Source organism: Nocardioides sp., assembly GCF_044226765.1.
In the GTDB taxonomy this organism is placed as follows: domain Bacteria; phylum Actinomycetota; class Actinomycetes; order Propionibacteriales; family Nocardioidaceae; genus Nocardioides.
Map to the genome: position 1 here is coordinate 1 of NZ_JBGAGJ010000011.1, position 56289 is coordinate 56289.

Annotated in this window: 52 protein-coding genes and 1 other RNA gene (1 of these 53 only partly in view); 34 read left to right on the forward strand and 19 right to left on the reverse strand. The window is 70.3% G+C overall.

Features of this window, described 5'->3' with window-relative positions; all coding sequences use genetic code 11:
- Positions 1 to 372: hypothetical protein (locus tag ACILRH_RS18800; RefSeq protein ID WP_395695594.1), on the reverse strand; the 372-nt coding region annotated here is incomplete at its 3' end.
- Positions 338 to 1435 carry a ComEC/Rec2 family competence protein gene (locus ACILRH_RS18805; RefSeq protein ID WP_395695595.1) on the reverse strand — a complete coding sequence of 366 codons (1098 nt, stop codon included), beginning with the start codon at positions 1433 to 1435 and terminating at the stop codon, positions 338 to 340. The genes ACILRH_RS18805 and ACILRH_RS18800, both read right to left, overlap by 35 nt.
- A gap of 25 nt (positions 1436 to 1460) precedes the next feature.
- Between ACILRH_RS18805 and ACILRH_RS18810 the strand changes: the two genes are divergently transcribed.
- The 4 genes from ACILRH_RS18810 (at position 1461) to ACILRH_RS18825 (ending at position 5683) form a co-directional block, all read left to right on the forward strand.
- Complete coding sequence (locus ACILRH_RS18810) at positions 1461 to 1916, forward strand: type II secretion system F family protein (protein WP_395695596.1); 456 nt, start codon at positions 1461 to 1463, stop codon at positions 1914 to 1916.
- Entirely contained in the window at positions 1913 to 2800 is an 888-nt protein-coding gene (locus tag ACILRH_RS18815) for a type II secretion system F family protein (RefSeq protein ID WP_395695597.1), read from the forward strand. Before ACILRH_RS18810 ends, ACILRH_RS18815 begins: the two co-directional genes overlap by 4 nt.
- The gene (locus ACILRH_RS18820) at positions 2797 to 4284 is read left to right on the forward strand and encodes a recombinase family protein (protein WP_395695598.1); all 1488 of its coding nucleotides are present in this window, start codon (positions 2797 to 2799) and stop codon (positions 4282 to 4284) included. The genes ACILRH_RS18815 and ACILRH_RS18820 overlap by 4 nt, the downstream gene beginning before the upstream one ends.
- A gap of 1042 nt (positions 4285 to 5326) precedes the next feature.
- Positions 5327 to 5683: a hypothetical protein gene (locus ACILRH_RS18825; protein ID WP_395695599.1), complete on the forward strand. Its 357-nt coding sequence runs from the start codon at positions 5327 to 5329 to the stop codon at positions 5681 to 5683.
- Positions 5684 to 5803: 120 nt separating this feature from the next.
- Here the strand turns inward: ACILRH_RS18825 and ACILRH_RS18830 are convergent, their stop codons facing one another.
- Positions 5804 to 6118, reverse strand: a complete 315-nt coding sequence (locus ACILRH_RS18830; RefSeq protein WP_395695600.1) for a hypothetical protein — start codon at positions 6116 to 6118, stop codon at positions 5804 to 5806.
- Between the two features lie 978 nt (positions 6119 to 7096).
- On the opposite strand from ACILRH_RS18830, the gene ACILRH_RS18835 reads away from it, so the two are divergent.
- A complete protein-coding gene (locus tag ACILRH_RS18835; RefSeq protein ID WP_395695601.1) occupies positions 7097 to 7528 on the forward strand; it encodes a hypothetical protein in 432 nt (143 codons plus the stop codon).
- A gap of 321 nt (positions 7529 to 7849) precedes the next feature.
- Positions 7850 to 8521 (forward strand): recombinase family protein, encoded by a 672-nt coding sequence (locus tag ACILRH_RS18840; protein ID WP_395695602.1) that lies wholly within the window; start codon positions 7850 to 7852, stop codon positions 8519 to 8521.
- A gap of 146 nt (positions 8522 to 8667) precedes the next feature.
- Here ACILRH_RS18840 and ACILRH_RS18845 read toward each other — a convergent pair whose 3' ends face one another.
- Together ACILRH_RS18845 and ACILRH_RS18850 are read right to left on the reverse strand one after the other, a co-directional pair.
- On the reverse strand, positions 8668 to 8868 hold the full coding sequence (locus tag ACILRH_RS18845; RefSeq protein WP_395695603.1) for a hypothetical protein: 201 nt from the start codon (positions 8866 to 8868) through the stop codon (positions 8668 to 8670).
- 29 nt (positions 8869 to 8897) lie between these two features.
- Positions 8898 to 10532, reverse strand: coding sequence for a DNA methyltransferase (locus tag ACILRH_RS18850; RefSeq protein ID WP_395695604.1), 1635 nt, complete (start codon positions 10530 to 10532; stop codon positions 8898 to 8900).
- A 94-nt stretch (positions 10533 to 10626) separates the two neighbouring features.
- On the opposite strand from ACILRH_RS18850, the gene ACILRH_RS18855 reads away from it, so the two are divergent.
- Positions 10627 to 10998, forward strand: coding sequence for a histone-like nucleoid-structuring protein Lsr2 (locus ACILRH_RS18855; protein ID WP_395695605.1), 372 nt, complete (start codon positions 10627 to 10629; stop codon positions 10996 to 10998).
- 95 nt (positions 10999 to 11093) lie between these two features.
- Here ACILRH_RS18855 and ACILRH_RS18860 read toward each other — a convergent pair whose 3' ends face one another.
- Positions 11094 to 11219 (reverse strand): hypothetical protein, encoded by a 126-nt coding sequence (locus tag ACILRH_RS18860; RefSeq protein ID WP_395695606.1) that lies wholly within the window; start codon positions 11217 to 11219, stop codon positions 11094 to 11096.
- Between the two features lie 203 nt (positions 11220 to 11422).
- Here ACILRH_RS18860 and ACILRH_RS18865 point away from each other — a divergent pair, with 203 nt between their 5' ends.
- Genes ACILRH_RS18865 through ACILRH_RS18880 form a run of 4 tightly spaced genes read left to right on the forward strand, consistent with a single transcriptional unit; the run spans position 11423 to position 12894 of the window.
- Positions 11423 to 11617, forward strand: coding sequence for a hypothetical protein (locus ACILRH_RS18865; protein ID WP_395695607.1), 195 nt, complete (start codon positions 11423 to 11425; stop codon positions 11615 to 11617).
- 5 nt (positions 11618 to 11622) lie between these two features.
- Positions 11623 to 12009 (forward strand): TadE/TadG family type IV pilus assembly protein, encoded by a 387-nt coding sequence (locus tag ACILRH_RS18870; protein WP_395695608.1) that lies wholly within the window; start codon positions 11623 to 11625, stop codon positions 12007 to 12009.
- Entirely contained in the window at positions 12006 to 12458 is a 453-nt protein-coding gene (locus ACILRH_RS18875; protein WP_395695609.1) for a hypothetical protein, read from the forward strand. The genes ACILRH_RS18870 and ACILRH_RS18875 overlap by 4 nt, the downstream gene beginning before the upstream one ends.
- Entirely contained in the window at positions 12448 to 12894 is a 447-nt protein-coding gene (locus tag ACILRH_RS18880; protein ID WP_395695610.1) for a pilus assembly protein TadG-related protein, read from the forward strand. Before ACILRH_RS18875 ends, ACILRH_RS18880 begins: the two co-directional genes overlap by 11 nt.
- A gap of 108 nt (positions 12895 to 13002) precedes the next feature.
- On the opposite strand, the gene ACILRH_RS18885 is transcribed toward ACILRH_RS18880, so the two are convergent.
- From ACILRH_RS18885 to ACILRH_RS18895, 3 genes are all read right to left on the reverse strand, one after another.
- Positions 13003 to 16668 carry a hypothetical protein gene (locus tag ACILRH_RS18885; RefSeq protein ID WP_395695611.1) on the reverse strand — a complete coding sequence of 1222 codons (3666 nt, stop codon included), beginning with the start codon at positions 16666 to 16668 and terminating at the stop codon, positions 13003 to 13005.
- Entirely contained in the window at positions 16665 to 20183 is a 3519-nt protein-coding gene (locus tag ACILRH_RS18890; RefSeq protein ID WP_395695612.1) for a hypothetical protein, read from the reverse strand. Before ACILRH_RS18890 ends, ACILRH_RS18885 begins: the two co-directional genes overlap by 4 nt.
- 231 nt (positions 20184 to 20414) lie before the next feature.
- Entirely contained in the window at positions 20415 to 22613 is a 2199-nt protein-coding gene (locus ACILRH_RS18895; RefSeq protein WP_395695613.1) for a hypothetical protein, read from the reverse strand.
- Positions 22614 to 22698: 85 nt separating this feature from the next.
- Here ACILRH_RS18895 and ACILRH_RS18900 point away from each other — a divergent pair, with 85 nt between their 5' ends.
- Entirely contained in the window at positions 22699 to 23151 is a 453-nt protein-coding gene (locus tag ACILRH_RS18900; RefSeq protein WP_395695614.1) for a CAP domain-containing protein, read from the forward strand.
- A 50-nt stretch (positions 23152 to 23201) separates the two neighbouring features.
- Here the strand turns inward: ACILRH_RS18900 and ACILRH_RS18905 are convergent, their stop codons facing one another.
- Positions 23202 to 23375: a hypothetical protein gene (locus ACILRH_RS18905; RefSeq protein WP_395695615.1), complete on the reverse strand. Its 174-nt coding sequence runs from the start codon at positions 23373 to 23375 to the stop codon at positions 23202 to 23204.
- Between the two features lie 95 nt (positions 23376 to 23470).
- On the opposite strand from ACILRH_RS18905, the gene ACILRH_RS18910 reads away from it, so the two are divergent.
- From ACILRH_RS18910 to ACILRH_RS18925, 4 genes are all read left to right on the forward strand, one after another.
- Entirely contained in the window at positions 23471 to 25432 is a 1962-nt protein-coding gene (locus ACILRH_RS18910; protein WP_395695616.1) for a PAS domain S-box protein, read from the forward strand.
- 9 nt (positions 25433 to 25441) lie between these two features.
- Complete coding sequence (locus tag ACILRH_RS18915) at positions 25442 to 26197, forward strand: response regulator (protein ID WP_395695617.1); 756 nt, start codon at positions 25442 to 25444, stop codon at positions 26195 to 26197.
- 47 nt (positions 26198 to 26244) lie between these two features.
- Positions 26245 to 27363: a peptide chain release factor 2 gene (prfB, locus tag ACILRH_RS18920; RefSeq protein WP_395695618.1), complete on the forward strand. Its 1119-nt coding sequence runs from the start codon at positions 26245 to 26247 to the stop codon at positions 27361 to 27363.
- 85 nt (positions 27364 to 27448) lie between these two features.
- Complete coding sequence (locus tag ACILRH_RS18925; protein ID WP_395695619.1) at positions 27449 to 28429, forward strand: oxygenase MpaB family protein; 981 nt, start codon at positions 27449 to 27451, stop codon at positions 28427 to 28429.
- Positions 28430 to 28505: 76 nt separating this feature from the next.
- Here the strand turns inward: ACILRH_RS18925 and ACILRH_RS18930 are convergent, their stop codons facing one another.
- A complete protein-coding gene (locus tag ACILRH_RS18930) occupies positions 28506 to 29123 on the reverse strand; it encodes a hypothetical protein (RefSeq protein WP_395695620.1) in 618 nt (205 codons plus the stop codon).
- Between the two features lie 34 nt (positions 29124 to 29157).
- Between ACILRH_RS18930 and ACILRH_RS18935 the strand changes: the two genes are divergently transcribed.
- The 6 genes from ACILRH_RS18935 to ACILRH_RS18960 all read left to right on the forward strand — a co-directional run bounded on the left by ACILRH_RS18935 (position 29158) and on the right by ACILRH_RS18960 (position 35567).
- Positions 29158 to 31035, forward strand: a complete 1878-nt coding sequence (locus tag ACILRH_RS18935) for an alpha-amylase family protein (RefSeq protein ID WP_395695621.1) — start codon at positions 29158 to 29160, stop codon at positions 31033 to 31035.
- Between the two features lie 46 nt (positions 31036 to 31081).
- Complete coding sequence (ftsE, locus tag ACILRH_RS18940; RefSeq protein WP_395695622.1) at positions 31082 to 31771, forward strand: cell division ATP-binding protein FtsE; 690 nt, start codon at positions 31082 to 31084, stop codon at positions 31769 to 31771.
- A gap of 44 nt (positions 31772 to 31815) precedes the next feature.
- Positions 31816 to 32727: a permease-like cell division protein FtsX gene (gene ftsX / locus ACILRH_RS18945; RefSeq protein WP_395695623.1), complete on the forward strand. Its 912-nt coding sequence runs from the start codon at positions 31816 to 31818 to the stop codon at positions 32725 to 32727.
- A 53-nt stretch (positions 32728 to 32780) separates the two neighbouring features.
- Complete coding sequence (locus tag ACILRH_RS18950) at positions 32781 to 34040, forward strand: peptidoglycan DD-metalloendopeptidase family protein (protein ID WP_395695624.1); 1260 nt, start codon at positions 32781 to 32783, stop codon at positions 34038 to 34040.
- Between the two features lie 149 nt (positions 34041 to 34189).
- Positions 34190 to 34669 (forward strand): SsrA-binding protein SmpB, encoded by a 480-nt coding sequence (gene smpB, locus ACILRH_RS18955; protein ID WP_395695625.1) that lies wholly within the window; start codon positions 34190 to 34192, stop codon positions 34667 to 34669.
- A complete protein-coding gene (locus tag ACILRH_RS18960; RefSeq protein WP_395695626.1) occupies positions 34662 to 35567 on the forward strand; it encodes an amidohydrolase family protein in 906 nt (301 codons plus the stop codon). The genes smpB and ACILRH_RS18960 overlap by 8 nt, the downstream gene beginning before the upstream one ends.
- Positions 35568 to 35578: 11 nt before the next feature.
- Here the strand turns inward: ACILRH_RS18960 and ACILRH_RS18965 are convergent, their stop codons facing one another.
- Complete coding sequence (locus ACILRH_RS18965) at positions 35579 to 36634, reverse strand: Calx-beta domain-containing protein (RefSeq protein WP_395695627.1); 1056 nt, start codon at positions 36632 to 36634, stop codon at positions 35579 to 35581.
- A gap of 206 nt (positions 36635 to 36840) precedes the next feature.
- On the opposite strand from ACILRH_RS18965, the gene ACILRH_RS18970 reads away from it, so the two are divergent.
- Together ACILRH_RS18970 and ACILRH_RS18975 are read left to right on the forward strand one after the other, a co-directional pair.
- Complete coding sequence (locus ACILRH_RS18970; protein ID WP_395695628.1) at positions 36841 to 37860, forward strand: hypothetical protein; 1020 nt, start codon at positions 36841 to 36843, stop codon at positions 37858 to 37860.
- A gap of 108 nt (positions 37861 to 37968) precedes the next feature.
- Positions 37969 to 38601 (forward strand): maleylpyruvate isomerase family mycothiol-dependent enzyme, encoded by a 633-nt coding sequence (locus ACILRH_RS18975; protein ID WP_395695629.1) that lies wholly within the window; start codon positions 37969 to 37971, stop codon positions 38599 to 38601.
- Positions 38602 to 38626: 25 nt separating this feature from the next.
- On the opposite strand, the gene ACILRH_RS18980 is transcribed toward ACILRH_RS18975, so the two are convergent.
- The gene (locus ACILRH_RS18980; protein ID WP_395695630.1) at positions 38627 to 39256 is read right to left on the reverse strand and encodes a hypothetical protein; all 630 of its coding nucleotides are present in this window, start codon (positions 39254 to 39256) and stop codon (positions 38627 to 38629) included.
- A gap of 117 nt (positions 39257 to 39373) precedes the next feature.
- Between ACILRH_RS18980 and ACILRH_RS18985 the strand changes: the two genes are divergently transcribed.
- On the forward strand, positions 39374 to 42253 hold the full coding sequence (locus ACILRH_RS18985; RefSeq protein WP_395695631.1) for an ATP-binding protein: 2880 nt from the start codon (positions 39374 to 39376) through the stop codon (positions 42251 to 42253).
- On the opposite strand, the gene ACILRH_RS18990 is transcribed toward ACILRH_RS18985, so the two are convergent.
- The gene (locus tag ACILRH_RS18990) at positions 42234 to 43310 is read right to left on the reverse strand and encodes a class I SAM-dependent methyltransferase (protein ID WP_395695632.1); all 1077 of its coding nucleotides are present in this window, start codon (positions 43308 to 43310) and stop codon (positions 42234 to 42236) included. The genes ACILRH_RS18985 and ACILRH_RS18990 overlap by 20 nt on opposite strands.
- Before the next feature lie 221 nt (positions 43311 to 43531).
- Here ACILRH_RS18990 and ACILRH_RS18995 point away from each other — a divergent pair, with 221 nt between their 5' ends.
- Genes ACILRH_RS18995 through ACILRH_RS19010 form a run of 4 tightly spaced genes read left to right on the forward strand, consistent with a single transcriptional unit; the run spans position 43532 to position 47154 of the window.
- Positions 43532 to 45070, forward strand: coding sequence for an MFS transporter (locus ACILRH_RS18995; protein WP_395695633.1), 1539 nt, complete (start codon positions 43532 to 43534; stop codon positions 45068 to 45070).
- Complete coding sequence (locus ACILRH_RS19000) at positions 45067 to 45624, forward strand: GNAT family N-acetyltransferase (RefSeq protein WP_395695634.1); 558 nt, start codon at positions 45067 to 45069, stop codon at positions 45622 to 45624. Before ACILRH_RS18995 ends, ACILRH_RS19000 begins: the two co-directional genes overlap by 4 nt.
- On the forward strand, positions 45621 to 46358 hold the full coding sequence (locus tag ACILRH_RS19005) for a PIG-L deacetylase family protein (protein WP_395695635.1): 738 nt from the start codon (positions 45621 to 45623) through the stop codon (positions 46356 to 46358). Before ACILRH_RS19000 ends, ACILRH_RS19005 begins: the two co-directional genes overlap by 4 nt.
- 22 nt (positions 46359 to 46380) lie before the next feature.
- Positions 46381 to 47154, forward strand: a complete 774-nt coding sequence (locus tag ACILRH_RS19010) for a class I SAM-dependent methyltransferase (RefSeq protein ID WP_395695636.1) — start codon at positions 46381 to 46383, stop codon at positions 47152 to 47154.
- Here ACILRH_RS19010 and ACILRH_RS19015 read toward each other — a convergent pair.
- Positions 47147 to 47302, reverse strand: coding sequence for a hypothetical protein (locus ACILRH_RS19015; protein WP_395695637.1), 156 nt, complete (start codon positions 47300 to 47302; stop codon positions 47147 to 47149). The two genes, ACILRH_RS19010 and ACILRH_RS19015, sit on opposite strands and share 8 nt — an antisense overlap.
- A 228-nt stretch (positions 47303 to 47530) precedes the next feature.
- Between ACILRH_RS19015 and ACILRH_RS19020 the strand changes: the two genes are divergently transcribed.
- Positions 47531 to 48832, forward strand: coding sequence for an MFS transporter (locus ACILRH_RS19020; protein WP_395695638.1), 1302 nt, complete (start codon positions 47531 to 47533; stop codon positions 48830 to 48832).
- Positions 48833 to 48847: 15 nt separating this feature from the next.
- On the opposite strand, the gene ACILRH_RS19025 is transcribed toward ACILRH_RS19020, so the two are convergent.
- Positions 48848 to 50104 (reverse strand): hypothetical protein, encoded by a 1257-nt coding sequence (locus ACILRH_RS19025; protein ID WP_395695639.1) that lies wholly within the window; start codon positions 50102 to 50104, stop codon positions 48848 to 48850.
- A 129-nt stretch (positions 50105 to 50233) separates the two neighbouring features.
- Here ACILRH_RS19025 and ssrA point away from each other — a divergent pair.
- Positions 50234 to 50603, forward strand: a transfer-messenger RNA (tmRNA) gene (gene ssrA / locus ACILRH_RS19030).
- Positions 50604 to 50902: 299 nt separating this feature from the next.
- Positions 50903 to 51544 carry a GntR family transcriptional regulator gene (locus ACILRH_RS19035; protein WP_395695640.1) on the forward strand — a complete coding sequence of 214 codons (642 nt, stop codon included), beginning with the start codon at positions 50903 to 50905 and terminating at the stop codon, positions 51542 to 51544.
- Between the two features lie 27 nt (positions 51545 to 51571).
- Here ACILRH_RS19035 and ACILRH_RS19040 read toward each other — a convergent pair whose 3' ends face one another.
- The 3 genes from ACILRH_RS19040 to ACILRH_RS19050 all read right to left on the reverse strand — a co-directional run bounded on the left by ACILRH_RS19040 (position 51572) and on the right by ACILRH_RS19050 (position 54483).
- Positions 51572 to 52201, reverse strand: coding sequence for a CPBP family intramembrane glutamic endopeptidase (locus tag ACILRH_RS19040; RefSeq protein ID WP_395695641.1), 630 nt, complete (start codon positions 52199 to 52201; stop codon positions 51572 to 51574).
- A gap of 445 nt (positions 52202 to 52646) precedes the next feature.
- On the reverse strand, positions 52647 to 53537 hold the full coding sequence (locus ACILRH_RS19045) for an HpcH/HpaI aldolase/citrate lyase family protein (RefSeq protein ID WP_395695642.1): 891 nt from the start codon (positions 53535 to 53537) through the stop codon (positions 52647 to 52649).
- Complete coding sequence (locus ACILRH_RS19050) at positions 53530 to 54483, reverse strand: MaoC family dehydratase N-terminal domain-containing protein (RefSeq protein ID WP_395695643.1); 954 nt, start codon at positions 54481 to 54483, stop codon at positions 53530 to 53532. Before ACILRH_RS19050 ends, ACILRH_RS19045 begins: the two co-directional genes overlap by 8 nt.
- Before the next feature lie 35 nt (positions 54484 to 54518).
- On the opposite strand from ACILRH_RS19050, the gene ACILRH_RS19055 reads away from it, so the two are divergent.
- Both ACILRH_RS19055 and ACILRH_RS19060 read left to right on the forward strand, forming a co-directional pair.
- A complete protein-coding gene (locus tag ACILRH_RS19055) occupies positions 54519 to 55553 on the forward strand; it encodes an alcohol dehydrogenase catalytic domain-containing protein (protein WP_395695644.1) in 1035 nt (344 codons plus the stop codon).
- 56 nt (positions 55554 to 55609) lie between these two features.
- Positions 55610 to 56289, forward strand: the 5' portion of a protein-coding gene (locus ACILRH_RS19060; RefSeq protein ID WP_395695645.1) for an acyl-CoA dehydrogenase family protein. 475 nt of this gene lie beyond the right edge of the window; the window shows 680 of its 1155 coding nt (coding positions 1-680); its start codon is at positions 55610 to 55612; its stop codon lies beyond the right edge, outside the window.

Below are 56289 nucleotides of genomic sequence, written 5' to 3' on the forward strand. Positions count from 1 at the left end.
CGCGATGCCATCTTCCAGCGCGGCACGGCTGGCTTCGATAGTTGCACCTGATGAGCGCCGAGATCGCTCGACCATTTGCGGCGTCCACGGAAAGCCGATACGCCGGATTTCCTTCTCCGTCAGTTCGCCATATTGCACACGACGCAGATATTCCTCATCGTGTGCTCGCAAAATTTCCTCATCAGTCGCGGCGTGCGGGATGATTAGGTTTTCCGCAGGCACGATCTGTGCTGCAAACACGCGCTCGCGCAGCAGTTGGTACTTGGACATCGGGAAACGATGACCCAACGGCAGCGGCAGCACGTACTGATCTGTGTAGAAGATTTTCAAAGTCGGCTCACTTGCTTGAATAAATCCACAGAGTCTTGCCATCGGTTACCATCTCGATGCTTCCCTGTCGATCCGTGCGGAATAGCGGCAAGTTCCTAAGCAGTGCTAAAACCGAGTCGTCGGGCGAAGCGGCGCGATCTCCAGCATCGGCTGCGATCACGGCAACTTGCGGCACAACCATCGCGGTAAAGGCTGCCAAACTTTTCCTTTCCGCGCCGTTAGAGGGAAGGAGCAGCACCGTCGAACCAAAATAGGACTCGGTGTGTAGCAACTGCTTGATCGCTTCTTCTGACATCTCCGACGTAATCAGAAATGAGGCATCGCCATACTTCAGACGCAGTAGCAATGTACTATCCTGCGGATTAGGAGATGCCACCACGATAGGCGGTGTTAATACCTCAATTGCCACGCCATCATCAGTAGTGAAGATCGAGCCATGTTCCAGCGCGATCCCTTCTTTCTGCTGGCGCTTGATCGCATCACTAACTGCTGGCTCGATCTGCCCATCAGCCTCCAGCGCGTTGAAGAAAACACTTCCTACTTCATAGCGATCTAGTAACGGCGGTATGGCAGCAATGGTGGCGCGCCGCATATCTGTAAGGATCAGTGCATCTAGATAATTCTTGAATGTCGGCAGATGATCGCCAAGTGCAGTTTGCAGGCGCGTGGGATTCTCGCCGCCATCGATCAAGATATGCGCACCGTTCGGCGTCTGGATCAAGACGGCAATGCCTTCGCCAACATCAAGGAAATTAACGTGCAGCTTACCATCGGGACGCGATAACACCACGATCCACAGTAGCGTGGCTACGCCTAGCCCCACGATCGTTAGCAGCGAGAAACTGAACGTACTGCGTAGAGTTTTCCACCACACCTGACGTTGCCCCGGCGGCATTGACGCCACATAAGGGATGCCCAGCGCGAAGGCATAGTAGCCCACTAGTATCGACGGACTCAGATTGAAGATCAAGGTGCCGGCAGTTGCTGCCGCGCTGCGGATCACACTTAGCATGTAGATGAGTGGCAGTTGCACCAGCCAAGCCACGATCTGACCAAGTGGCAGCCAGATCATGCCGAGAAACATCATCACAATACCGAGGATCATGATTGGCGCTTGCACAGCCCTCGGTGTGCGCGGGCCGGAGCCGCTGCGCGCGGCCTTCGACCAGTTCGCGCTCGACTACCAGGTGACCGGCCGGTTCGGGGAGTGCCTCGACCGGCTCAAGGAGCGACTGGCCGACCCGGTCGGCGACCGAGTGGTCGAGGGCCTGCGCATCGCTCGTGAGGTCGGCGGGGGCGAGCTGGGCCGGCTGCTGCGCAACCTGTCGTCGTACCTCCGTGACGATGCCCGGACCCGCTCCGAGCTCGAGGCCCGCCAGGCCTGGACCGTCAACGGTGCCCGCCTCGCGGTCGCCTCGCCCTGGCTGGTGCTGCTGTTCATGTCCTTCCAGTCCGAGGTGATCCACCGCTATGCCTCGCCCGCCGGCGTCGGTGTGCTGGCGTTCGGCGCGGTCGCGTGCGTCGTCGCCTACCGGCTGATGATGCGGATCGGACGGCTCCCGCTCGAACGACGGATCCTGTCGTGACGCCCGCTGTCTGGGGTGCGGTGCTCGGCGGCTCGCTGGCTGCCGGGCTGCTCCTCGTCGTCGCCCGGGTGCGGGTGCTGCGGCGACCCCAGCTCGCCGTGCGCGTGCTGCCGTACCTCCGCGACCTGCCGCACACCGGTGCGCTCCCACGGCCGGCCTCGTCCGGCGACGGGCTCGTCGCGGCGCTGCTGCAGCCGGCCGCCGACACCGTCGAGCGGGTGCTCGGCGGTGCGACCTCGGTCCGTCGTCGCCTCCAGCGCGCCGCCATCGACAAGACCGTCCACGAGTTCCGGATCGAGCAGGTGCTCTGGGGCGTGGTCGCGTTCGCGGTGGCCGCGGCGATCGGGGTGCTGCGGATGCTGACCGCGCCGGGGTCGGCCCTGACCTGGCTGCTGGTGTCGGCCATCGCGTTCGTCTCCGGCGTCCTGGCCCGCGACACCTGGCTCACCAGCCAGGTGCGCAGCCGCGAGCGGCGGATCCTCGCCGAGTTCCCCACGGTCGCCGAGCTGCTCGCGCTCGCCGTGGCCGCGGGTGAGGGCCCCGTCGCGGCGCTGGACCGCGTCGTACGACGCAGCGGCGGTGAGCTGTCCACCGACCTCGCCCGCGTGCTGGCCGACATCCGCACCGGCGAGCCCGTCGGTGCGGCGTTCGACGCGATGGCCGCCTCGACCGGGCTCCCGCTGGTGGCTCGGTTCGCCCAGGGCGTCGCCGTCGCCGTGGAGCGCGGCACCCCGCTGGCCGACGTCCTGCACGCGCAGGCCGCCGACGTCCGCGAGGCCGGTCGTCGCGAGCTCATCGAGACCGCGGCCCGCAAGGAGGTGTTCATGATGGTCCCGGTGGTGTTCCTCGTGCTGCCGGTGCGCATCAGTAACATTCACGTATGACTAAGCGCGCTGTGTTGTACGCACGCCTCAGCGTCACCACAGAAGACTCTGTGAGCATCGCACGCCAACTGGAGGCGGGGCGGGACTACTGCCGTGCCCAGGGCTGGCAGGTGGTGGCTGAGCACGTTGACGACGGCGTGAGTGCATCGGCCAACCGTCCCGAGGACCGGAATGGCTGGCAGGAGGTTCTAGCCCATCCAAGGGGCGCCTATGACGTGGTGCTGGTTTGGAAGGTTGACCGACTGGCCCGTCGGGCCCTCGACTTCCTGAATGCCGACGCCGCTCTACAGGAGCGCGGAGCAGCGGTCGCGGCAGTAGCCGACCCGGTGGACATGACGACCCCGCAAGGTCGGGGCTTCGCAACAATGCTGGCGGTCTTCGCGGAGATGGAGGCAGCGGCGATTAGCGCGCGGGTCGCCGGAGCAAGGCGGTACATCATCCAAGACGGGCGGGTAGCGGGTGGAGCCCCACCCTTCGGGTACATGCATGCTCGGAACCCCAACGGTAAGGGCAAGGTGCTTAGGAAGGACCCAGAGACCATTGGGTTCGTCATTGAGGCTGCTGCGCGAATCTTGCGGGGGGCTTCGGTGCGCAGCGTCTCGGACTATCTCGATGAAGTGGCGCCGAGACAAGGCAGGAAGAACAGTGCCGCGCACTGGACCATCACGGTCACCCGTCGCATGCTGACGAACCCCGTTCTGGCTGGCATGACTTTGAACAACCCTGGCAACAAGGGCAAGGTGCGCGGAAGCGAGGTTCTCCGTGGCAAAGACGGTATGCCTCTCATTCGAAAGGACTTGGCAATCCTGAGCGTCGAAGAACATCGGGACCTCAAGGACCGTCTAAGCAATGCCGAGCCCTATAAGGCGCGCTCCGAGTCATACCTGGCAGGTTTGGTGTGGTGCGGTCACTGCGACAAGAAGATGTATCGCAACGCCAAGAACATCAGTGGCAAACGGGTGCGGGTATTCCAATGTCAGGGCAAAGACGGGTGCGGTCAGCAGGTCACGAACTTGGAGGACATAGTGGAGGATAGGTTCCTAGAGGAATTTGGCAACCACCACTTCATTATTACTCGGGAGATTCCATCAGACTACGACCTCACCGAGATTAATACCCAGATTGCCGATACCGCCGCGCGCATGACAGCAGATGATGCCGACATGGAAGCCTTGATGGAAAGAATGGCTGCATTGAAGGAGACGAAGCGCCGAGCGCCAGAGGTCTCTTACAGTACTGAGGTTTCCCACGAGACGTCGGGTGAGCAATGGCGCAAGGACAGACGGACTGCCCTCCTGAACAGGTGTAGCGGCGTGCGACTGGTCAAAGGCAGGGTAGGCAGGAAGTTCGACCAATCCCGCCTGTCATTCATGGAGTTGACGCCGATGCTCGGTAAGCATGAAGTTGTTCGGGCCATGGGGATTCCATGGGATGAGTCGAACGCGAGAACAGTCCATATACCTGTGGAGCCCGGAGACTTCTGACAATATCTGACACAGAGATAGAGTTAGATTGCGCAGACTTCACCGCCACTCTCAACATAAGTAACGAATCGATAACAATACGCGGCATAATATCTGGACGGTATAATAGAGATAGGTGCGCGAGGCCTGAGAGAACCAGGCTTCGGAATGCGGTTAGTTCCGCACCGCCTTCCCCGGGCAGTTACATCCTTCTTCCTGTCCGGGGACCTATTCAGTGATGCAACATTGGGGACAGGTTGCAGCATGGCGCTTTCTCACTCGTCCCCTGTGGCCGCTCTGTGTTTGTAATCTAGGACGCAGAGCGGCCTTTAAAGCCTATCGCTCGAATATTCGCCTTTGGAAACAATGGTGATATAATAGAAGAGTAAGCGGAACCGGGCAGGAAGGCTTATTCGTAGGAGCACAACAACAGAGTTCGCGAGACTCGCAAACCCCCCTAGGTTGAGGTACTGCCCGGTTCCCTCTCTAGGGGTGTTTTCATTTCTGGATAGAGTCTTACAGCCGAGCATGTTGGGCGGTATAGAAAGAGCCCTTTATGATTCTCACAGCGCGTATGCCGTCCGAGCGGCTAGGAGCAATCCGAAGAGAATCAAGAAGGATAACCCAACGGAGTGGATAACCGGGTTTCGGTCTACTTACCCTAAGCAACCAGAAGGACGCAAGTTCCCTGAGTTGTGAGCGACCATCTCTAGGCTTCAATGATGAGGAACCCTAAGGGTACGTGTATCCAAGTCAATATGCGCAGAGTCAAGAGAAGTAGATGGGTGCAAGATGACTCAAGTCTCTTGCACTACCGGCCCGCTGGGCCGGTCGCCGCGGAGCGGCGATAGTCATAAGAATATCTATTAAGGAGAAAGTGGTATGAGTATAGAAGTAAGTACAGGGCTAGAGGAAGCAATCAGTGAACACACAGCGGCGGTGCGTACGAGCATCCGCCTAACCAATGCGTTGCTACTCGCTCAAAGCATGAATGTCGATATTACGAGGGACTCAGCCAAGGTCCTTCGTCACCTCAGCCTGCTAGAGAGCATTGTGAGCCACGATGACTGAGTTCGTAGAGGTCATCAGGAGTAGCGGGCTGAATGGCGAGCCGGTAGAGGCTCAGTGCCCTAGGGAATTACTAGGACTTGCGTGCATCAACGCTGAGTACGCCTGCCTCTGCGAACTAGTAGAAGGCTGTTCGGTCGAGATGGTGCGACAAGGCGGTATGGCGCCAGTCCTCAACCTGTCAATGAAACTCAGGCAAGGCATCGATGCACAGACAGTCATGACTGGTATCGACCTAACGGGATTAAGAGCAGACTTCAAAGTATCAAGGGAGGCTGTTACAGCCTCGTTCAATATGCGAAGGCCACAGAACACGGAACTAATTAAGTTCGTTCGCGAGACGGGCGTCTGAGGGGTTCTAGAGGCATTGGTCCAGGCAGATTCGAACTGCGCGGTCGCCAGGGTCGAGATGCAGATGCGCGAGGGCGAACTAACGATGTCGCGGCTTGGTGAAGTCAGACAAGGGGCCGAATCAGTACGGGGTGGTGTCGTAGTACTTGTCGCCGGTGAACCTGAGCACCCCGGACTGTCGCTGGTAACCCAATGCGTAATGCCCGGTCCCGCCTTCCTCGCCACAAACCGCGTAGTAGCGGTAGCCGCCCGGGGCGGCAGTTCCGGCCGTGTCGAACAACTGGTGAACCCGCGACTGCTTCCAACCGGTCTGCACGCGGTTGAACTCGCCGTGGGTCACACACCCAGGGGTGTCGGCCGATGCTGGTGCGGCAGCCATCACGAAGGGGCTTGCGACGAGCGCCGTGGCCAACATGAGGTGCCCAGGAGACTTCATGACCTCGATGCTAAGGAGTTGGCAGACAAATCGGAGCGGTTTGGACAAGTCGACACCTGACACACGTGGAGCCCGGCGCACGCAGAGCGGCTCACTCAGTAGGGACTGAAGTAGCCCTTGTCCCCGGTAAACCGAAGGGCACCGTTCCGCCGTTCATAGCCTAGGTAGTAGAGACCCGGACCGTCTGGCTCGGCGCACACCCGGTAGTGCCGGTAACCATTTAAAGCCGCAGTACCGGCCGTGTCGAACAACTGGTGAACCCGCGCTATCGGCCAGCCTGCACGGGGCTTGTTGTACTCGCTCCGTGTCACACATCCCGGCGTGTCTGCCGATGCTGGCGTCGGGATGATTGCGGGGACTCCGCAGAGTAGGACGCCCGTACCCGCGAAGCACAGAATTCTCTTCATGCTGGCGAAGATAGCCGGGAACAGACGTCTGCATACGCGGTCCCGGGGGATAGGGATGGACCGCCGAGTGCTCAGGCCGGAACCCCGCACCGGAGCAACTACGGCCCAATACTCCGCAAGCGGCCCCAAGGCCGGGACGACGTGCCACCATCTCGGGGGGCTAGGTCCCGCGACCCCACCGACCGACAAGGGGAACCCGATGCGAACAGCCCTTCTGGCAGCGTCGACGCTCGCTCTGCTGGCGGCCGCTGCTGGCTGCGGCGCCCAGAGCTCTGACGCAGGCGCGAGCCCTCCTGTCCAGACAGTCACAGTGACGGCGACGCCAACTACGTCTCCGTCTGCAATCGAGAGCATTGAATCCGAAGACCCGCCGGCCCCGCCGTCGTCGTCTTCCACTCCGACGCCTGCTGCGACCCCGTCCCCGACCGCGAATACGTGGGGACCTTTCGTCGCCTCTGCGGCGCCAGGAATCTCCATTGTGGCGTCGGGATACGAGCGCGCAGGGTCCTGGGGTTACCCCGGGGTGGGGGCGGTGGGCTATAACAATGGTCCCGAGCACTTTTCAATCGACGTGACCTTCAAGGCCGTAAAAGACGGGTTTGCTACTCAATCGACCACTGAGACGCTTGCCTACGTCCCAGCCGATTCATTCTTTGCCGTGGGCTCAATGCTTGAGGATTCCTTGGGTCCGGATGAGAAGTTGGAAGTGTCGCTTGAGAATGGCAGCCTGATACATAAGTCGGTTCCTCTGGCGGCCGACGTTGAGACTCTAGTGACGCATGGCAACGTTGCCATCAATGTCACCACTGATAGGAACATCCCGAAGGGTTCACCGGCCTACATTGTCTTCGTTGGAGATGGCGGGAAAATCATAGGCGGGTCTTCCGACTTCACCAATGTCACGATGCGGGCTGGCGCTACAACGAGTGACTCGCTCGACTCTTCTCCACCCAAGGGCACAACTGGTGCGTTCGTCACTATAGATAGACTGTTCATGATGTGATTGAACCGTCCTAGCCAATCGAGCCAGTCAACCCTTCTGGCGGTCCTCGCAGGCGTACGAAGCATCCAAAGAGACCGTTACAGCGTCGTTCAATTCGAGGATTCCGCAGAATCCGGACCTATTCTCGTTCGCCCGTCAGGGAGGCGCCCGACACATCCTGGGGGTGTCAAAAGTCCCCGTGAGCGACGTGTTCGGTCGTAATCGCATAACGAAGCCCGATGTGCCATGCGGAGGTGATGCCGCGTGGGGCGTAACTGCCTTTCAATGACAAGGTGTTCAGAGTCGGTTACACAAAAGGTTCGGATTCTGTACGCTAAAGCCATGAGTAAGAGGAACAAGTCAATGGCAGTCGTTGGCTATCTAAGAGTCTCGACTGAGGAACAGGCCATGAGTGGCCTCGGCTTGGCAGACCAGAGGGCAGCGATTGAGGCCGAGGCTCAGCGCAAGGCTTGGGAATCCGTTGAGTACGTCACTGACGACGGCTACTCAGCCAAGTCGCTTGCCCGCCCTGGCATCACTGAGGCCCTGGACCGTCTCAGGGCTGGCACGGCCGGGGTACTGGTTGTCAGCAAACTCGACAGGCTCAGCCGCTCCCTGCTGGACTTCGCAAGCCTCATGGCGCAGGCGGAGCGTGAAGGCTGGGAACTCGTCGTCTTGGATATGGCGATTGATACGACCACGCCTAGCGGGGCGCTCATGGCAAATGTCATGGCTAGTTTCGCAGAGTACGAGCGTCGCATCATCGGACAGCGCACGAGCGCTGCCATGCAGCAACTCAAGGCGCAAGGGGTCCGGCTGGGTCGTCCCCGCGTCATGGCTGAGCATGTGACAGAGCGCATCGTCAGCGAGAGGGGGAGCGGGAGAACGCTGGCAGCAATCGCAGACGGTCTGAATGCTGACGAAGTGCCTACGGCTCGCGGTGGTCTGAAGTGGTATCCCAGCACAGTGAAGGCGGCACTAGCGTCGGCAGACCTAGACGCTTCGGCCGCGTGAGGATGAGCAGTTATCGAGTCGGAGCCTCACTGGTCTAGATACGGGCGCACTATCTGGCTTCGGAACGACTGCCAGCAACGCGAATCGAGCATCCGGCTGAAATTTATACATTCTGGAGCCGGGAGGGTTGGCAGAATGTTGACCGGTCAGGCCTCCTTGTAGAGCACGAAGACTGGCTCCTTGGTGAAGCCGCCTTGAGCGACGGTGACAATTCGCCAGCCTTCGGTCTTCTCTAAGTGATTGAGACCGGTCTCCCATACTTCAGTGGTCTTAGTGATGCGGATGTCAGGGTCGCTCTTGACTGCCACTAGGTTGAGTTCGCTTGCGTTGATAACTTTGTGTGGCACGATGGGGCTCCTTAGTCGTCGCTCGTCATTCAGAACAGACCTTCGTCCGTGTTCTTGGTCCGTGCTCGCTTGGCCTCGATATATGGCAGAATAGTCAGCGGTACGTTCGGCTTCTCGCCCTTCAGTAACCGGTCAACGGTAATAACCTGGACCTTAGGGAACTTCTGCTCGTTGGCCGGGTGAGTATAGGTTCCAGCGTGATTAACTGCGTCAATGATGCCCCGTGTGGGTTCAGCCATCGTGATGAGGATTCCCATCTCAGCCTTTTGTGTCTCGACCGTGCCGAGTAAATCGCGGACGAACTGGGGACCGATGGACTTGCCGCCTTTGACCGACACAAGGATTGTTCCCAGGTTCTTACCGCTCCCGTCGAGAAGGAAGCGGGCTTTGCCGTCGATGCCCCTGTCCCCAACTTGCTTCTCATTGGGTTGCGCGTTAACGAGGGAGACTGCCCAGCGCTCGAAGTCGAAAGGCGAGTGACTGAACAGAGCAAAGGCTCCCGCTCTGTCGCGAGGGATGCCGAGGACCTCATAGGTACTCTCGATATCGTCGCCATATGTATGGCGTAGACGCTTGCGGATTAAGTCAACCGCGATGTAGGTCACATCGATACCAACCCACTGGCGACCGAGATTCTGAGCCGCGTCCACCGTTGTCCCGCAGCCGCAGAACGGGTCTAAGACCACATCGCCCGCATCGGTAGTGGCCTTGATTATGCGCTCCATAAGCGCAAGAGGCTTTTGAGTTGGGTAGCCAAGACGTTCGGCGGCCTGACTGTTGAGGGGAGCGATATCTGCCCACACATCTCCCAGCGGCTTGCCTCGCTGCTCATCAAGATACTTCTTGGCCCGAGGTACCCGACCAGGAGCCGTTTGGACGATGAGTCCAGCGTCATACGCCGCTTGCATACGTTCCTTGGTCCACCGCCAAACGCGGGTGACGCCCATGAATTCGTACGTCAGGTTCGGTCGGTCGGGGTTTGGATTGGTGATGTCTTTTAGTTCGAAACGTCGGCCGTCATCGTCAAGGTTGGAATACTTCGCGGCGGTCTTTGGGTCCAAATCATTAAGGTCATAGGGGACGAATGTCTCGTCTAGGTTCCATTTCGCAGCGTCCGACTTTTGGTAGGACAAGAGGACGTCATGATTATTGGCAAGACGGCGCGCCATGAGCCCTTTGGAGCCAGTTCGTTGCCATACGACCTCGTTGCGGAAGTTGGCCGCGCCGAATATTGAGTCTAGGAGCACTTTCAAATAGTGGCTCATCGTTGGGTCGCAGTGGAGCCACAGTGACCCTGACTCCTTCAACGTGCGGTGCATTTGGAGCAGACGCGGAGCCATGTTGACTAGGTACGCCATAGCGTCGTTCTCGCCGAGCAAGGTCCGAAACGCGGTTAGCGCGTCGGCCGCACGAGTTGGCAGGCCGCCTTGTATCAATCCGACATACTGCTCGTCGGTGGTAGGAGTCCAGACCCAAGTGTCACCAAATGCCTGAATCTGAGCGGCATCATCGGCGGAGTGTGCCTGATTCCGCCCGAAGATTACGTTGTAATTTCGATTAGAGTTGAACGGGGGGTCTAGATAGACAAGGTCAACTGATTCAGACTTAATGTGCTGTCTCAGCACGTCCAAATTGTCGCCATAGAAGAGTTTGTTGTCTGCCATGAAGCCCCCGCACTCGTGCCTCGTCGATGAACGTGACCCTACCAGCGGGACACTGTGCTTTAATAGTGGAACGCGGGAGAACTAGGGGAGACCGATGGGCATTGAGCAGATTATTACCGACGACTTGACCGGTGAGACCATTGACAGCGACACCAAGCCTCTCAGTGTGCGGGCTGACGGTCAGGACTATGACCTATACCTCAGCGCAGAGAGCAAGGAAACATTCATGGCGCTCCTGAGAGGTGAGGCGCCGCTCTTGAAGAGGGCGAATCGCCCCGCGCCGGTGGCAGGTGTCAAGACGTCCAAGGGGACCAAGACGGAGACCTACGGGTATGACTATGCCGATGTGAAGGCCTGGGCGATTGCCAACGGCGTCAAGGCGGCCAACGGCAATCCGGTCACCGAGAAGACCCCTCGCATCGGTCAGAGCGTTTATGACGCCTACAAGGCTGCGATGGCGAAGTAGCGTGTTCTCGTAGCGGCGTTCGTCCGGCTCGTCTATGTTCGGATACGGAGAGACCCGGGACACTTGCATTGTCCCGGGTCTTCCGTTTCATGACGCTACTTGCGCTTCTTGCCTGCGTCGCTGCGCTTGTCGCGCCACGCGCCGTCCTTGTTGCGGTCGCGCTCCTGCGTACCGCCGCCCTTCTTCGGGACCTGCGGCACCTTGCCTGCGTTGCCTGCCATCGCTCTCACCTCCTTCCCGGGTGTGTCCTGGACCACATTCTACCGGTGAATGACACCGATGTAAGTCGGGTCCGCCGACATGTGATATGGGCAGTAAGAAGGTGCCTGTTTCGAGCGGGTTGTGTGCTGCCGGTGACCGTCCTGTTCGCGTTCTGGCCCGGCGTCATCGGTCTCAGCCTGACCACTCCTTGAGGAGGAAGAGTATGGAACACCTCACGCTGGCGCTGACGAGGTTCTACCTGGCCCTCACCGCGCCCCGGGTCCGCGACGAGCGCGGCGACGTCCCGGGCTGGGTGATGATCACGGTGATGACGGCCGGTCTCGTCGTCGCGATCACCGCCGTCGCCCGGCCGCAGCTGCAGTCGATGCTGAGCTCGGCGCTCGACCAAGTGAAGTAGCCGCCGTGCTCCGCCCGCGCGAGGAGCGCGGCTCGGCGGTCGTCGACTTCGTGCTGGTCCTCGTCGTGCTCGTCCCGGTCGTGCTCGGGGTGCTGCAGGTCGCGCTCGTCATGCACGTGCGCAACACCCTGGCCTCCGCGGCGTCGGAGGGTGCCCGGTACGGCGCCACGCTGGACCGCACCCCGGCCGACGGGGCCGCCCGCACCCGGAGCCAGATCGACGGGGCGATCTCGGGCCGGTTCGCCGACGACGTCGAGGCGCGGTCGGCGACCGTCGACGGTGCGCCGGGCGTCGAGGTCGTGGTGCACGCGACCGTCCCGGCGCTGGGGATCGGCGGACCGGGGATCGCGCTGACCGTCACCGGTCATGCGGTCGAGGAGCAGCGGCCGTGAGGCGGGCCGCGCACGACGAGCGCGGCAGTGCGCTGGTCGAGCTGACCTGGCTCGGCATCCTGCTGCTGATCCCGCTGCTGTGGATCGTGGTCTCGGTCTTCGACGTCCAGCGCGGCGCGTTCGCGGTCAGCGGCGCGGCCCGGGCCGCCGGCCGGGCCTACGCGCTCGCCCCCGACGACGCCGAGGGGCGCCGCCGCGCGGATGCCGCCGCTCGGCAGGCGCTGGCCGACCAGGGCGTGCACGGGGTCCCGCTCTCGGTGCGGATCAGCTGCACGCCGTACCCCGCCGACTGCCACAGCGGCACCTCGGTGATCACCGTCCACATCGCCTCGCGGGTCGACCTGCCGCTGCTGCCGGACGTGCTCGGTGGTGGCGCCCCGAGCTTCGCCCTCGACGCCACGCACACCGTGCCGATCGGGCAGTTCCAGGAGATCGAGCATGCGGGGTGATCGCGACGAGCGCGGCCAGGCGACGGTGATGATCGTCGGGTTCGCGATGGTGCTCGCGATGACGGTCGCGATGGTGGTCGACGCGTCTGCGGCGTACCTCCAGCGGCAGGGCCTCGACACCGTCGCCGACGGCGCCGCGTTGCGTGGCGCGGACCTGGGCGCGACCGGCCGCGAGGTCTACACCGGCGGTGTCCCGCGCGGCCGGCTCGACCTGACCGCAGCGGCGGTGCGGGGCTCGGTCCACGACTACCTCGCCGCGACCGGCGCCTACGCCGCCTATCCCGGGCTGAGGTTCGAGGTCGACGTCGACCCGGCCACCTCGAGCGTCACGGTGCACCTCGAGGCGCCGCTGGACCTGCCGCTCGCCGTCCCCGGGTCGCCGGGCACCGCCACCGTCGGCGCCACCGGCTCCGCGGTCGTCGTCGCGCAGCGCTGAGCCCGGCGGACCAGGCAGCCTGGCGACCGTCCTGCGGATCCGTGAGGTCGACGGATCAGGTCGGCGCCCTGGGCGAACCGGACGACGTCCTGGCACGACCTCGTCCGGTCAGATGGGGTGGACGACCAGGAACGTGGTCCGCAGGTTGAGCTCGGTGTAGAGGTCCGGCGGCAACGGGTCGTCGGTCGGTCCGGTGAGGGCGCTCGGCAGCTCGTCGTACTCGCGGACCACGAGACGGCGGGCGTGCTGGGGGTCGTAGGGGAGCGTGATCGTGTCGAACGCGGACCCGAACTGGGCGGCGTGCCGGCTCTGCACCTGCCAGGTGGCGCCCTCGGCGCCACTGCCCGGCAGCGCGGTGAGCTGGTCTCGGAGCGCCGCCGTCGGGGCGACCTCGACCCGCATCTCGAGGGCCGACGCCGGCGCTCCTGGCCGGCCGTCCACCTGCACGGTGACGTCGTTGTTGCGGGTCCGGATCAGCAGGCTGCGGTGCGGCAGCACCCCGACCGGGTCGGTCGTGACGACCGGGGAGGTGGTCCGGCCGGGCAGGCTGTGCCGCTGGAACCGCACCAGGGCCAGGCGCACCATCGGCTGCGCGGGGTCGTCGGCCAGGGCGCTGAAGCCGATGTCGGCGAACCAGCGGCCGTCCGCAGCGAAGACATCGAACGGCACGACGACGAGCAGCGCACCGGAGTCCTGGTCCTCGACCAGGAGCGGGTCCCCGCCGGCGCGCGAGAGCGTGGTGTGGTCGGGTTGCGGTGGCGGGTCCCCCAGGCGGGCCGGGTCACGGTGCGCCGTCGTGACCAGGTGCGCGAATGCGTTGTCGTGGGAGGCGGTCGTCCGGCCCGTCGGGTCCAGGCCGGGCGCCCGGGCGATGCCGTCGGCCCCGGGACCGGGGGAGACGACCACGCCGAGCTGCTCGCCCTGGCCGGTGCTGAACCACGGGTGGTCCAGCTCGACCCGGAGGATGCCGCCCTCGCGGACGACCTCGTAGTCGATCGCGACGACCGGAGCCGGGGGGACGAGGTCGGCGTGCCCGTCCCCGTCGTAGTCGACCCCGTCCAGGACCCCGTCGCCGTCCTCGTCCACCTCGACACCGAAACCCGTGGTGGTCTCTTGCGGGTGGAACAGCGGTGGCCGCTCGGTGAGGGCGCTCGCCGGGGTGACCGCGAGGACGACCGGCGCCGTCGGTCGCACGGTGCTGTCGACGTGGACGGGCGCCAGCGTCGCTTCGCGGAGGAACGCCGACTCCGGGTCGGTGGCCGGGAAGAACTCCCGGAACCGGCTGTGGGCGGCGAGCCTGTAGGTCACCTCGCGGTGCCGGGTGTCGCCGAAGTGGTGCCGGATCTCCGGGAGCGCCTCGGCCTCCAGGTCCACGGGGAACGAACCGACGGACTGGGTGACCGGCGTCGGCTCGGGAGCATCGGTCCACTCCTGCCAGCTCGCCGCCACGTCGAGCTGGGCGGTGCTGTCCCGGTCCAGGCCGAGCCGCGGTGCCGCGCCGTCCGCCAGGACCGCCCAGGTCCCGCCCTCCTCGCGCCGGGCCTCGAGCACGCCTGCCGGCGGGTCGAGAGGCGCGCGGACGGCGTGGACGACCTCGATGCGGCGAGCCGGGGTCACGACCGGGTGCCGGCCCTCGATCACCAGCTGCCGCGCGGTGCTGCCCAGGGGCGCCACCGCGGAGGCGTCGAAGCGACCGAAGTAGGTCGAGTCGATGGCGGAGGAGACCTCGAGGACCCCGCGGAACGCCGGTGGCAGCTCGACCTCGGCAACGCCGTCCACCCAGGCGACGCGGTACGGCGCGTGGCGCTCGACCGGGACGACGTGCACCCCCTTGGCGTCGTGGTCGGGCCAGGTCGCGGCCGGCCAGCCGTCCAGGGTGGACGGCAGGACGGCCAGGCGCTCGGCCTCCGGCACCAGCCGGGCGGCGGCCGACGTCGCGGCCACGTCCGGCAGCCAGGTGTAGTGGCGGCCGGCCCGCTTCTCGGCGCTCGCCTGCGGCGCGGTGATCGCCCGGCGGGCCAGCCGCCACGCGGTCTCGTCGACGCCGCTCAGCCGGTCCTCCCACTCGCTGAGCTCGAAGTTCGCCGGCGGGGGCAGCAGGGTCCGGCTGTGGTTGGGCGGGAGGCCCGGGTCGTGGCTCGGGTCGGCCCCGCCGGGGTCGCTGCGCACCACCAGTCGCTCGAGGGACCCGCCCGGGCCGAGCAGCGTCGGGTCCACCCGCGGACGGGCCCGCCCGTCCGCGTCGACGACCGTGGTGAGGAGCCCGGCAGGCGGCGGCATCTCCGGGGGCCGCACCGGCTCGTGCCGTGCGTAGGTCTTCAGCGGGGTGGCGCCGTCCTCGCCGAGGTCCTGGCGCGTCGGCAGACCACCGCCCGCGAGGTCGACCGCGCGCAGACGGAGCTGGTAGCCCGAGCTGAAGCGCAGCTCGGGCATCCCCTCCGGCTCCTGCGGGTCGTTCTGGAACTCCCAGGTGAACCGGTACGGCAGCGGCCGCACCACTCGCGCGTCCGGCGGGACCCCGTCGAGCCGTTGCTGCGGCAGCCCGAGCCGGTGGCCGGACCAGCGCGCCACGACGCCGTCGACGAACAGGCGCTCACCGGTGCCCTTGACCGCGGCCGTCGCGACCAGGTGCGCCTCCTCGCGCTGCCAGCCGCCACCGATCACGACCCCGCCGACCTCGTAGCGGGCGTTGCGCCACATGACCGAGTGCCACTCCTGGCCGCCGTAGCGGACGTCGAGGCGGTAGCCGAGGACGAGGTCGTCGGCGGTGAGGACCGGAGGTGCGTCCTGGGTGGCGTTGCGCAGACCCCGGCCGTGGCGGTCGTGGACCCAGGTCTCCCGCTTCCGGTGCACCAGCTGGAGGCCGACGGAACGCAGGGGCGGCATCGCCGCCGGGTCCGGGTCGGTACGGCGACGCCGCCGGTCCTCGGCACGCGCACGCCGGACCGCTGCGCTCGCGTTCTGCAGCTGGCCGACAGCGCCGTCGATGTCGAAGGTGCGCAGCTCCCAGTCCGGACGGTCCGCCCCCGGGGTGGTCCGGGCCAGGTCGACCAGGCCCCCGGTCACGATGTCGTCGGGGCCGGGCGCCGCGAAGAACCCGCGGCGGGTGACCTCGAACTCGGTCTGCGGTGACGGCGGGACGTCGAGGGCGACCGGCGGGTCCGGCCAGCCGACGGAGATCCGCCCGGCGTCGCCGCACCGTCGCAGCAGGTCCCGGGGGAGGCGCACCTCGAGCACCAGGCCCAGGGCCGCCAGCACCGCAGGGTGCTGGCGCATCAGGGCGACGACGCGGTGGAAGTCGGGGTCGCCCCGGTCCACGACGGCGGCGTCGGGGTCCGGGGTCGGTGGCATCGGCCCGAAGCTGAGCCCCTCGAGCTGGTCGGCGACCGTGCTCGGGTCCTCGACCGCGCCCTCGTAGGCCGTCGCGACCGCGTGCGCGTCGTCGGCCGAGGTGGCGACCTGAGGGGTGTCGTACGGCGCCGGCGCGGCGTACGGCGTCACGCCGACGTGGTCGAAGAACCCCGCCCAGACCGCGGGGTCGGCGCGGTGCGTGGGGACGAGGTGGACCGGGTCCAGGTCGGGTCCGCTCCCCGGGCTGAGGCGGACCTCGAGCGAGCCGGGCGCATCCCGCAGCGCGCGTGCCCAGTTCGCCATGCCGTAGTCGGCCAGCGCGGTGCCGTGGCCGAAGAGGCGAGGCACGACGACGACGCGCAGCAGGGCGTCGTGGTCCGTCAGGTCGCCGCCGGGGACCGCGACCAGCAGCAGCTCGCTCATCGGCCGGCTCCGACCGTGCCGGACCGGTAGGCCTGCCACGCAGCGAGCTCGTCGTCGGTGACCGGGGCGTCGACCGCGGCGAACGCCTCGTCCGGATCGAGCAACGACCCTGGTGAGGCGCCCACCGACTCCGGGGCCGCTCCGGCGCTGGTGCCGCCCTGCAGCACCCACTCGCCGCTGTCGATCTCGATCTTGTCCGACCAGAGGGTCAGGTCGATCTCGAGGACCAGGGTGGCCCGGCCCACCAGCCGGTGCCGGTCGAACTGGTAGGCCAGCGCGATGCGCAGCTCGATCGACACCGAGACCAGCTCCAGCACCGACACGCTGCCGCCGATGCGCAGGTAGCCGGAGAGGCTGACCATGGTGCCGTCCTGGACGTACTGCACGCCGCCCAGGGCGTGCACCTCGCCACGGGCCACGACGAAGTCGACCGAGACCTGGGCGCCGAACTCCAGCGCGGCCTCGATCTGGGGCCCGCCGGTGCCGAGACGCACGTCGACGTACCCGCCCCCGGTGAAGGAGAGGACGCTGAGGGAGAACGGCCGGTCGCGGGTGGCGAACCCGATCCCGACCTCCACCGGCCGTCCGTCGAAGGGGATGTCGACCGAGCTGTGGAAGGTCAGGTTGCTCAGCGCGAACGCGCCGCAGCCGACGTCGGGGACGGGCAGGGAGTAGGCCGCCGTGACGCCGCTCGGCCCGGCCTTGATGGTCGGGACCTTGCCGCCGAGGTCCACCGCCTCCTGGAGCTGGGCCAACAGCTCGAGCTCGCGGTAGAAGGTGAGGTGGAACCCGTCCAGGGCGACCTTCGGCGGATGGGTGGCGACGTGCCCGTCGACGTCCAGCGTGGGGTCGACCAGGCCGGCCCCGAGGCCCGCGCCGGGGACCACGTCCACGCCGTAGGTCGTCTGCTGGAGGAACCGCAGCCGCTCGAAGTCCAGGCGGACCAGACGGGTGTCGTCCGTGGCCGGGAACTGCAGCGCGAAGTCCTCGACCCGACAGTCGGTGACGACGCCGTCGGGACGGGCGACCACGTGGATCGTCAGCGCGGTGGGCGCGGCCGGGTCGTGGCTGACGCGGAAGAACTCGACGTCGTTGAGCGGCACCGCCCAGTCCATCGTGACGACCGGGGTGACGCCGTCGACGAGCTCGGAGACGATCCGCGGCGGGTCCGGCGGAGGCGACAGCGTCGCGACCGCGGTCTGGATGAGGTCGCGCAGGCGGAACCCCAGCAGCGTCGCCGCCTCGCCGATGAGGTCCGCCGGCGACGGGTGGGTCAGCAGCCCCGCGAGCGTCGCGGGCCCGTGCTCACGGGAGATCACGTCGGCCGCGACGTCCAGCGCGGCCAGCCCGCCGGAGCGGTCGGCCGCCTTGGTGAAGTCCGCGACGATCCCCGCCGGCGCCTCGAGGAACGCGACCGCCTGCTCGCCCTGGTCGAGGAAGGACTGCGTGAACCCGACGACCGCCTGTGCCGTCGCCCGGGCGCGACCGCCGGCCAGCTGGGTCAGCTCGGGCAGGTCGACGACCATGCCCCACCGGCCGGCCTCGCCGCCGACCCGGCCCAGGCCGACGTCGAAGAGGGTCGCCAGGGACGTGCCGCCGACCAGGTTGAGGGTGCGGACCAGCTGGGAGTCCGCCGCCTTCGGCACGGCGGCGCCGACCAGGTCCAGCAGCACGCCGCCGGTGTCCACCACCGACGGCGGGCTTGCCGGCCGGTCCAGCTCCGGGAGTCCACCGGCCGGTCCGGCCCAGGCCAGGTCCAGCTCGCCGGGCAGGGCCGGGTCCGCCAGCGACCGGTACTCCGGGAGCGAGTACGCCGGCGCGTCGGGCAGCACGACGTCGTACACGAGCAGCATCGGCATCGACACCTCGACGACGCTTCCGCCGCGGACCAGCCGCACGGGGAACCGCAGCCGCTCGCCGGTGCTCGTGACCGGCCACGCGGTGACGGTCGTGGGCACCGACAGCCGGGTCAGGTCGTCGACCTGCTGACGCAGTGCCTCCAGCGCCGGATGGTCGTCCTTCCAGCGAGCGGCCGCGTCCGCGATCCCGGGCGACTCGTCCCCGAGGTTGACGGCGTCGTCGACGGTCCGTGCGGTGTGGCGGGCGTCGACCTCGGGCCGGAGCTGGGCCGCGTGGGCGGCGAGGTCCGCGGCCTCGCGGCGGACCCGCGCGAGATAGCCCTGGTCCACGAAGTACTGCTGTGCCTCGGCCCGGCAGTCGGCCGCGGCCAGCTCCTCCTCGTGGGCCGCGTCGAGCTCGCCCTGGTCGTAGGTGCCGTCGGGGAGCAGCGCCCGTTCGTCGTGCTCCCGGGCCCTGTCGAGGTGTCCCTGCTCCTTGTCGATCCAGTCGTCGTAGGAGCGCTGGGACTCCTCCAGCGTCGCCTTCTCGCTGTTCTTGGCGGCGCTGTCCTGGTCCGCCTGCCACCAGGATCCGTAGACCGGGTCGTTCGCGCGGCGCAGGTCGTCGTCGGTGCGGAGCTGGTCGTCGACGTAGGGCCGCCAGAGCGACTCCTCCGCCGTCACGGTGTCGTCGAGCGCGTCCCGCTGCCGTTCGAGCTCGGCGATGTCGGCCGTCACCCGCTGGGGCTGGTACACCGCCTCGGGGGTGCCGAGCCCGGGGAACACCGCCGCGCCGACCTCGACGCGCTCGAAGGGGAAGGTACGACGAAGGGCGCCGCCGTCAGGGGAGTCGACGACGGCCTGGTTGAGGCGGAGCGTGACGGTCCGGCGCAGCGCGGCCGACCGGCCGACGTCGTGCTGGCGCTCGGTCAGGGTGGTGAGCGTGCCCGACAGGCCGAAGGGATAGAGCAGCACCCGCTCCTCGACCCGGACGTACTGGTCCCGGCCGTGGGTCACCCGGTGGCTCCACCCGAAGCCGTCCCACTCGCCGGTCGCGGTGATGCTTCCGCCCAACGGTGTCAGCTCCCACCGGGTCGCGTGGGCCGGCGAACCGGCCGTCAGGTCGGCGACCTTGGTGCGCTGGTCCGGGCTCAGCGGGGGCGCGATCACGAAGTCCCGGTCGGCGGCGTAGGAGCGGTCCAGCGGCACCACCGGCATCGGTCCGCCGGCACGGCTCAGCAGCCGGGCCAGCCACACCCCGGTGACCCGGCCGGGCGAGGCCAGCGGCGTGGAGGGGTGGTGGCTGGTCCCCGCGCCGGGCGCGAGCGCCAGCCGCCACGGCATCTCGATCCAGGTGTCGATGAGCGCCGGCCCGCCCGCGCGCAGGGCCGTGCAGGCCGCCAGCACGCCCTCCGGGGTGAGCGGCACCGCGGTGCCGGTGGCGACGTCGAAGGCCAGCCGGCTCGGTCCCGACAGGTAGGCCGTCACCGTGAGCGCGGGGTCCGATGCGTCGGCGACGGTGTCCTCGTGGACGTGCTGCGGTGGGAGCACCAGCACGATGACCGCCGGGCCGGTCGCGATCGCCGCCGTGCCACCGTCGTCGGCGCTCAGCTCGAAGCCGTCCAGGTGGACGCCCAGCGCGGCCAGGTCGTCCCCGCGGCTCAACAAGAAGTCCATCGCCCTCAAGCCCCCTCCGGTCGACTCACCGACCCGGGCCTGCCCGCTCGCGCCCCGCTCGCCGACGTGCGGTCGGACCGACCGCCGGCGGGGTGGCCTCACTTCTCGAGCACGGTTCCCGAGATTCCCGACTCGAATCTAGGTCGGTCCGCCGGTGCCGCCTATGACCCGTGCGGGCCATAGGCGGGCCAGAAGCCGCGCGCTGCCGGTCGGCCCCGCGAGCGCGCCGAGCTAGTCGGTGACCCGCCCGACGTAGCCGAGCACGTTCCAGGAGCTGCCCATCATGTTGATCCCGTAGGTCGTCGAGCCGAAGACGATCCCGCCGTTGGCGGCGGTGACCGAGTCGATCTCGTCCTGGTGCCCGCCGGTCGGGTCGGGGAGGACGGCGCCGGTGGCCGTGTCCAGGAACCGGTTGCGCCCGAGGCCGACCCACAGCCGGTCGCCGACGGGAGCGGTGCGCAGCAGCACCCCGTTGGTGTCGAAGTCCTTCGGCTTGAACCGGTAGCGCCAGTTCCCGAAGGCGTCCATCTTCGTGACCTCGGGGTAGAAGGAGAACAGCCCGGTGACGTAGACCGCCTTGCCCGACACCGACGCGTGGTAGGCCGGGCCGTCGAGGGACGAGTCGAAGTCGGTGTTCAGCGCGCCGTTCCTCAGGGAGAGCCGGGCGATGGCGCCGCTGCGCAGGCCCTCGTAGGTCGGGATCCGCTTGAAGCTGCCGATCACGAGCAGGTCGCCGTCCAGGACGGTCAGGTAGGAGATGTAGCCGCCCATCGGCACCGGGAAGCTCCGCTGCTTGCGCCCGTCGGGTCCGTAGACCGTGATCCGGTTGCGCGGGTACTTCACGTCGTCCTGCAGCCGCTGCGCGACCACGAGCCGGTTGCCGACCGTGGTGAAGCCGGTCAGGTCCGTGATCCGGTGGGTCCGCGCGGGGTCAGCGGCGCCGCTGTCGGGGTCGAAGGCGCGGATGGTCTCCGTGGTGTTGTCGTAGTACGGCGCGTGGGAGACGTCGGGGTCGTAGCCGTAGAAGTGCGTCGACGCGACGTAGAGCGCGTTCGGCGCGGCCACCAGGTCGCCGTAGAACGCCGTCTTCGTCACGTGGAAGTCGGCGAGCGGCTCGAGCGTGGTCGCGTCGAGCGCGGCGATGGTCCGGGTGTCCGACGGCTCGTCGAGGAAGAACTTCCCGCCGACGTAGACGCCGGAGCCGGAGACGTCGACGGCGTTGACCGGGTGGTCGAACGACGGCAGGTCGACGTCGAGCGCCGCGCCGGTCCCCTGGTCGACGACCGCCAGGCTGTGGGCGTCCTGCCCGCCGGCCTCGGCGAAGGTGCCGCCCACCCAGAGACGACCACCGGACAGGTCGAGGTCGTAGACACCGGCCGGGGCGCCGGACGAGGGGTCGACCGGACCGGAGACCTGGGGGTCGAACGAGGCGTCGGCGGCACCGGTCGCCGGGTCCAGCGCGACCAGCCGACCGGGCCGGCCGGCGATCGTCCCGGCGTCGCTGCCGACGTAGAGGGTCTCGCCGGTGTCGAGCACGGTGTGCACGTGCCGGCCCTCGGGGCCGGCGACCTCGACGTCGAAGCCCGCGTCCTTGGCGCCGGTCACCGGGTCGAGCGCGACCAGCCCCGTGGTGCCGACGTAGAGCCGGCCGCTGCCGAGGGTCAGCGCGGTCACCTGGCCCTCGACGGGCGAGGTGAAGCCGGGCACCGGGTCGCCGGTCGCGCTGTCGAGCGCCTGGACCTGCCCGGTGCCGACGTAGACCCGGCCGGACCCGGCGGCGAGCTCGGCGACCCGCACCTCCTGGTCGGCGCGGAACGGCAGCAGGTGGCCGTCGTCGGCCGACACCGCGGCCAGCCCCTGGCGGACCGACCCGTCGACGTGGCCGAAGTCGCCGCCGACGTACAGGGTGTCGCCGTCGAGGGCGAGGGCGCTGACCAGGCCGTCGGTGCCGGCGTCGAACGCGGTGTCGACGGAGCCGTCGGCGAGCACGTGCTGGAGTCCGCCCTCGACGTGCTCGTAGCGGTCCTGGCCGAAGTCGCCGCCGACGTACCAGCCGCCGTCGCCGTCGGGGACCGTGACGGACACCTGTCCGTCCGGCAGCACCGGGGCGGGCCGGTCGGCGCCGGTGGTCGCGTCGAGCACGCGGCCCGGCCCGGAGTAGCGGCCGATCTGATCGAAGCCGCCGAGGACGTAGACCCGGTCGCCACTGCGCACGACCTGGTCCACCGACCCGTCCGCGACGACCGAGGTCACGGGGAGGTCGGCGTACGTCGTCGTCCGGGGGCCGACCTCGATGACGCCGGCGGGAGAGCCGGCGGGGGAGTCGGCGGGGGAGTCGGACGGGGTGGCCGCGTGGGGTGCGCCGGCCGCGCCGAGCGCGATCGCGACCGCGGCGGGCAGGGCGCCCGCGAACAGCTGTCGGGGGGACATGTCTCGTCACGGTAGGAGCAGCGGGCAGGGCGCGCGGCCGCTACGGTGGATCGGTCCCGGAGGTCTAGAGCGATCGGGAGGAGCGATGAAGGTCGTCGCGCTCGGGGTGGTGCTCGCAGCGGCCGCGCTGGCCGGGCTGGCGCCCGCGGTCGCCGGCACCTCGACGTCGCCCGGCACCTACCAGCGCCAGATCTTCACGGCGACCAACGACCAGCGGCGCGCCCACGACCTCGACCCCCTGCGGCACCAGGCCTGCGTGCAGCGCTTCGCCGAGCGCCAGGCGAAGCGGATGGCGCTGCAGGAGCGGCTCTTCCACCAGGACCTCGGACGCGTCCTCGACGACTGCGACCTGCACTCGGCCGGCGAGAACGTCGCGTTCGGTTTCGACACCGGTCGCTCGGTCGTCGTCGACGGCTGGATGGAGTCGCCTCCGCACCGGGCGAACATCCTGCACTCGTCGTACCGGCTCCTCGGCTCCGGCGCCCGGCTCGGCGACGACGGCTTCTGGTACGCCGTGCAGGTGTTCGGCCGCGGCTGAGCACCGGCTCCCGGCCGCCTGCGGCCGGCGCTGCACGCAGGTGCCGCGGGTCAGCGACCGGCCGGACCGGACGTCGGCGCGGGGTCCGGCACCGGACGGGAGTCGTGGGCGAGCGCGGCGACCGAGCACAGCGACGCCACGACCATGACGACGGCGGCCGCGACCCCGGCGATGCGGGCCCGGTGCCGGCGCAGCGCGGGGGTGGGACGGACGTCGATGATCACGCTCCCACGGTGCCAGCGATACGGACGCTCCGTGACGGTTCGGTGCCTCATCTTGCTGCGGTGCAAGAACGTGCAGGAGTGGGTAGGTTCCTCTCGTGTCCGGGGGAGGGGAGGGTCGGGAGCCACGCGTCCCGACCATCGTGATCGTCGACGACGCCGCTGAGGTGAGGTCGCTGGTCCGGACCCGCCTGCGCCTGTCCCACAAGCTCGAGGTGGTCGGCGAGGCCGCCGACGGCGCGTCGGCGATCGAGGCCGCCCGGACCCAGCAGCCGGACCTGGTGCTGCTCGACGTCTCGATGCCCGTCATGGACGGGCTGGAGGCGCTGCCGCAGGTGCTCGCGGCCGCCCCGGGCACCCGGGTCGTGATGTACAGCGGCTTCCAGGAGCAGGGGCTGGCGCACCGCGCGCTGGACCTCGGTGCGTCGGTGTTCCTGGAGAAGTCCAGCTCCCTCGACACCCTCGCCGACGACCTGGTCGCCGTGCTCGGGATCCCCGCCGTGCCGGCGCCCCGCGAGCCCGTCGCGGACCCGCCCGAGGACGAGGACTCCGCCGACGCCGCGGTGCTCCGCCAGCACCTGGAGCGGTTCCGCGAGGTCTTCGACGACGCCGCGATCGGCATGGCGACCGTGACCCTCGCCGGGCGTCTGGTGCGCGCGAACGGCGCGCTCGCCGAGCTGCTCGGCCGCTCGACCGACGAGCTGGTCGGCATGCCGTACGCCGACCTGGCCGTCCCGGTCGCCGACCGGGTCGCCGCCGCGATCGACGAGCTGCTCCAGGGCACCAGCCGGGTGGTCCAGGTCGAGCACGAGGTGGACGGGCCGCCCGGTCGGCGTCGGGTGGTCGCCACCCTGGCGCCGGTGCTCGACAGCAGCGGCCGGCCGCTCTACCTCTTCCTCCAGCTCCAGGACGTCAGCGCACAGCGGTCCGCGGAGGAGGAGCTGCGGCTGAGCGAGGCGAAGTTCCGGATGCTCGTCGGGGCCGTCGAGGACTACGCGATCTTCATGCTCTCCCCGGAGGGGCTGGTCGAGAGCTGGAACACCGGCGCCGAGCGGATCAAGGGCTACACCGCGGACGAGATCGTCGGGCAGCACTTCCGGACCTTCTACCCCGCCGCGCAGCAGGAGATCCGCCACCCCGAGCACGAGCTCGAGATCGCGCTGCGCGAGGGCCACTACGAGGAGGAGGGCTGGCGGATCCGGAAGGACGGCACCACGTTCTGGGCGAACGTCCTCATCACCGCCGTCCACGACGCCGACGGCCGCCACGTCGGGTTCGCCAAGGTGACCCGCGACAACTCCGAGCGGCGGGCGATGCTCAAGGAGCGTGAGCGGGCGGCGGCCGCGCTGGCCGAGGCGAACGCCCAGCTCCAGGTGGCCGCGGAGGACCAGGCCCACTTCCTCGCGGTCACGGCCCACGAGCTGCGGACCCCGGTGACGGTGCTCGCCGGCACGGCCGAGATGCTCCAGGAGCACTGGGCGGCGCTCGAGGGCGAGGAGCTCGCGGAGCTGGTCGAGGGCATGGGCAGCAGCGCGACCCGCCTCCGCCGGCTGCTCACCGACCTGCTGACCGCCTCGCGGCTCCAGTCCAGCGCGCTGGACCTCGACCTGGAGGACGTCGATGTCGCTGACGTCGCCGAGCGCGCGGTCGCGACCGCACGCCGGCTGAACCCGGACGCCGACATCGTCCTCGACTGCGAGCGCGGGCTGGTCGTCGCCGCCGACGCCGACCGGATCGCGCAGGCGGTGGACAACCTGGTCGGCAACGCGCTGCGGCACGGCGCCCCGCCGGTGCACGTCGCGGTGCGGCGGGCCGGGGCCGACACGGTCGAGATCGCGGTGGCGGACGCCGGTGCTGGCGTGCCCGAGGAGATGCGGGAGCGGCTCTTCGACCGCTTCGCGACCGGACGCTCCCGCGGCGGCACCGGTCTAGGCCTCTACATCGTGCGCCAGCTGGCCCGCTCCCACGGCGGCGACGCGACCTACCGGCGGCCTGGACCAGGTCAGACGGGCGGCGGCGAGTTCGTGGTGTCGCTGCCTCTCGCACCGCAGACGGCATAGGCTGCGGCCGTGCCGATCCGCGTCCTCCTGGTGGACGACGTCGTCGAGGTACGCCGGCTGGTCCGGACCTCGCTCCGCTTCCGGGGCGGGTTCGAGGTCGTGGGCGAGGCGGCCGACGGTGCAGAAGCCGTCCGGCTGGCCGAGGAGCTGCGACCCGACGTCGTCGTCCTCGACCTCGGCCTGCCCGACATCGCCGGCCGGGAGGTGCTCTCCCGAGTCCGGGAGCACGCCCCGGACTCGAAGGTGGTCGTCTTCTCCGGCCTCGAGACCGCCGACCGCGCCTGGATCCGTGAGCACGCGGAGGGGTTCGTCCTCAAGGACGAGGACCTCGGCTACCTCGTCGACCTGCTCGAGTCCGTGGGCCGCACGTCGGACACCCGGGCCGTGATCGACCTGCCCAACGACCTCAGCAGCGTCGCCGACGCGCGCCGCTTCGTGAAGCAGCACCTACGCGAGTGGGGCATCGAGGAGCCGCTCGACGACGCGCTGCTCGTGGTCAGCGAGCTGGCGGCGAACGCGCTCACGCACGCGCGGTCGTCGTACCGGCTGCGGCTCTCGGCGAGCCGGGCCGCCCTCCGCATCGAGGTCGACGACGCGGGCGCCGGGACGCCGGAGCCGCAGCCGCTCACCGACACCGAGGAGCACGGGCGCGGCCTCCACCTCGTCGACGCGCTGGCCGCCTCGTGGGGCATGGAGGCGGCCGAGACCGGCGGCAAGCGGGTCTGGGCCGAGCTGGCGCTGCCGGCCACCGCCGCTGCGGAGTAGGGCTGCCGAGTAGGCCCTGCTGCATCCGCCCCGTAACCTAGTTCTTTGTGGCAGGTCCGGACTTCGACGTAGAGATCAAGCAGCTCCAGGCGACGATGCGCACCATCGAGCAGGTGCTGGACATCGACGCGATGCGCGCCGAGATCGCCGACCTCGGCGAGCAGGTCGCGGCGCCCGACCTCTGGGACGACCAGGCCAACGCGACTCGCGTCACCGGCCGGCTCTCGGCCCTCCAGGGCGAGGTCGACCGGTTCACGAACCTGCTCGGTCGCGTCGACGACCTCGAGATCATGGTCGAGATGGCCCAGGAGGAGGGCGACGCCGACGCGATCGCCGAGGCCGAGGCCGAGCTGGGCCGGCTGAAGAAGGCGGTCGAGGGCCTCGAGGTCCGCACGCTGCTCTCCGGCGAGTACGACGCCCGCGAGGCGCTGGTGACGATCCGCTCGGGCGCGGGCGGTGTCGACGCGGCCGACTTCGCCGAGATGCTGATGCGGATGTACACGCGCTGGGCCGAGCAGCACAAGTACCCCGTCGAGGTGTTCGACACGTCGTACGCCGAGGAGGCCGGCCTGAAGTCGGCGACCTTCGCCGTGCACGCGCCGTACGCCTACGGCACGCTCTCGGTCGAGGCGGGCACCCACCGGCTGGTCCGGATCTCGCCGTTCGACAACCAGGGCCGCCGGCAGACGTCGTTCGCGGCCGTCGAGGTGGTGCCGGTGCTCGAGCAGACCGACGAGATCGACGTCCCGGACGAGGACATCCGGGTCGACGTCTACCGCTCGGGCGGCCCCGGCGGCCAGTCGGTCAACACCACCGACTCGGCGGTCCGGCTGACCCACATCCCGACCGGCACGGTCGTGAGCTGCCAGAACGAGAAGTCGCAGCTGCAGAACAAGGCCAGCGCCATGGTGGTCCTCAAGGCCAAGCTGCTCGCGCTGAAGAAGGCCGAGGAGAAGGCGCAGCTCGACGAGATGCGTGGCGACGTCCAGGCCTCGTGGGGCGACCAGATGCGCAACTACGTGCTGAACCCGTACCAGATCGTCAAGGACCTGCGCACCGGCTACGAGGTCGGCAACCCGCAGGCGGTCTTCGACGGTGACCTCGACGGCTTCCTCGAGGCCGGCATCCGCTGGCGCCGCGGCGCCGAGCGCGCGGCCGAGAACTAGCGAGGACGCGTCGGCGTCACGGTGGTTTCGAGGCTCGTCGCTGGCGCTCCTCGCACCACCCCACGGACTGCTCTACGGTGTCGCCATGAGGCGCGACCACTGGCGGCGCTACAACGACCGGCTCGACCCGGCGACCGACTTCGTCGACATCTACGCCAAGGTCGTGGCGCACGAGTTCCCGTGGGACATGAACCAGGCGCTCGGGTTCGCGCTGTTCCGCACCTACGCCGTGCCGAGCATCGGCCGGCTGCTCGACGCGACCGGTGAGTTCACCGACCGCACCCAGAAGCGGTACGACGACACGGCGCTGCTCCTCGAGCCGCCGAACCGGCTCGGGTTCGACGAGCCCGAGGCCCGGGCCGCGATCCGGCGGATCAACCAGATGCACCGCGCCTACGACATCCCCGACCACGAGTTCCGCTACGTGCTGAGCACCTTCGTGGTCGTGCCGAAGCGCTGGCTCGACGAGTTCGGCAAGCGCCCGCTGACGCCGACCGAGCTCGAGGCGAGCGTGCAGTACTACCGCACCCTCGGCGCGCACATGAACATCAAGGACGTCCCCGAGACCTACGCCGGCTTCGAGCGCCTGATGGACTCCTACGAGGCCGAGCACTTCGGCTACGACCCGGCCGGGCGGCGGGTGGCCGACGCGACGCTCGCGCTCATGGTCGGCTTCCAGCCCCGCGCCGTGCGCCCGGTGATGGGCGTCTTCAGCCGGTCGCTGATGGACCCGGCGCTCCGCGCGGCGTTCCGGTACGCCGACCCGCCGCCGGCCGTCGAGGCGGTGTCCCGCGGCCTGCTGCGCGCCCGGGGCCGGCTGCTCCGGTTCTTCCCGGCGCGCCGCAACCCGAAGCTGGTCGAGGACCTGCCGCAGATCCGCAGCTACCCGGACGGCTACCGGGTCGAGGAGCTCGGCACCTTCCCGGTCCCCGGGCAGCACGGCTGCCCGCCCGAGGGCGAGCACGGCGACGAGCGCCACGAGGACGGTGGCGATCACGACGAACGGTGCTCGCCGGGGCGGCGCGGCGGTGTGCTGCATGGTGGAGCCTCTTCCGAAGAACGATGAAGTCGATCTGATTAGTACACATTAGCGGACGACCGGTCACCCGGCGAGCGGCCCTCCGGGTCGTGGACGGGACCGGTCAGCTGCCGGCGGCCTGGAGGACCGTCGCGCACCAGCGCCCCGCGCGCTCCACGTCGGTCCCGCCCCCGGCGCCGGCGGCCGGGACCTGCAGCGAGCAGGAGAGCCAGGCGTCGCCGAAGAGCCCGTGGAACGCCGTGGTCCCGTCCTGGCACCGCAGCGCGACCGCATGGGTGCCGAACGGCGGGGCGCCGGGCACCGCGCGGCAGCCCGTGACCTGCGTGGCGGCGCGGCCCAGCTCCTCGGCCCGCCGCGGCGTGATCGGGGGAGCGAAGACCCAGCCGAGCGCCGTCGTACCGTCCGCCGCGCTCCAGCGGCAGCCGAACTCGTGCGCGACGTCGGTGACACCGTCGGCCAGCTCGGCGCGCTCGCCGTTCGCCCACTCCTCCGCGGAGGCGGGCTCGGCGCCGAGCGCGTCCTCGACGGCGGCCGGGGCCACCTGCGCGCAGAAGGAGGCCCGGGCGACCGTCAGGTCGTCGGTGGCCAGGTCTGTCAGCGACGTCGCGGTGGGGCTCGGCGGTGGCGTCGCCGGCTCGTCGCTGCCGCCCGAGCAGGCGGAGGCGCCGAGCAGGAGCACCACGGCGACCGCGACCCCGGCGACCGATGCTGGACGAGCCATGCCCACAACGTAGGGCACTGCTTGAATGCAGCCGATGACTGCGCCCGACCCGACCGCCGACCCGACGTCCGACCCGACGTTCGCCCTGCGCCTCGAGCGCTGGGGCGCCGACCTGCGCGCCGCGGTCGACGAGCTGTACGACGACGGCGACGCGGTCGCGCAGCGGCTGGTCGACGTCGCCGCCCGGCGGTACGCCGAGCGGCCGGCCGACCTGCGCGTCCTCGACGAGCGCCGGCTGCTGGAGCCGGACTGGCTGCAGCAGCCGCGGATGTTCGGCTACGCCTGCTACGCCGACCGGTTCGCGGGCGACCTGGCGGCAGTCGGGCGGAACGTCGACCACCTGACCGACCTCGGGGTCACCTACCTGCACCTGATGCCGCTCCTCGCGACCCGGGAGGGCGACAACGACGGCGGCTACGCGGTCGCGGACTACCGCACCGTGCGACCCGACCTCGGCACCACCGACGACCTGCGCGACCTCGCGACCTCGCTGCGGTCGCGGGGGATCAGCCTCGTGGTCGACCTGGTGCTCAACCACGTCGCCCGCGAGCACCCCTGGGCGGTCCGGGCGCGCGCCGGGGACCCGGCGTACCGCCGCTGGTTCCACGTCTTCCCCGACCGCGAGCAGCCGGACGCCTACGAGCGCACCCTGCCGGAGGTGTTCCCCGACTTCGCGCCCGGGAGCTTCACCTGGGACGACGACCTGGACGGCTGGGTCTGGACGACGTTCAACAGCTGGCAGTGGGACCTGAACTGGGCCGACCCCGACGTGCTCGTCGAGTTCGCCGACATCGTCCTCGACCTCGCCAACCTCGGGGTCGAGATCTTCCGGCTCGACGCGATCGCGTTCCTGTGGAAGCGGCTCGGCACCGACTGCCAGAACCAGCCGGAGGTGCACGCGATCACCCAGGCGCTGCGGGCGGTCGCGCGGATCGCGGCCCCGGCCGTGGCGTTCAAGGCCGAGGCGATCGTCGGTCCGCGCGACCTGGTCCAGTACCTCGGCCTGGGGAAGCGAGCCGGCCGGGTGAGCGACCTGGCCTACCACAACAGCCTGATGGTGCAGGTCTGGTCGATGCTGGCCACGAGCAGCACCACCCTCGCCCGGCGGGCGCTCGGGGCGCTGCCGCCGACCCCGACGACCGCCACCTGGATCGGCTACGTCCGCTGCCACGACGACATCGGCTGGGCGATCGACGACGGGGACGCCGCGGCGGTCGGCCTCGACGGGACGCTGCACCGCCGGTTCCTCTCCGACTGGTACGCCGGGGAGTACCCGGGCTCGTGGGCGCACGGCCTGGTCTTCCAGTCCAACCCCGCCACCGGCGACCGCCGGATCAGCGGTACGGCGGCGTCGCTGGTCGGCCTCGAGGACGACCCCGACGCGGCGCTGGCCCGGCTGCACCTCGCGCACGCGGTCGTCGCCGGGTGGGGCGGCATCCCGGTCGTGTGGAGCGGTGACGAGCTCGCGCAGCCCAACGACCCGGGCTGGGCCGACGAGCCCGGGCACGCCGCGGACAACCGCTGGGCGGGCCGGCCCCGCCTGGACCCGACCCGGGCGGCGCAGCGGCACGACCCGGGCACCGTGCCCGGGCGGGCCTACACGGGCCTGGCCCACCTCGCCCGGGTCCGCGCCGGACTGCCCCAGCTGCACGCGTCGGCGCCGAGCGAGATCCTCGACGGCACCGACGACGGGGTGCTCGCGACCGTGCGCCGCCACGCCAGCGGGCCGATGGTCGGGCTCTACAACGTGACCGCCACGCCGCGGTCCTTCCCGGTGCACCGGCTGCACGAGGCCGGCCTGACGGCGCCGTACGACGCCCTGGGCGGCCGCCCGGTGACGGGTGGTGCTGACGGGGCGTTCGAGCTGGCGCCGTACGCCGCCTGCTGGGTGGTCGACGGCAGGCCCGGGTGAGAGGGGTCCCGCGGGCGCTCAGGTTGCTCGTCTACCCTCGACTTCCGTGATCCGCTTCGAGAAGGTCGTCAAGACCTACCCCGGTCAGGCGCACGCTGCGCTCGACCAGGTGTCGGTCGACATCGAGAAGGGGGAGTTCGTCTTCCTCGTGGGGTCGTCGGGCTCGGGCAAGTCGACGTTCCTCCGCCTGGTGCTGCGGGAGTACCGCGCGACCTCGGGGCGGGTCTACGTCGCCGGCAAGGAGATCAACCGGCTGGCGAGCTGGAAGGTCCCGCGGCTGCGGCGCCAGATCGGCACCGTGTTCCAGGACTTCCGGCTGCTGCCGAACAAGACCGTGAGCGAGAACGTCGCGTTCGCGCTCCAGGTGATCGGCCGGTCCCGCTCGGAGATCAACCAGCTGGTCCCCGAGACGCTCGAGCTGGTCGGCCTCGAGGGCAAGGGCGACCGCCTGCCCGACGAGCTCTCGGGCGGCGAGCAGCAGCGCGTGGCGATCGCGCGCGCGTTCGTGAACCGGCCGATGATCCTCATCGCCGACGAGCCCACCGGCAACCTGGACCCCACTACGTCGGTCGGGATCATGAAGCTGCTGGACCGGATCAACCGGACCGGCACCACCGTCTTGATGGCCACCCACGACGCCGGGATCGTCGACCAGATGCGCAAGCGCGTCATCGAGCTCGACGACGGCCGGGTCGTGCGCGACCAGGCGCAGGGCATCTACGGCTTCCAGCACTGACCGCCGCCGACCGACGACCCACGACTTAGGACACCCCCTCCTCCATGCAGCTTCGTTACGTGTTCTCCGAGCTCGGCCAGGGCCTGCGTCGCAACCTCTCCATGCACGTCGCCGTGGTCCTCACCCTGCTCGTGTCCCTCGCCCTGGTCGGGTTCGGCGTGCTCCTGCGCGAGCAGTCGGTCAAGGCCACCGACCAGTGGGGCTCCGAGCTCCAGATCACCGCGTTCCTCTGCAAGGCCCGTGACGACAACCCGGCCTGCACGAGCGAGGTGACCGACGCCCAGAAGGAGCGGATCGCCAAGGTCGTCGACGACAGCCCCGAGGTCGCCGACTACCGGTTCGAGACCAAGGAGGAGGCCTTCGCGAAGGTCAAGGAGCTCCTCGGCGCGGACAAGTTCGAGGGCCCGAACCCGGCCGCGACCGCCGACGACATGCCCGAGTCGATCTGGATCACGCTCAACGACCCCGACGAGTACCAGGGGATCGAGAGCGCGATCATCGGCCTGGACGGCGTCAGCAGCGTGCGCGACCAGCGCGACGTGGTCGGGCCGATCCTGCGCGGGATGACCGCGATCCGGATCGGGTCCCTCGCCACGGCGATCGTGCTGGTGATCGCGGCGCTGCTCCTGGTGGCGAACACCATCCGGCTGGCGGCGTTCGCCCGGCGCCGCGAGATCGGGATCATGCGGCTCGTCGGCGCCTCCACGCTCTACATCGCGCTGCCGTTCCTGATGGAGGCGCTGGTGACCGCCGCGATCGCCCTGGTCTTCTCGATCGGGGCGCTGGTCGCCTTCATGCACTTCGGCGTGAACGGGTGGCTCAAGGACCAGTTCGGCTTCATCCCGTGGATCGACTGGGCCAACGTCGTGACCCCGGTCGTGGTGATGGCGATCCTCGCGCCGCTGCTGACGCTGCTCCCGACACTCGTGCTGACACGCAAATACCTCAAAGTCTGACCCGCGCGCGTTACGGTCGACGCGTTCACTTCCCCGAACACGAAGGCAGACCGGTGCGTCTCTTCCCCCGTGCCGCACGCCCTCGCCGTGCGGCGGCCGTCGTGGCCTGCTCGCTGGCGCTGGGTGCGCTCGCCGTCCCGCTCGCGAACGCCGACCCGAAGGACCTCAAGCACCGCCAGCACGAGGCGCAGGCCCAGGTCCAGCACGCCCAGCAGGACCTCGACGAGTCCAGCAGCGAGCTGCGCGCGGCGCAGGCCGCCGTCGACACCGCGGTCCGCGAGCTGAGCTCGGCGCGCTCGGAGTACCGCTCCGCCAGCGCCCGGTTCGACGCCGCGCAGATCCGGGACCAGCAGATGCAGGACCGGCTCGAGGCCGCCGAGGCGCGGCTCGAGCAGGCGCAGGCGGACCTGACCCAGGGGCAGGCCGCGCTCGACGACCAGCGCGACGAGCTGACCGACACCGTCACCGACATCTACGAGCAGGGCGACCCCGACCTGCTCGCGTTCGCCAGCCTCCTGCACTCGCAGTCGACGACCGACCTCACCCGCCAGGAGGCCCTCAACGACGTCATCGTCGGCCGGGAGGACCGGGCCTACGACGACCTGCACGCCGCCGAGGTGCTCCTCCAGGTGCGCGAGAACGAGGTGCAGTCCGCCCGGGACGAGGTCGAGGTGCAGCGGCAGGAGGCCGCCGACCACCTGGTCGTGATGCAGCAGCTCCAGCAGGAGACCCGCGACGCGAAGAACAAGGTGCTCGGCCTCGTCGAGACCCGACGCGACGCCCGGGAGACCGCGGCCGCGGCCCGGCAGAAGGACCTGCAGGCGCTCCAGGAGGCCAAGCGCCGCGAGAACCACGTCAAGCAGCTGATCCTCGCGGCGGCGCGCCGCTCCCACGGTGGCTACACCGGCCCCACGAACGGGCTCTTCATCCGGCCCGTGCCCGGCTACGTGACCTCGCCGTTCGGCTACCGGATCCACCCGATCTACCACTACTGGGGACTCCACGACGGCACCGACTTCGGCGTCTCCTGCGGCGAGCCGATGCGCGCCGTCGCCAGCGGCACGGTCATCGCGCGCTACTGGTCCGACGTCTACGGCAACCGGCTCTACCTCAACCTCGGGCAGATCAACGGCACGAACATCACCGCGGTGTACAACCACGCGACGTCGTACCGGGTGAACGTCGGCGACCACGTCGACCAGGGCGAGACCGTGGGCTACGTCGGCTCGACCGGGTGGTCGACCGGCTGCCACCTGCACTTCACGATCCTCGCCAACGGCACCGCGGTCGACCCGATGAAGTGGCTGCCGTGAGGGAAGGTCGAATCGAGACTTCTGACGCCTCAATCGCGAGTTCAGGACATCCAGGTGTCCGGAGGTCCCGGTCCAACGGTCACCAGTCTCGACTCAACCGTCAGACGTCTCGATTCAACCCGGTTGCCCGTCCCTGAGAAGATGGGGGGATGGCCAAGGAAGAGGGGCGCAAGCTCGTCGCGCAGAACCGGAAGGCGCGGCACGACTACCACATCGAGGACACCTTCGAGGCCGGCATGGTCCTCCAGGGCACCGAGGTGAAGTCGCTGCGCATGGGTCGCGCCTCCCTGGTCGACGGGTTCGTGGACATCGAGAACCACGAGGCCTGGCTGCACGGCGTGCACATCCCGGAGTACTCCCAGGGGACCTGGACCAACCACGCGGCCCGGCGCAAGCGGAAGCTGCTGCTCAACCGCGTCGAGATCGACCGGATCGAGCGCCGGGTGAGCGAGAAGGGGCTGACCGTCGTCCCGCTGGCGATCTACTTCAAGGACGGCCGCGCCAAGGTCGAGATCGCGCTCGCCAAGGGCAAGAAGTCGTGGGACAAGCGGCACGCCCTCGCCGAGCGGCAGGCGACCCGCGAGACGCAGCAGGCCGTCGGCCGGCGGCTCAAGGGCATGGGTGACTGAGCCCACCGCGCCGCCCGGACCTCACCCGGACGTCGCCGCGGTCCGGGCGTTCTGGCAGGGTCTCGGCCTCCCCGGACTCGTCGACGCCCACGTCCACTTCCTGCCGCCGCGGATCCAGCGGGCCGTGTACGCCGTCTTCGACTCGGCGGGACCCAAGATCGGCCGCGACTGGCCGATCCGCTACCGCCAGGACCACGCGGAACGCGTGGAGATCCTGCGCGCGATGGGCGTGCGGCGGTTCCCGACGCTGCCCTACGCGCACAAGCCGGGCGTGGCCACCTACCTCAACGAGTGGGCCGCGCTGTTCGCGCGCGAGGTCCCCGAGTCGCTGTGGTCGGCGACGTTCTACCCCGAGGAGCCGGCGGCGGCGTACGTCGAGGAGGCGGTCGCCGACGGCGCCGAGGTGTTCAAGGTGCACCTGCAGGTGGGGGAGTTCCACCTCGACGACCCGCTGCTCGACGGGGTGTGGGGTCTGCTCGAGGACGCGGGGACGCCGGTGGTCGTGCACGCCGGGTCCGGACCGGTCGGCAACGCCTTCACCGGGCCGGCCTCGACCGAGCGGCTGCTGCGCCGGTTCCCGCGGCTGGCGCTGGTGGTCGCGCACCTGGGTGCACCCGAGTGCGCGGAGTTCCTCGCCCTCGCCGAGCGGTTCGAGCAGGTGCGGTTCGACACCACCATGGTGTTCACCGACTTCTTCGGCGTCGAGTACCCGCCCGACCTGCTGCCGCGACTGCGCGACCTCGGGCACAAGGTGCTGCTCGGCACCGACTTCCCGACCATCCCCTACCCCTACGCCCACCAGCTCGAGTCGCTGGCCCGGCTCGACCTCGGCGACGACTGGCTGCGGGCGGTCTGCTGGGAGAACGGCGCCGCCCTGTTCGGGGTGCCGGAGGCCTGACCCGGAGCGCCTCAGCCGACCGGCACCAGGTCGCCCGTCACGGTCGCGGTCTCGACGCTGCTGCCGCCGGGCGTCGGGGTCTCCCGGGTGAAGCCGTAGTCGAAGCTCAGGCCGCGGGTGCTGACGTCCAGGCCGGTGTAGTCGGCCGGGGCGCCGGCCAGGTGGTCGGGCCAGACCAGCCGGTAGAGCAGCCCGTCCGGGTCCACGGTGGACACGCACGCGTCGGTGTCCGGGTCGGTGGAGTACGACGTCTGCTCGCCGGCCGCGTTCGCCCACCAGTCCAGGAGCGGGGTGTCCGTCTTCGTCACCGGGTCGTAGGAGAACAGGTTGAGGACCGCCTTGCCGGTGTCGGGCGCCCCGCTGTGCACGTCGGGGTAGAAGGTCCCGGAGTCCTCCCACTCGGTGGTGGAGAAGTACGGGCAGGGGTCGTCGGGGTAGGTGCTGGTGTCGTACGCGCTGCCGGTCAGCGTCCAGGTGCCGGTGCCGTCGTCGCGCCACTCGGCGCCCTCGAGGCCGGGGACGGTCGGCACCAGGGTCAGGTGCATGACGAAGGTGACGTCCTGGCCACGGTCGTAGTCACCGGTCTGCCGGACCTGGTAGTCGACGGTGATGGTGCCGCTCAGGGTGCGCGGCGCCTGGTCGTCGTCGGTCACGGTGACGGTGACGGTCCGCTTGCCCGGCGTCGTGCCCGGCGCGCTCAGCACGACCTTGAACGTCTCGGTGGGCTCCACCTTCGCGTCGTCGACCAGGTCGACGGTCACCTTGGCGGCGCTCTTGCCCTTCTTGATGGTGACCTTGCCGGACTTCTTCTCGTAGTCGCTGCCGGCCTTCGCGGTGCCGTCGACGGTCTTGTAGGAGACCGTGACCGGCGCCGGCGCCTTCTTCGACAGGGTGACCCGGACGACGACCTGCCCGTCGTCCTCCCACCGCTGGATCGACGCCGGCGCCTGCAGCACGGGTGGACCGGCCGCGGGAGCGGCGTCCGCCACGGAGGTGGCGGGGAGGGTCGTGACGGCGAGGAGCAGGGCCCCGGGGAGGAGGGCGACGACGGCGGGGTACCGAGACATGGCGAACGCCTCACGGACGGGGGACGGGGGATCTTCGACAGTAGGGCCGCGGGTGCGCAGGCGGACATAGGACGAACGGGTCATCCGAGCGGCGGTCGGATGTGCGGAGCGGGCTCCGGGCGGGTGGGCCGCCCGGGACCGACGGCGGCTCCAGCGGGTGACCTTCGCCCCTGCACCCTCGGCATCGACCGAGGTGGACTGGACAGGTGCTCGAGACCGGTGTCCGCCTTGATCGGGCGTCGTCGTACCGCTCCTGGGTGGCCGCCTGTGCGGCCGCGGAGACGGTGGGGATGACGGCTGCGGCAGGGGCGGCGCGGGTCGCGGACGGGCTGCCCGGCCCCGCGGCGTTGAGTGTGGTCATCGCCGGCGGGCTGGTGGAGGGAACCGCGCTGGGCGTCGCCCAGGCGAGCGTCCTGGCCCGCGTGGCCCCGGCCGTGTCCCGAGCGCGCTACCTGGCGGCGACGGTCGTCGTCGCCGGGGTGGGCTGGGCCGCGGCGTCCGCTCCGTCCGTCCTCGGGGACGGGGGCGACGCCGAGCAGCCTCCGCTGCTGCTCGTCGTCCTGGGAGCGGCCGCGCTCGGGCTGGTGATGGGCGCCGTCCTCGGCGCCGCCCAGGCGGCCGTGCTCCGGGGCGCCGTGCGGCACCCGTGGCGATGGGTGGCGGCGAACGCCGCGGCCTGGCCCGTGGCGATGGTCCTGGTCTTCCTCGGGGCCACGCTCCCGGACGCCGGCTGGTCGACGGCCGCCGTCGTGCTGACCGGCGCGGTCACGGGAGCGGTCGCCGGCACGGCGCTCGGCCTGGTGTCCGGGCTGTTCCTGCCGACCCTCTCGGGGGTGTCGGCCTCCGGTCGAGCGGTACTGGCGCTCCTCGCGTCGTCGCGGTCCTCGGGTGTGCAGCGGAGCCTGCTCGGACTGGGCGTGCGCGGAAGGATCTCCGGGCGCCAGTACCGCTTCCCCGTCCAGTACGCCGTCGCGCCGGACGGCCTCGTCGTCGTGCCCGGCCACCCGGAGCGGAAGACGTGGTGGCACAACCTCGACGTGGCGCCGACCCCGGTCGAGGTGCTCCGCGACGGGTCCTGGACCCCGGCGTCGGCACGGCTGCTGGTGCCGACCGACCCGGACTACGACACCGAGCTGGCGGCGTACCTCGAGCGCTGGCCGCGCACGGACGCCACCCCCGACCAGCCCCTGGTGCTCGTGCGGCCGGGTGCGGGGCCGGCCGCCTGAGGGAGACCCTGCGATCCGCTGTAACGCCGTGTTACCGCCTGTTCCCAGGGTGCTCCAGCATGGTGGGAACAGGGAGTGACACGGCGTTACAGCCGCCATACTGCCCCCGTGGACCCCTGGGGCCGGATCGCGGCCGAGCGCCGCTCCCTCGCCGACCTGCTCGACACGCTGACGCCCGAGCAGTGGGCGACGCCGAGCCTGTGCGGCGCGTGGACGGTGAAGGAGGTGGCGGTCCACCTCACCAGCGGCCCCTCCACGTCGCTGCTCACCCTGCTGAAGGCGATGGTCGCCGGACGCGGCAGCTTCGACCGGGCCAACCAGCTGCTCGTCGACTGGCGCTCGGACGTCGAGCCGGCGCAGGTCACCGCCTGGCTGCGCGAGTACGCCGAGCACCGGTTCAGGCCGCCGACCATGGACTGGCACGCGCCGCTGACCGACCTGCGGATCCACACCCAGGACATCGTCGTCCCCCTCGGACTGGACGCCGGCGTCGCGGTCGACGGCTGGCGCGACGTGCTCGACTTCCTGGTGTCGAAGGCTGCAGCTCGGGGGTTCGTCCCGAAGGGCCGGCCCGACCTCGGCTGGACCGCCACCGACCTGGACTGGTCGCATGGGACCGGCCCGGCGGTCGCCGGCCCGGCGGTCGCGGTCGCCACCGTGCTGTGCGGCCGGCCCGCCCTGCTCGACCGGCTCGAGGGCGACGGCGTGCCCGCCCTCCGCGGGTGGGCGTCAGCCGCCTGACACCTACGGCAGGGTTGACGTCGGGTCAACCCCGGTTGGGGTAGGAGAACCTGACCGGGTACGCCGAGACCCAGCGCTGACCGTCGGGGGTCCGGTAGTGGACGTTGATCGCGTCGTTCCGGCTGATCGCGCGACCATGGACCTGGTCGGACGTCGGCGTGGCGAACCGCAGCGCCAGCACCGGGGTGTCCGTGCCGGTCGAGTTGGGGTCGAGGCAGTAGCCGACAGCTCGTGGCCAATGGGCCCCGGGGTGGCTGCGGACGATGTGCTCGACCACGTGTGGGGGAGCGACGAAGGCGGCGAGGAGTCGCAGCGGTGCGGCCCGCGGGTCCCGGACGAAGGCGACCGAGTCGATCAGGACGGAGGTCGTCCCCGGGTTGACGAGAGGGACCAGGGTGGCGTCCCGGACCGAGCCGGGCGGGACGGGTGTCATGCCGAACGTCATGCTGTTCTGCCGCACCTGGAGGGGGCCGCCGGCCTTCTCCAGCAGGCTCCGGCCGTAACCGAGGCAGTCGCCCGTCCCGGTCGTCGCGGAGGGGGTCGCACCGGCGTCGCTCCCGTCGCTGCAGGCTCCGACGAGCACCAGGGTCGCCGCCAGGAATGCCGCGACGGGGCCGCCACCGTTCCCCGAGGTGCCGGACCCGAGATGTCCCATGGGAGCAGTCTGGGTCCCGCGACCCAGCCGGCCAAGCACTCGCAGGGGTGCCCGTGACGGGGTCGCTGGTCCAGGTCACGGGTCGCTGGGCCCGCCCGGGTGCTGCACAATCGCGTCGTGGCGACCACACCCGCCCCGTACGGCGCCGCCGTGTCCGCACGCGAGGCCGAGGTCCTCGCTGCGGTGGCGGACCACCGCACGAACGCCGAGATCGCCGAGCAGCTGTTCATCTCGGTGCGCACGGTGGAGAGCCACGTCTCGTCGCTGCTGCGCAAGTTCCAGGTGGCGGACCGGCGCGAGCTCGCCCTCGCGGCGCCGGCGGCGCTGGTGTCGGCGGCGGCGCCGTGGACCGGGGACCGGCCACCGTCGTCCCTGCCGACACCGCTCACGTCGTTCGTCGGGCGCCACCACGAGGTGGCCGACCTCGCGGCGTCGCTGGCGGAGCACCGGCTGGTCACGGTCGTCGGTCCCGGTGGCATCGGCAAGACGCGGCTCGCCATCCGGGTCGCCCACGAGGTGCGGGACCGGTTCACCGACGGAGTCGTGTTCGTCGACCTGGTGACGGTGGACGAGCCGGCGCTGGTCGCCGCCACGCTCGCGACCACGCTGGGCCTGGGGGAGAGCCAGGAGCGCTCGGTGGAGGAGGTGCTGTCCGGGTGGCTCTCGGCGCGCCGGGTGCTGGTGGTGCTCGACAACTGCGAGCACGTGCTGGACGCCGTGAGCGTCCTCCTGGAGCAGCTGCTGACCCGCTGCCCCGAGCTGCGGGTGCTGGCGACCAGCAGGTCGCGGCTGCTCCTGCCCTTCGAGGCCGCCTACCCGGTGCCCGGCCTCTCGCTCGACGAGGCGGAGGGACGACCCGCCGAGGCGGTGGAGCTGTTCGTCAACCGGGCGGCCGCCGGCGGCTCGGTGGTCCCGCCGGACGACCTCGAGCGGGTCGCCGCGCTCTGCCGCAAGCTGGACGGGATGGCGCTCGCGATCGAGCTGGCGGCGGCCCGGCTGCCGGCCCTGGGCCTCGACGGCCTGGAGGCCGGCCTCGCCGACCGGCTCGAGCTGCTGGCAGGCGGGTCCCGGGTCGACGACCGGCACCGCTCGTTGCGCTCGGCGCTGGACTGGAGCTACGCCCTGCTGGGCGAGCCCGAGCGCGCCCTGCTCCGCCGGATCTCGGTCGTCGCCGGCGCGGTCTCCGCCGCAACGGCCACCGAGATGCTGGGCGACTGGAGCCCGCTGGTCCCCGACCGGGTCCCCGCCCTGCTGGCTCGCCTCGCCGACGAGAGCCTGCTGGTCCCCGTCCCCACCGTCCTCGGCACCCGCTACCGCCTGCTCGAGACGATCCGCCAGTACGGCGCCGCGCTGCTCGCGGACGCCGGCGAGGTCGACGCGGCGCGATCACGGCACCTGCGATGGTGCCTCGCCGCAGCGGAGCGGCTCGAAGAGCCGACCATGGCCGGGTCGGCGGGGGAGGCCTGGCGGGCCGCCTTCGACGAGATCTCGGTCGAGACGCGGCACAGCCTGCCCTGGGCCCACTACCGCCCCGAGGAGCGTCAGCCGGCCTACCAGCTCTCGCTGCTCATGGCCGGGCTCAGCTTCGACCGCGGCCGGCCGGGGGAGTCACAGCGCCGCTACGAGCTCGCCGCCGACCTCGCCCCCGACGACGCGGCGGCCGGCGCCGCCCTGCGGCTCGCTGCGGGCGCGGCGGACGGTCGCCAGTTCGGGAACGAGGCCCTGCGGCTGCGGGAGATGGCGGCGGAGGCGGCGCTGCGGGCCGGCGACCGATCCGGGGCGGCGATCGACCTCGCCCGCGCCGCCGAGCTCGTCGGCCGGGGGCCGGGCATCATGGCGGTCGCCCCGGCGGCCGGCGAGACCGAGCGGCTGTTGGCCCGGGCGAGGCCACTGGCCGACGGGGACCCGGCGGCCGAGAGCCGGATCCTCACGGCCGAGGCCTTTGCGCTCAACACCGAGGACCCGGTGGTGCTTCGGCTCGTCGATCGCGCGATCGCGCTCGCCCGCGAGGCCGGCGACCCGCTCGGGGAGAGCGCCGCCCTCGACATGCTGACCGCGGTGCAGCTGGCGGACGGGCAGCTGGCGGCTGCCCTGGACAGCGCGGTCCGCCGGACCGAGCTGCTCACCCCTCTCCGGGTGACCGCAGACTCGGCGCTGGAGCTCTTCGACGCCTTCCAGATGGCCTCCCTGTGCGCGCTCGCCGCGGGCGACCTCGGCGAGGCCAAGCGGCTCGGTGAGGGCCTCCTCGACCTGCCCTTCTACCGCGAGGAGCACCACCTCGCGACGTCCCGCCTGATCGTCGTCGGGCTGATCGCGGGCGCCTGGGACGATGCGCTGGCGCAGTCCGAGCTGTTCCGTGCCGGGTGGGAGCGAGCGGGGCGGCCCGTGCAGGGCAACCTGCGGGCCGCGCCCTACGCTGCGGCGACCATCCACGGTCTGCGGGGTGACGACGAGGCCCGAGCGGAGTGGATGGAGGTCGTCGGGATCCTGCAGACCCCGGTGTTCGTCGACGAGGTGCAGGACGTCGTGCTGCGCCTGCCCCGAGCCGTGCACTTCGGGAAGTTCTTCGACGGCCTGGTCCTGGTGCACCGCGGCCCTCTCGAGGAGGCCGCCGAGCTGGTCGACGAGCCGCCGGAGGACTTCGTCGGGGACGTCGGGGGGCTCTGGCGACCCTGGTACGCCTCCGTCTGGGCCGAGGCCGCCGTGCTCGCAGGGGACCCCGAGGCGCGGGAACGGGTGCGACGTGCGGAGGTGCTGACGTCGGGCAACCCCATCGCCCGGGCGGTGGTGCAGCGCGCCTCCGGGCTCCTCGACGGCGGGGCCGACGGACCAGGACCGGGCCGCGACGAGATGGTCGCCGCGGCCGCGGCCCTGCGTTCCCTCGGGGCGAGGTACCAGTGGGCCCGCACGCTGGCCCTGCTCGGCGGGGCCGACGCGGAGCGTGGTCTCGCCGAGCTGGCCGCGATGGGTGCTGCGCCTATGGCCGGGCCTCGATGATCAGGTTGAACGGCGTCCGGGCGGCGACCCGGACGCTCGAGAAGCCCGCCGTGCGCAGCACCTGCTCCATCCGGTGCGGGCCGGCCTGGGCGCCGAGCCCGAGACCGACCTCCTGCGCCAGCGACGACGGCGTGCAGATGACCGTCGACAGCCCGTAGTACAGCCGGCCCACCGGGTTGAAGTTGTCGGTGAGACCGTCGCCGGCGGCCGGCTCCACGAGGAGCAGCGTGCCGTCGGGGGCCAGCGCCTCCCGGACGTGGCGGGCCACGCCGACCGGGTCGCCCATGTCGTGCAGGCAGTCGAACATCGTCACCAGGTCGTAGCCACGACCGGGGACCGCCGCCGCCGGCGCGACCTCGAACCGGGTCCGCCGCTCGACCCCGGCCTCGCGGGCAGCGGCGCGTGCGCCCTCGATCGAGGGAGCGTGGCTGTCGACGCCGACGAACGTCGACTGCTCGAACGCCTGGGCCATGATGACCGTCGAGGCGCCGTACCCGCAGCCGATGTCGACCACGCTCGCGCCCGACTGCAGCTTCTCGGCCACGCCGTCGAGGGCCGGCAGCCAGGCCTGCACCAGGTGGGCCTCGTAGCCCGGGCGGAACAGGCGGAGCGCCCCGGTGTAGAGCCGGTCGTCGTGGTCGCCCCAGTCGATGCCCTCACCGGTGGTGAACGCGCGGACGAACGTCTCGTGGTCGGTGTAGCAGGAGGCGACGGTCTCGAACGCCCCGTCGAGGAAGACCGGGCTCTGCTCGTCGGCCAGGACCAGCGCGTGCTCGGGGCTCAGCTCGAAGCGACCGGTCCCGGGGTCGAAGTCGAGGTACCCGCCGGCTGCCTGGTTGGCGAGCCACTCGCGGACGTACTGCTCGTGGGTTCCCGTCCGCTCAGCGAGCTCGGTGGACGTCAGCGGCCCGGCGCCGGCCATCGCACGGTAGAGCCCGAGCCGGTCGCCGAGGTGGACCATCAGCCCTGAGATCGCCGCGGCGAGGTCGCCCACCGCCTGGTGGACGAACTGCTCGAGGGCGGCCTCGTCGAGGCGAGGGGTGTCGATCGTGGTCATGTTTCCTCCTGGGTGAGGTTCGTCCAGGTCCGGACGTCGGATGCCGCCGCTTTCGGCGGCTCGACCCACGGTCGACGCGCAGCCCGGTCGACCACATCCGTGGTGACCACGGACTCCACCACGGAGTCGCGGAACCCGTGGCCGGCACCGATGTGCCGGAGGTGGGTGCGGACCCACCGTTTCCTCCGAGCGGCGACAGCCGCGGATCTGGAGGAAGAACGGTGCTGCACGACTACATCGCGACTGCGCTCGTGAGCCAGCGGAGGCAGGCGCTCGAGGCGAGCGCCGAGCACCGCGGGCACGCTGTGGAGGCACGGGCCGGGCGCGACCGGCGCCCAGCGCAGCGTTCCGGTGCGGCGGCCGTCTTCGCCGCGACCGCGGCGGGCGGGCTGCTCGTGTCGCTCGACGTCTCGATCGCCAACGCGCTGCTGCCCGCGATCAGCGCCGACTTCGGCGGGACGGGGCGAGCCGCCCTTTCCTGGGTGATCACCGGGTACGCCATCGTCTTCGCGGCGGCCCTGGTGCCCGCCGGCCGCGTCGCGGACCGCGTCGGGCGCCGCCGGACGTACGTCGGCGGGCTGCTCGTCTTCGCCGCCGGGTCGCTGGTCTGCGGGGTCGCGCCTGGTCTCGGGGTGCTGCTGCTCGGACGGGTCGTGCAGGGCCTCGGCGCTGCGGCGGCCTCGCCCGCGTCGCTCGGGCTGCTGCTGGCGACCGTCGACGCCCGGCACCGTTCGGTCCAGGCCGCCCGGTGGACGGGGGCCGCGGCGGTCGGGGTCTGCCTGGGTCCGCTCCTCGGCGGTGCGCTGACCAGCCTCGGCGACTGGCGCTGGGCGTTCCTGGTCAACGTCCCGCTCGTGGCCGTGGTCGCGATCGCGGCCCGGCGGATGCTGCCGGAGACCCCGCGCCACCCCGGGCGCGTCCTCCCCGATCCGCTGGGCGCGGCACTGTTCGCCGCCGCGGCGGCCACCGCCAGCCTCGCGCTCGCGCAGAGCGCGACCTGGGGTGCGCTGTCGGTCCGCTCGGTGGCCGTCCTCGCGACCGCGGCGCTCCTGGCCTGGGCCTTCGTGCGGCGGTCCGGTCGGGTCGCCGCCCCGCTGCTCCAGCTGACGCTCCTGCGCAACCGCCGCGTCGCCGCGGCCGCCGTGGTGACCGGCTGCTACGCCGCCGCCTTCTTCGGCTTCCTGCTGACCTTCATGATCTTCGCCGTCGGGCAGTGGCAGCTGAGCCTGGTGGGCGCGGGTGCCTGTGCGCTCGTCCCCGGGTCCGTGGTCGTGCTGCTCACCCTGCACGTGGGGCACCTGGCCGAACGCGTCGGGCACCGGCTCACCCTCGCCGTCGGCGCCGGCCTGATGGCCGCCGCGCTGCTCGCCTGCGCGGCGCTGCTGGGCAGCGACCACCTCCAGGCCCGGTGGCTGGTGATCGGCTCGGTCCTCGGGCTCGGGATCGGCCTCTGCTACCCGGTCCTGGCCGGTGCGGCGGTGCACGGGCTCGACCCTGCCGACCTGGCCGCCGGCAGCGCGCTCAACCAGTGCGCCCGCCAGCTCGGCGCCGCCGTCGGCATCGCCGCCGCGGTCGGCGTCCTCGGCGCGGCTCCCTCGCCGGAGCTGGCCCGCCTGCACGCCGCCTGGGTGCTGGCCGCCGCCTTCTGCCTGGCCGCCGTCGTGGCCGCAGCGCTCATCCCACCCATCGCCCGGGCACTGCCGCCCGTCGTGGCTCCCCGGTCGGCCGCGCCGACCCCGTCCCTGAGGAGGGCAGCATGACCAGCACGACCATCCCCACCGGCCTCGGCAGCGAGGCCGCTGCATCGAGCGGGGTGACCCTGCGGACCCTGGACCGCGGTGAGGCCGCCGTGGTGCTCGCGGTGTTCGCCGGCATGGGCCCGCGGTCGCGGGCGTTGCGCTTCCTGGCCCCGAAGCCTCGGCTCACCGGCGGCGACGTCCGGCGGCTGGCCGCCGTCGACCAGCACGACCACGTCGCGGTCCTGGCCTCGAGCGCCCACGACGGGCTGCCCGTCGGGATCGCTCGTTTCATCCGCGACCGGGACGTCCCCCAGTCCGCGGAGCTCGCCCTGGACGTCGTGGACCAGTGGCAGGGCAGGGGTGTCGGCACCCTGCTCCTGGACGCCATCGTGCGCCGCGCGGTCGCGCTCGGCGTACGACGCGCGACCGTGCTGGTGTCGTCGGACAACGTCGCTGTCCTCCGGCTCCTGGCGCGGTTCCCCGGAGGCGCCGTCTCCAGCGTGGGCGTCGAGCGCGGGGTGGCGGAGTACGCCGTGTCGCTGACGGCGCCGTCGTGGACGGAGGTGTCGACATGAGCACGTACGGCGAGCCGGCGGCCCCTCCGAGCGTGGCGGGGATCGCGACCCTGCTCGGTGTCTGGGCGCACCCCGACGACGAGGCCTACCTCTCCAGCGGACTGATGTCCGTGGTCCGCGACGCGGGCGGCCGGGTCGCCGTGGTGACCGCGACCCGGGGCGAGCAGGGGACCGACGACCCGGAGGCCTGGCCACCCGAGCGGCTGGCGCCGGTCCGGGAGCACGAGCTGCGGGCGAGCCTGGCCGAGGTTGGCGTCCGCGAGCACCACTGGCTGTCCTACCGCGACGGCGAGCTGGCCGGCGTGCCCCTCGAGCGCGGCGCCACGGAGGTGGCCGCGGTCATCGACGTGGTGCGACCCGACGTGGTCGTCACCTTCGGGCCCGACGGGATGACCGGCCACGCGGACCACCGGGCGGTGTCGGCCTGGACCACGGAGGCGTGGCGACGGACCGGTCGGCGCGCCGAGCTCTGGTACGCGACCCTGACGCCCGAGTTCCACCGGGAGTGGGGTGACCTCAACGACCGCGTCGGTCTCTGGATGGACGCACCGCCCGTGACGGCGCGGTCCCAGCTGGTGGCCGAGCTCCGGCTCGTCGGCCGGCGGCTGGTCCGCAAGCACCGCGCCCTGCGCGCCCATGCCTCCCAGACCCGGGTCCTCGAGCAGCTGGTCGGCCCGGCGACGTACCGGAGCTGGTGGTCGACCGAGAGCTTCGTGGCGGCCCCCACGGGGTGAGCGCGGGCCTAGCATGACGAGGGTGACCGAGACGAGGTCCTCCGAGATCGCACTCAACCGGGCGCTCTGGGCGATCATGAACGAGCGCTTCACCGACGCGGCGGCCGACGGCATGTGGGCCCGGCAGCAGGTGGAGTGGGGGCTCTTCGCGGTGCCGGAGCGGTCGCTCGGCGTGCTGGGGGACATCCGCGGTCTCGACGTGGTGGAGCTGGCCTGCGGCACGGCGTACTTCTCCGCCTGGCTCGCCCGGGCCGGCGCCCGCACGGTCGCGCTGGACCTGTCCCACGAGCAGCTGGCGACCGCGCGGCGCCTGCAGCTCCAGGGCGGGCCGGCGTTCCCGCTGCTCCAGGCCGACGCCCAGCGGCTGCCCCTGCCCGACGGCGGCTACGACCTCGTCGTGAGCGAGCACGGGGCCGCGGCGTGGTGCGACCCCGAGCGCTGGTTGCCCGAGGCCGCCCGTCTGCTGCGACCCGGGGGACGGCTGGTGTTCCTCACCAACAGCCTGCTGTCGGCGCTCTGCGTGCCGCTCGAGGAGGGGGTCGCGGGCGACCACCTGCTCCGCGGCCAGCGCGAGGCCTACGAGGTGGTGTGGCCCGGAGGTGGCGTCGAGTTCCACCCGTCGCACGGGGACTGGGTGCGTCACCTGCGCGCTGCCGGTCTCGTCGTCGAGGCCCTGCACGAGATCTATGCGCCGCCCCAGGCCGACGACCACGCCTTCTACGAGATCGTGTCGAAGGACTGGGCGAGCCGGTGGCCCGCCGAGGAGCTCTGGGTGGCCTCGCGCCCGCTCAGGTGAGGAGGAGCTCGGCGTACTTGCTCGGCCGCAGCGGGACGCAGTCGCAGCCGTCGCCGCAGGCGAGGTAGGTGTGCACGGCGTGCCGGCAGCGAGGGCAGGGCATGTCGTGCGTCAGGTGCTCGGTGTTGGTCTGGACGGTGTCCCACATGGCCTTGGCCTCTCTCGGGTGTGTGACCAGCATCACTCGCGACAGGTCCCGTGCGGCAGAGGCGAACGCCGTCAGCCCGCGTAGTACGTCGAGGCCACGCGTCGAGGACGTCCGACCCCCCGAAAACGATGCGACAAGGAACCGGGTGGTGTCGGAGGATCCCTCCCGATGTTCGCCGCGATCCTCCGTCACGCGCGCCCACCGTCTCCTCTCGCGGGCCGCCTTGCCGTGCAGTCACTCCTCTTCGCCCTCGGGGAGGGCACCTTCCTGACCGGGTCGGCGGTGTTCTTCACCCAGATCGTCGGGCTGTCCGCGGCCCAGGTCGGCCTCGGCCTGACCTGCGCCGGCATCGCGTCGTTCCTGGCGGCCTGGCCGATGGGTCGGCTCGTCGACCGGTTCGGGCCGAAGAAGATGTGGGCGGTCAGCGCGACCGGCCAGGCTGCGATGTTCTCGCTGTGGCCGGTCATCGGCGACTTCCAGGGGTACGTCGCGATGGCGGTCGGTATGGAGGTCATCGGCGCCCTCGGCGGTGCCGCGCACGGGGCGTACACGATCGACGTGCTCCCACCGGACGAGCGGGTGCGGTCGCGCGCGTACATGTACTCGGCCCTCAACGTGGGCTTCACCCTGGGCTCCCTCATGGGCGGCATCGCGCTCGCCTTCCAGTCCAACCACCTGCTCCAGTCGCTGCCGTGGTTCACCGCGGCGGTGTTCCTCGTCAACGCCCTGGCGGTCACCCGGCTGCCGAACGCGTCGCACGACGACCGGACGCCCGAGGAACGCAAGGTGAAGGTCCCCGGGCCGGGACCGCTCCGCAACCCCGGCTGGATGCTCACGACGTTCTTCATCGGGGTCTTCTGGACCAACCAGGTGCTCCTCAACGTCGTGATCCCGCTGTGGCTGGTGCAGGAGACGGACGCTCCGCGGGTGCTGCTGGCGTTCCTCTTCGGCACCAACACGGTGATGTGCATCTTCCTGCCGATGGCGGCGGCTCGGGGTGTCCGTGACGTCCCGACCGCGCTGCGGGCGGTGCGGGTGTCGTCGGTCTTCTTCGTGATCTCCTGCTTCATCACGCTGGCGACGCACGACACCGTGGGGTGGACGACGATCGCGCTGGTCTGGCTGGGACACGTGACCGTGACCGGCGCCGAACTCTACCTCTCGGCTGCGAGCTGGTCCTTCGAGGCCGAGCTGATGGACCCACGCCAGCGCGGCGCGTACCAGGGGGCGGCCGGCCTCAGCAGCACTCTCGGCAAGGTGTGGGCGCCGGCGGTCTACACGTTCCTCGCGATGAACTGGGGCGCGGCGGGCTGGCTGACGATCGCAGGCGTCATCGTTGTTGCCACGATCGCGATCCACCCCTCGACCCGTCTCGCGCGCCAGTTCCTCGAGCAGCACGTGCCGGCCGACGTCCTGGCGGACGCGCGAGTCGCCGAGCCGGACCCCGAGGAGGGGCTCGCGGTGGGGCCGCCGTCGCTGATCGACCCCGAGGACCCCGTCCTGGAGCCCAGCCCGGACTTCCAGCGCTGAGAGACCGGTGTCTGGCTAGGCGACGAAGCCGTCGGCGGGCGTCCACACGAGCCGGTCGCCGACCCGCAGCCCGTCGTCGTCTCCTGTCGGTTCGCCGCCGACGCCCCGCAGGTACGCCGCCTCCCAGTGCCGCAGGTCCGGGGAGGCGGCGACCGCGAGGCCGTCGCGGCAGGTCATCACCACGGCGTACCCCTCCGGTCCCGACTCGTAGCCGTCCATCCAGGTGCACCTGCTGCCGGCGGGCGCCGCGTCGAGGACAGCCGGGTCGCTCCAGCGTTCCTCGCCGAGAAGGTGGCTCTGCACCTGGATCCGCTCCCCGTCCGGGGACCCGAACGTCAGGTCGTTCCAGTGCACGAAGCCGATGGTCGACGAGTCGCAGCAGCCGCGCCGTACGTCGACGAGGTCGAGCCCGCTGGCGTCCTCCGTCGTCGCCCGCCAGCTCCCGCCGCTGCCGACGAACCAGAAGCTCGGCACCCGATGGTCCTCGGCGTTCACCTGGAGCCAGTCGTCGCTCCACGTCGCGAGGTAGGTGCGGCAGTCCGAGGGCGACCGTCCGCGGAGCTGCTCGGTGTGCCGGGCGCGCACGGTCAGCTCGGCTGACCCGGGATCGCTGGTGAGGAGGGCGAAGGTGCAGCTGCCGCGCGCCGGCTCGGAGCTGACCACCCGGAGCGACCCGTCCGGCGTGAGCACCGGCTCCGACGGGGAGTCCCGGTGCAGGTCGAAGCCCGGATGGCCACGCCACGGCTCCGCCTCGAACCCTCGGCCGGACGTCCAGAGGAGCACGCCCTCGTGGGTCTGGCCGAGGTACGCCGTGGTGCCGTCGGGCGTGACCTGGGCCTCGGTGCTCAACCCGGCGTGCGCCTCGCAGGTGCGGTCGCGGCAGAGGACCGCCACCTGACGGTTGCCGATGTCGCTGTCGTCGTGGACGTCGTCGGTGTAGGTCTCGACGACGGCGACCGTGCCGCCGCCGTACCGCACGGTGTTCTCGACGGCCACGTTGCGCCGGTCCTCCCAGACCGTCTCGGGCGCGGTCCAGCCGTGCCCGTCGGTGTCGCGCCACTGCACGACCAGGCGGTGCCGGTCGGGGGACCCGAGCGCGAGCTGGGCGTCGCCGTCGGGCAGGTTCACGTAGACGCTCGGCTCACCTGTCCGGTCGTCGTAGCGCTCGAGGGCGTGCCCGTACTCGTCGTCGCGCCACATCGACCAGCCCACGACCACACCGGCTCCGAGGGCCAGGAGGACGAGCACCATGACGAACCAGCCCCGACGCATACCGGCACCCTAGGCAGGCCACCGAAACGTGCCACGACCCCGTAGAGGCGGTCGCCCCGGGTCGAGCACCTGGGAATCTCGAGTGCTCCCGTTGCGTTGCGACCAGTAGAGTGGAACCACAACTCAAGAGGGGCTGATCGGTTTCGACTTGGGACGTTAGTTCCAGGGGAAGCGGGTCGAGAAGCCAGCGTCATCTCGTAAACGATCGCTGGAAACCTATAACTGCCAACACCAATCGCAGTTCCTTCGCTCTCGCTGCCTGAGCAGTGATCGAAGCGTCAGTCCGGGCACCCGTCTCCGTCCCGGATCCTGGCGTCATCTAGGAGACTTGCTGCTCACTCCGCGTCACGGAGGGTGAGCGGGACTCAACCGTGACTGAGCCTGTCGGGGACGTGTCCGTGCGAGCCCCGGGGATGAGAGAACGACATCACGGACTGCACCCGGAGAAGACCTGGCTCGGCGCTCGAGGACCGGGGTTCGATTCCCCGCAGCTCCACGCACGCAACGCAGGGATGTTCGCGGATCTGGCGGCACCCAGTTCGCGAGCTTTCGGCCTCACCCGCGACGCGGGTGGGGCCGGTCTGTTGTTGGTCTGGGCGCGTGCCGTCCGGGGCGTCACCCCGTCCAGCATCATCGAGCTCCGCCGGCGAGGAGCGCCGCGTCGCGTCCGGCGTGTGGGGCGATGGTTCCCGCCGCGGTCAGAGCAATCGTGCCGTGCTTCAGATATGATATCTCTGATCAAAGGGGGTCAGTATGGGTAGTGACCAATTTCGTCCCGGCGGGGGAGCGTTGGCACGCGTGCCGCGGTCGGCGATGAGTTCGGCGGTAGCCGACCACATCCGGCAGCTCATCTTCAACGGCGCGCTCAAGGCCGGCCAGCGCGTGCCGCAGGACGACCTGGCTGCCGACCTAGGCGTGAGCAGGCTCCCGATTCGCGAGGCGCTCATCGCGTTGGAGACCGACGGACTGGTGACGTCCGAGCCTCACCGAGGCACCTACGTGCAGCCGATCAGCCGCAGTGACATCGAGGACCACTACGACATCTACGGAATGATCCAAGGGATGGCGGCTGCCCGGGCGCTGGCCCTGGTCACCGATGACGACATCGCCCAGATGCGTGCTTGGCACGAGCAGATGCGCACCGCGGAGGATCCCCAGCAGACCATCCGCCTCAACTGGGAGTTCCACGCCCTGCTGACCCGGATCGGGGGCAGCATGCGCATCAAGTCGATCTTGCGGCAGATGTCCCATAACCTCCCCCGCGAGCTCTACGAGCTGCAGACCGCCAGCCCCGAGGCCAACCACGGCCACGCGAAGATCCTCGATGCTCTCGTCGCCGGTGACGCAGTGGCCCTCGAAGCCGCGAACCGGGAGCACATGCGGGTGGAAGGCGCCTACGTCCTGACGATCCTGGAGAATCGGAACGTCCTCTCGGGTTGAGCCCGTGAACCGGTGGATGCCGGTCAATCAGGGGCTCGGCTCGTCGGTGAGGAACAGCCGACCTCGCGTGGCGAGCATGAGCGCGGCCGCAGCGGCCGTGGTGACGACGGCGGCGACGATCACCATGGTGTGCTCGGGGCCCACCACCCCCACGTAGGAGTAGCAGGCGTCGAAGGACGCGTGGAAGACTGCGGCCACGACGACGCTGCCCCCGGCGGCGTTGACCAGGCCGGTGACCAGGACGCTGGTAGCGACGATGAGGATCAGGAACGGGCCTACGGGCAGCCCTCGATCGTGCTCGGCCGGGTTGGCCACCAGCGGCAGGTGCCACACGGCCCACAGGACACCGATGATCAGTGACGCGGCCGCGGGCCCGACACCGTGCTGGACACGCGGCAGGAGCGCGCCGCGCCATCCCGCCTCTTCGGTCAGCAGGAACAAGCCGATGCCGAAGCCCAGGTAGGCGAGTGCCCCCGGCAGCGACATCAGCTGCCCCACCGGCACGGTTCCGCCGGCGCTCGCCACCAGCGCTGCGGTGCCAACGGCGATCGACAGGGGTACGACGAGTGCGACCACGTAGGTCCAGGCCGGGGCTCGCCACCGCAGCAGCCGGGAGCCGAGGTCCCGCAGCCCGGACCGCCCGCAGACAGTGATCACGCCCAACAACAGAGCGGGGGTGATGCTCCACAGAGCGAGTCCCTGAGGCAGGTGCCAACCGATCAGCCCGCGATCTTGGGCGATCCGCGACAGCCAGATCACCCAAGGGCCGGCGAAGACAGCGAGACCGAGCCAGACAAGCTGCGACCACCCCGCGGACCGCGGCAGCTCGGCCCCCGGCACCTGCTCGGAAGGCGCGACTTCATGCGGGATCGGACTCATGCCGGCGCCTCGATCGCGGCCGTCATCGCCAGTGAGTCGACGCGGCGGTGAACTCGAGTCGGTCCGGTGGTCAGGACGCCGAGCGCTTCCCCCGTGCCGGCGCCGACGAGGCGGGTTCCAAGATCCGCTGGGTGGCGGGCATGGCGATCCTTCGGGGACAGGCGGCCTCGAGGTGGAGACGGTCGGGGGCGCTTGGCTGGCCGGCCGGGTCGGAGCGGGTGGGTCACGACGAGGCTCCGGTGTCGCCGGCCGACATGATGAGCGTCTCGGGGGCGTCCGAGTGAGCGAGGAGCTGGCGGGCCGCCCGAACGGTGGCGGCGTCGACCATCGCCCCGTCTGCGCCGCAGTACACCCCCGAGCCCTCCCGGGCGGCGCGGTCGAAGGCTTCGACTGCGACCCTGGCCCTCTGCAGCTCATCTGCGGACGGACGGAAGACCGCCGTGGCGGTCAGCACCTGGGCCGGGGTGATACACGCCCGGGAGCCGAAGCCCATTCTGCGCAACTCCCGCGAACTAGTGCGGAAGCCCTCCAGGTCGCGGGTCCGGATCTCGACCGGCGCAACCGGCTTGTCGAGCTGGAATGCCGAGCTGCAGATGACCACCGCGGCGCGGATGGGGTCGAGCAACCGCTCCTCGTGCGGTCCCGCGCGCAGATCAGCGGCCAGGTCCACCTCGCCCAGCTGCAGCACTGAGACCCGATCGAGGGCGGCCAGGGACGGTAGGGTGAGGAGGGCCTTCGCCGACTCAATGATGAGGCCGACACGCACCGTCGCCGGCAGCTCGGCGATGAGGCCGACGATCTCTGCGGGGTCCTCGGCCTTCGCAAACCAGACTCCGTCGATGTGGCGGCAGTCGCCCAGGGCGTCGACATCGAGACGACCCTCCGCTCCTGCGTTGACCCGGACCCAGACGTGCTGCGCGTGCGGCTGTTCCAGGGTGGCGCGCAGGTTCTGCCTGGCCTCCGGACGGCGGCTGGGGGCAACGGAGTCCTCGAGATCGAAGATGAGGGAGCCCGAGACCCGCGCGAGCGCCTTGTCGATCAGATCGGGCTGGTCGGCAGGGACGTAGAGATGGGCGATGCCGTGGCCGGTCGGACCCCTTCCGTGATCAGTCATGGGGCGTCTCCTCCGCGGCGAAGCGGGCGGTAGCCAAGGGGACCGGGTGACCGTGGCGGGTGACCGTGACCTCGTCGGACGACCTGGCGACCACCAGGTGCTGGCCGGCGAACGCGGGCCGGTGTAGGCGATATTCGAACGACCCGGTGAAGGGCAGCTCCTCGGTGCGCCGCCCAAGCTCCAGCATGAGCAGGGCCAGGAGCGGGCCGTGCACCACGAGACCCGGGTATCTCTCGATGGCGGTGGCGTAGGGCAGGTCGTAGTGGATGCGGTGGGCGTTGTGCGTGATCGCGCTGAAGAGGAACAGCTGGAGCGGATCCGGGTGGAAGTCCAGCTGCCCGCGACCGCGGTCCCATCTCAGTGCGCGACTCGGTGCCACCGCGGCCTCGGCGGCTTCGGCGATCTCGGTGGACGCAGGTGTTTCTGCGGTGGGCCCGCCCGCATTAGGCCCGATGGAGGGCAGCACAGTCCGGTAGACGTGGTCTTGTTCCTCGTCGATGACAACGGCGCCGCTCGCGTCGGAGTACGTGTGCCGCACAGTCACGAAGACGAGCGGCCCGCTGTGGCCAGATGTGACACGCACGCCGCATACCTCGGAGCGCCTCGCGATGGCCTCCCCGAACGCGATGTCGCGCCTGACGCGTACCCGGCCACCGGCGAACATGCGGACTCGGGGCGAGAGCGGTGGGTAGAAGGGGGCCGTCACCGGGTGTCCGTCGGGGCCAATGTCTGACAGCGGCCACGCCTCGAGGAAGTAGAACCAGACCCACAACGGCGGGAGTGTCGCCTGGTCATTGAGGCTGACATCGAGCATTGCTGCGAAACGCTCGCCGGGCCCGCGGCCGATGCTGGATCGACTGTCGGCACTGGGCGGCGTCCACGCGGAAAGCCGCGTCCGCAACGCGTCCACGTTGATGGTGGGTGGGTTCTTGCTTTCCTGCGACATATTGATAATGTATCAAAAATCAAAGGAGAGTCCAGATGCGAGCAGTCGTCGTCACCACCGTGGGCGGACCCGAGGTCCTGGAGCTGGTGGCCGTGCCCGATCCCGTCCCGCAGGGTGCCGAGTGCCTGGTGCAGGTGTTCGCGTGCGGGGTGTGCTCGCACGATGTGGCCACCCGCCGGGGCACGCTCAAGCGCGGGATCGAGCTGCCGGTCATCTGCGGCCACGAGATCGCGGGCGAGATCGTCGAGGTCGGGCCCGCGGTGTCCGCCCGCCGGCCGGGGGAGGTGGTGGTCTCCACCCAGCGGCGCCGCGTGTGCGGCTCCTGCCGTTGGTGCCGCACCGGCCGGGAGACGCTGTGCCCGTCGCTGGAGTTCCTCGGCGACGTCGGCCTGAACGGTGGCTACGCCGAGCTCGTCCTCGTCGAGGAGGACAACCTGGTCCCCATCCCCGCGAACCTGAGCCCGGCGGAGGCGTGCATCGTCGCGTGCACGGTGGGCAGCGAGCTCAACGCCATCCGCGACGTCGCGCGGGTCCGGGCCGGTGAGACGGTGCTGGTCACCGGCGCCGGCGGCGGTCTGGGCATCCACGGCATCCAGGTCGCTGCGGCCTGCGGCGCTCGGGTTCTTGCGACCACGACCACCCCCGGCAAGGTCGCCCTGCTGGAGAAGCTCGGCGCGGAGGTCCTCCTGGTCGATCCAGGAGCGGACTTCGCCGAGCGGATCCTCGACCACACCGACGGCCACGGCGTCGACGTCGCGATCGACAACGTCGGCACGCCGGTCTTCCACTCGGTGCGAAGGAGCTTGGCTCGGGCGGCGCGGTGGGTGCTCGTGGGCCAGCTCACCGGCGACTTCGTGAGCCTGAATCCGGCCCAGCTGTTCCTGCGCGGCATCGACCTGCTCTCGGCCATCAGCACCACGCGGCAGCAGGCGATCGACGCCCTCGAGCTCGTCAGCCGCGGGCTCGTGGCGCCGATCATCGAGGAGGTCCGCCCCCTCGAGGAGGCCAGCGACGCCCACCGCCGTGTCGAGTCCGGCACCGTCACCGGCCGACTCGTCCTCACACCCTGAGCCACCCACGCCCCAGATGTCCCCACTTCCCGCCCGAGAAGCAGCAGGAGCACACCATGGCCGCCATTCATGAGGACGAGCTCGAGATGCTCGCCGTCGTCCGCGACTTCGTCGACCGCGAGGTCCGGCCGGTCGTCCACGAGCTCGAGCACGCCAACGAGTACCCCGAGAAGCTCATCGACCAGATGAAGGAGCTCGGCATCTTCGGGCTGGCGATCCCGGAGGAGTACGGCGGTACGCCGGTGAGCATGCCCGCCTACACGCTGATCACCGCTGAGCTGGCCCGCGGCTGGATGTCACTGGCCGGTGCCATGGGTGGCCACACGGTGGTCGCCAAGCTCATCTCGACCTTCGGCACCGACGCCCAGAAGTCGCGGTACCTGCCCCGCATGGCGACCGGCGAGCTGCGCGCGACGATGGCACTCACCGAGCCCGGCGGCGGGTCGGACCTACAGGCCATGACCACGACCGCCCTGGCGACCGAGGACGGCTACGTCGTCAACGGGACCAAGACCTGGATCACCAACTCCCGCCGCTCCGGCCTCATCGCCCTGCTGTGCAAGACCGACCCGCAGGCCCAGCCCCGGCATGCCGGGGTCTCCATCCTCCTGGTCGAGCACGGCCCCGGGCTGGTGGTCAGCAAGGACCTGCCCAAGCTCGGCTACAAGGGAGTCGAGAGCTGCGAGCTGGCCTTCGACGACTACCGCGCCCCGCACACCGCGCTGCTCGGCGGCGT

What these genes read in the sequence shown, in the direction of transcription:
- ACILRH_RS18865 (WP_395695607.1), top strand. Translation starts at nt 11,423, where the DNA reads ATGGAACACCTCACGCTGGCGCTGACGAGGTTCTACCTGGCCCTCACC.
- ACILRH_RS18850 (WP_395695604.1), bottom strand. Translation starts at nt 10,532, where the DNA reads ATGGCAGACAACAAACTCTTCTATGGCGACAATTTGGACGTGCTGAGA.
- ACILRH_RS18805 (WP_395695595.1), bottom strand. Translation starts at nt 1,435, where the DNA reads ATGATCCTCGGTATTGTGATGATGTTTCTCGGCATGATCTGGCTGCCA.
- ACILRH_RS18840 (WP_395695602.1), top strand. Translation starts at nt 7,850, where the DNA reads ATGAGTAAGAGGAACAAGTCAATGGCAGTCGTTGGCTATCTAAGAGTC.
- smpB (WP_395695625.1), top strand. Translation starts at nt 34,190, where the DNA reads ATGGCCAAGGAAGAGGGGCGCAAGCTCGTCGCGCAGAACCGGAAGGCG.
- ACILRH_RS18895 (WP_395695613.1), bottom strand. Translation starts at nt 22,613, where the DNA reads ATGTCCCCCCGACAGCTGTTCGCGGGCGCCCTGCCCGCCGCGGTCGCG.
- ACILRH_RS18980 (WP_395695630.1), bottom strand. Translation starts at nt 39,256, where the DNA reads ATGGGACATCTCGGGTCCGGCACCTCGGGGAACGGTGGCGGCCCCGTC.
- ACILRH_RS19000 (WP_395695634.1), top strand. Translation starts at nt 45,067, where the DNA reads ATGACCAGCACGACCATCCCCACCGGCCTCGGCAGCGAGGCCGCTGCA.
- ACILRH_RS19015 (WP_395695637.1), bottom strand. Translation starts at nt 47,302, where the DNA reads ATGTGGGACACCGTCCAGACCAACACCGAGCACCTGACGCACGACATG.
- ACILRH_RS19005 (WP_395695635.1), top strand. Translation starts at nt 45,621, where the DNA reads ATGAGCACGTACGGCGAGCCGGCGGCCCCTCCGAGCGTGGCGGGGATC.
- ACILRH_RS18965 (WP_395695627.1), bottom strand. Translation starts at nt 36,634, where the DNA reads ATGTCTCGGTACCCCGCCGTCGTCGCCCTCCTCCCCGGGGCCCTGCTC.
- ACILRH_RS18900 (WP_395695614.1), top strand. Translation starts at nt 22,699, where the DNA reads ATGAAGGTCGTCGCGCTCGGGGTGGTGCTCGCAGCGGCCGCGCTGGCC.
- ACILRH_RS19045 (WP_395695642.1), bottom strand. Translation starts at nt 53,537, where the DNA reads ATGACTGATCACGGAAGGGGTCCGACCGGCCACGGCATCGCCCATCTC.
- ACILRH_RS18830 (WP_395695600.1), bottom strand. Translation starts at nt 6,118, where the DNA reads ATGAAGTCTCCTGGGCACCTCATGTTGGCCACGGCGCTCGTCGCAAGC.
- ftsX (WP_395695623.1), top strand. Translation starts at nt 31,816, where the DNA reads ATGCAGCTTCGTTACGTGTTCTCCGAGCTCGGCCAGGGCCTGCGTCGC.
- ACILRH_RS18825 (WP_395695599.1), top strand. Translation starts at nt 5,327, where the DNA reads ATGACTGAGTTCGTAGAGGTCATCAGGAGTAGCGGGCTGAATGGCGAG.
- ACILRH_RS18855 (WP_395695605.1), top strand. Translation starts at nt 10,627, where the DNA reads ATGGGCATTGAGCAGATTATTACCGACGACTTGACCGGTGAGACCATT.
- ACILRH_RS18860 (WP_395695606.1), bottom strand. Translation starts at nt 11,219, where the DNA reads ATGGCAGGCAACGCAGGCAAGGTGCCGCAGGTCCCGAAGAAGGGCGGC.
- ACILRH_RS19025 (WP_395695639.1), bottom strand. Translation starts at nt 50,104, where the DNA reads ATGCGTCGGGGCTGGTTCGTCATGGTGCTCGTCCTCCTGGCCCTCGGA.
- ACILRH_RS18930 (WP_395695620.1), bottom strand. Translation starts at nt 29,123, where the DNA reads ATGGCTCGTCCAGCATCGGTCGCCGGGGTCGCGGTCGCCGTGGTGCTC.
- ACILRH_RS19055 (WP_395695644.1), top strand. Translation starts at nt 54,519, where the DNA reads ATGCGAGCAGTCGTCGTCACCACCGTGGGCGGACCCGAGGTCCTGGAG.
- ACILRH_RS18820 (WP_395695598.1), top strand. Translation starts at nt 2,797, where the DNA reads ATGACTAAGCGCGCTGTGTTGTACGCACGCCTCAGCGTCACCACAGAA.
- ACILRH_RS18990 (WP_395695632.1), bottom strand. Translation starts at nt 43,310, where the DNA reads ATGACCACGATCGACACCCCTCGCCTCGACGAGGCCGCCCTCGAGCAG.
- ACILRH_RS18880 (WP_395695610.1), top strand. Translation starts at nt 12,448, where the DNA reads ATGCGGGGTGATCGCGACGAGCGCGGCCAGGCGACGGTGATGATCGTC.
- ACILRH_RS18885 (WP_395695611.1), bottom strand. Translation starts at nt 16,668, where the DNA reads ATGAGCGAGCTGCTGCTGGTCGCGGTCCCCGGCGGCGACCTGACGGAC.
- ACILRH_RS18935 (WP_395695621.1), top strand. Translation starts at nt 29,158, where the DNA reads ATGACTGCGCCCGACCCGACCGCCGACCCGACGTCCGACCCGACGTTC.
- ACILRH_RS19050 (WP_395695643.1), bottom strand. Translation starts at nt 54,483, where the DNA reads ATGTCGCAGGAAAGCAAGAACCCACCCACCATCAACGTGGACGCGTTG.
- ACILRH_RS18925 (WP_395695619.1), top strand. Translation starts at nt 27,449, where the DNA reads ATGAGGCGCGACCACTGGCGGCGCTACAACGACCGGCTCGACCCGGCG.
- ACILRH_RS18890 (WP_395695612.1), bottom strand. Translation starts at nt 20,183, where the DNA reads ATGGACTTCTTGTTGAGCCGCGGGGACGACCTGGCCGCGCTGGGCGTC.